The 57,061-nt window shown below is 62.7% G+C and carries 52 protein-coding genes and 1 tRNA gene (2 of these 53 only partly in view); 16 read left to right on the top strand and 37 right to left on the bottom strand.

Features of this window, described 5'->3' with window-relative positions; translation table 11 throughout:
* Positions 1-66, bottom strand: partial view of a GumC family protein gene (locus LC343_RS09050; RefSeq protein ID WP_223476802.1) — the beginning only. Its footprint begins 2,109 nt before the window's first position; the window shows 66 of its 2,175 coding nt (coding positions 1-66); it begins with the start codon at positions 64-66; its stop codon lies off the left edge, out of view.
* A gap of 196 nt (positions 67-262) precedes the next feature.
* On the opposite strand from LC343_RS09050, the gene LC343_RS09055 reads away from it, so the two are divergent.
* The 4 genes from LC343_RS09055 to LC343_RS09070 are packed head-to-tail and all read left to right on the top strand — an operon-like array spanning position 263 to position 4,869.
* Positions 263-838 (top strand): polysaccharide biosynthesis/export family protein, encoded by a 576-nt coding sequence (locus tag LC343_RS09055; protein WP_223476803.1) that lies wholly within the window; start codon positions 263-265, stop codon positions 836-838.
* 20 nt (positions 839-858) lie between these two features.
* Positions 859-2,037: a glycosyltransferase gene (locus LC343_RS09060; RefSeq protein ID WP_223476804.1), complete on the top strand. Its 1,179-nt coding sequence runs from the start codon at positions 859-861 to the stop codon at positions 2,035-2,037.
* A gap of 43 nt (positions 2,038-2,080) precedes the next feature.
* Positions 2,081-3,613: an undecaprenyl-phosphate glucose phosphotransferase gene (locus LC343_RS09065; RefSeq protein WP_223476805.1), complete on the top strand. Its 1,533-nt coding sequence runs from the start codon at positions 2,081-2,083 to the stop codon at positions 3,611-3,613.
* Entirely contained in the window at positions 3,610-4,869 is a 1,260-nt protein-coding gene (locus tag LC343_RS09070) for an O-antigen ligase family protein (RefSeq protein ID WP_223476806.1), read from the top strand. Before LC343_RS09065 ends, LC343_RS09070 begins: the two co-directional genes overlap by 4 nt.
* Here LC343_RS09070 and LC343_RS09075 read toward each other — a convergent pair.
* The 9 genes from LC343_RS09075 to LC343_RS09115 form a co-directional block, all read right to left on the bottom strand.
* On the bottom strand, positions 4,839-5,933 hold the full coding sequence (locus LC343_RS09075) for a glycosyltransferase family 4 protein (RefSeq protein WP_223476807.1): 1,095 nt from the start codon (positions 5,931-5,933) through the stop codon (positions 4,839-4,841). The genes LC343_RS09070 and LC343_RS09075 overlap by 31 nt on opposite strands.
* Before the next feature lie 57 nt (positions 5,934-5,990).
* Positions 5,991-6,067: transfer RNA gene (locus LC343_RS09080), tRNA-Pro, on the bottom strand.
* Positions 6,068-6,143: 76 nt separating this feature from the next.
* A complete protein-coding gene (gene glsA / locus LC343_RS09085; protein WP_223476808.1) occupies positions 6,144-7,982 on the bottom strand; it encodes a glutaminase A in 1,839 nt (612 codons plus the stop codon).
* 199 nt (positions 7,983-8,181) lie between these two features.
* The gene (locus LC343_RS09090) at positions 8,182-8,739 is read right to left on the bottom strand and encodes a MerR family transcriptional regulator (RefSeq protein WP_223476809.1); all 558 of its coding nucleotides are present in this window, start codon (positions 8,737-8,739) and stop codon (positions 8,182-8,184) included.
* Positions 8,740-8,863: 124 nt separating this feature from the next.
* Positions 8,864-9,184: an integration host factor subunit alpha gene (locus tag LC343_RS09095; RefSeq protein ID WP_223476810.1), complete on the bottom strand. Its 321-nt coding sequence runs from the start codon at positions 9,182-9,184 to the stop codon at positions 8,864-8,866.
* A gap of 97 nt (positions 9,185-9,281) precedes the next feature.
* The gene (locus LC343_RS09100) at positions 9,282-10,253 is read right to left on the bottom strand and encodes a beta-ketoacyl-ACP synthase III (RefSeq protein ID WP_223476811.1); all 972 of its coding nucleotides are present in this window, start codon (positions 10,251-10,253) and stop codon (positions 9,282-9,284) included.
* Between the two features lie 10 nt (positions 10,254-10,263).
* Positions 10,264-11,328 (bottom strand): phosphate acyltransferase PlsX, encoded by a 1,065-nt coding sequence (gene plsX / locus LC343_RS09105; protein WP_223476812.1) that lies wholly within the window; start codon positions 11,326-11,328, stop codon positions 10,264-10,266.
* A gap of 125 nt (positions 11,329-11,453) precedes the next feature.
* A complete protein-coding gene (locus tag LC343_RS09110) occupies positions 11,454-12,005 on the bottom strand; it encodes a YceD family protein (protein WP_223476813.1) in 552 nt (183 codons plus the stop codon).
* Entirely contained in the window at positions 12,005-12,565 is a 561-nt protein-coding gene (locus LC343_RS09115) for a ubiquinol-cytochrome C chaperone family protein (RefSeq protein WP_223476814.1), read from the bottom strand. The genes LC343_RS09110 and LC343_RS09115 overlap by 1 nt, the downstream gene beginning before the upstream one ends.
* A 150-nt stretch (positions 12,566-12,715) precedes the next feature.
* Here LC343_RS09115 and LC343_RS09120 point away from each other — a divergent pair, with 150 nt between their 5' ends.
* On the top strand, positions 12,716-13,189 hold the full coding sequence (locus LC343_RS09120; RefSeq protein WP_223476815.1) for an outer membrane protein assembly factor BamE: 474 nt from the start codon (positions 12,716-12,718) through the stop codon (positions 13,187-13,189).
* Positions 13,190-13,269: 80 nt separating this feature from the next.
* Here the strand turns inward: LC343_RS09120 and LC343_RS09125 are convergent, their stop codons facing one another.
* The 11 genes from LC343_RS09125 to LC343_RS09175 form a co-directional block, all read right to left on the bottom strand.
* A complete protein-coding gene (locus LC343_RS09125; protein ID WP_223476816.1) occupies positions 13,270-15,405 on the bottom strand; it encodes a sodium-translocating pyrophosphatase in 2,136 nt (711 codons plus the stop codon).
* Between the two features lie 153 nt (positions 15,406-15,558).
* A complete protein-coding gene (locus LC343_RS09130) occupies positions 15,559-16,797 on the bottom strand; it encodes an MFS transporter (RefSeq protein WP_223476817.1) in 1,239 nt (412 codons plus the stop codon).
* Positions 16,798-16,806: 9 nt separating this feature from the next.
* Positions 16,807-17,286, bottom strand: a complete 480-nt coding sequence (gene nusB / locus LC343_RS09135; RefSeq protein ID WP_428982528.1) for a transcription antitermination factor NusB — start codon at positions 17,284-17,286, stop codon at positions 16,807-16,809.
* A 1-nt stretch (position 17,287) separates the two neighbouring features.
* Positions 17,288-17,734 carry a 6,7-dimethyl-8-ribityllumazine synthase gene (locus LC343_RS09140; protein WP_223476819.1) on the bottom strand — a complete coding sequence of 149 codons (447 nt, stop codon included), beginning with the start codon at positions 17,732-17,734 and terminating at the stop codon, positions 17,288-17,290.
* A gap of 39 nt (positions 17,735-17,773) precedes the next feature.
* The gene (locus LC343_RS09145; protein ID WP_223476820.1) at positions 17,774-18,400 is read right to left on the bottom strand and encodes a riboflavin synthase; all 627 of its coding nucleotides are present in this window, start codon (positions 18,398-18,400) and stop codon (positions 17,774-17,776) included.
* The gene (gene ribD / locus LC343_RS09150) at positions 18,400-19,509 is read right to left on the bottom strand and encodes a bifunctional diaminohydroxyphosphoribosylaminopyrimidine deaminase/5-amino-6-(5-phosphoribosylamino)uracil reductase RibD (RefSeq protein ID WP_223476821.1); all 1,110 of its coding nucleotides are present in this window, start codon (positions 19,507-19,509) and stop codon (positions 18,400-18,402) included. The genes LC343_RS09145 and ribD overlap by 1 nt, the downstream gene beginning before the upstream one ends.
* A 15-nt stretch (positions 19,510-19,524) precedes the next feature.
* Positions 19,525-20,019, bottom strand: a complete 495-nt coding sequence (gene nrdR / locus LC343_RS09155; protein ID WP_223476822.1) for a transcriptional regulator NrdR — start codon at positions 20,017-20,019, stop codon at positions 19,525-19,527.
* 9 nt (positions 20,020-20,028) lie between these two features.
* The gene (gene glyA, locus LC343_RS09160; protein WP_223476823.1) at positions 20,029-21,348 is read right to left on the bottom strand and encodes a serine hydroxymethyltransferase; all 1,320 of its coding nucleotides are present in this window, start codon (positions 21,346-21,348) and stop codon (positions 20,029-20,031) included.
* Between the two features lie 145 nt (positions 21,349-21,493).
* The gene (locus LC343_RS09165; protein WP_223477263.1) at positions 21,494-22,774 is read right to left on the bottom strand and encodes a L,D-transpeptidase family protein; all 1,281 of its coding nucleotides are present in this window, start codon (positions 22,772-22,774) and stop codon (positions 21,494-21,496) included.
* A 291-nt stretch (positions 22,775-23,065) separates the two neighbouring features.
* Complete coding sequence (gene ldtR / locus LC343_RS09170; protein ID WP_223477264.1) at positions 23,066-23,575, bottom strand: transcriptional regulator LdtR; 510 nt, start codon at positions 23,573-23,575, stop codon at positions 23,066-23,068.
* 148 nt (positions 23,576-23,723) lie between these two features.
* Positions 23,724-24,149, bottom strand: coding sequence for a DUF6163 family protein (locus tag LC343_RS09175; RefSeq protein WP_223476824.1), 426 nt, complete (start codon positions 24,147-24,149; stop codon positions 23,724-23,726).
* A gap of 209 nt (positions 24,150-24,358) precedes the next feature.
* On the opposite strand from LC343_RS09175, the gene hemB reads away from it, so the two are divergent.
* The 3 genes from hemB to LC343_RS09190 all read left to right on the top strand — a co-directional run bounded on the left by hemB (position 24,359) and on the right by LC343_RS09190 (position 26,722).
* Entirely contained in the window at positions 24,359-25,360 is a 1,002-nt protein-coding gene (gene hemB / locus LC343_RS09180) for a porphobilinogen synthase (RefSeq protein ID WP_223476825.1), read from the top strand.
* A 65-nt stretch (positions 25,361-25,425) separates the two neighbouring features.
* Positions 25,426-25,902: an RDD family protein gene (locus tag LC343_RS09185; protein ID WP_223476826.1), complete on the top strand. Its 477-nt coding sequence runs from the start codon at positions 25,426-25,428 to the stop codon at positions 25,900-25,902.
* A gap of 70 nt (positions 25,903-25,972) precedes the next feature.
* Entirely contained in the window at positions 25,973-26,722 is a 750-nt protein-coding gene (locus tag LC343_RS09190) for an arginyltransferase (protein WP_223476827.1), read from the top strand.
* A gap of 13 nt (positions 26,723-26,735) precedes the next feature.
* Here the strand turns inward: LC343_RS09190 and LC343_RS09195 are convergent, their stop codons facing one another.
* The gene (locus tag LC343_RS09195; RefSeq protein WP_223476828.1) at positions 26,736-27,239 is read right to left on the bottom strand and encodes a flavin reductase family protein; all 504 of its coding nucleotides are present in this window, start codon (positions 27,237-27,239) and stop codon (positions 26,736-26,738) included.
* A 175-nt stretch (positions 27,240-27,414) separates the two neighbouring features.
* Positions 27,415-28,572 carry an LLM class flavin-dependent oxidoreductase gene (locus LC343_RS09200; RefSeq protein ID WP_223476829.1) on the bottom strand — a complete coding sequence of 386 codons (1,158 nt, stop codon included), beginning with the start codon at positions 28,570-28,572 and terminating at the stop codon, positions 27,415-27,417.
* A 133-nt stretch (positions 28,573-28,705) separates the two neighbouring features.
* Between LC343_RS09200 and LC343_RS09205 the strand changes: the two genes are divergently transcribed.
* On the top strand, positions 28,706-29,425 hold the full coding sequence (locus LC343_RS09205) for a GntR family transcriptional regulator (protein ID WP_223476830.1): 720 nt from the start codon (positions 28,706-28,708) through the stop codon (positions 29,423-29,425).
* Between the two features lie 10 nt (positions 29,426-29,435).
* Here the strand turns inward: LC343_RS09205 and LC343_RS09210 are convergent, their stop codons facing one another.
* On the bottom strand, positions 29,436-30,419 hold the full coding sequence (locus tag LC343_RS09210; RefSeq protein ID WP_223476831.1) for a glycoside hydrolase family 25 protein: 984 nt from the start codon (positions 30,417-30,419) through the stop codon (positions 29,436-29,438).
* 193 nt (positions 30,420-30,612) lie between these two features.
* Between LC343_RS09210 and LC343_RS09215 the strand changes: the two genes are divergently transcribed.
* On the top strand, positions 30,613-31,263 hold the full coding sequence (locus LC343_RS09215) for a BA14K family protein (RefSeq protein WP_223476832.1): 651 nt from the start codon (positions 30,613-30,615) through the stop codon (positions 31,261-31,263).
* A gap of 27 nt (positions 31,264-31,290) precedes the next feature.
* Here LC343_RS09215 and LC343_RS09220 read toward each other — a convergent pair whose 3' ends face one another.
* Positions 31,291-32,238: a GlxA family transcriptional regulator gene (locus tag LC343_RS09220; protein ID WP_223476833.1), complete on the bottom strand. Its 948-nt coding sequence runs from the start codon at positions 32,236-32,238 to the stop codon at positions 31,291-31,293.
* 132 nt (positions 32,239-32,370) lie between these two features.
* Between LC343_RS09220 and bcoG the strand changes: the two genes are divergently transcribed.
* Both bcoG and LC343_RS09230 read left to right on the top strand, forming a co-directional pair.
* Positions 32,371-33,294 carry a 3-dehydrocarnitine:acetyl-CoA trimethylamine transferase BcoG gene (gene bcoG, locus LC343_RS09225; protein WP_223476834.1) on the top strand — a complete coding sequence of 308 codons (924 nt, stop codon included), beginning with the start codon at positions 32,371-32,373 and terminating at the stop codon, positions 33,292-33,294.
* On the top strand, positions 33,291-34,730 hold the full coding sequence (locus LC343_RS09230; protein ID WP_223476835.1) for a carnitine 3-dehydrogenase: 1,440 nt from the start codon (positions 33,291-33,293) through the stop codon (positions 34,728-34,730). The genes bcoG and LC343_RS09230 overlap by 4 nt, the downstream gene beginning before the upstream one ends.
* Positions 34,731-34,742: 12 nt before the next feature.
* Here LC343_RS09230 and parC read toward each other — a convergent pair whose 3' ends face one another.
* Positions 34,743-37,025, bottom strand: a complete 2,283-nt coding sequence (gene parC / locus LC343_RS09235; RefSeq protein ID WP_223476836.1) for a DNA topoisomerase IV subunit A — start codon at positions 37,023-37,025, stop codon at positions 34,743-34,745.
* A 181-nt stretch (positions 37,026-37,206) separates the two neighbouring features.
* Between parC and LC343_RS09240 the strand changes: the two genes are divergently transcribed.
* Positions 37,207-38,628, top strand: coding sequence for a putative bifunctional diguanylate cyclase/phosphodiesterase (locus LC343_RS09240; protein WP_223476837.1), 1,422 nt, complete (start codon positions 37,207-37,209; stop codon positions 38,626-38,628).
* Here the strand turns inward: LC343_RS09240 and galE are convergent.
* The 5 genes from galE to mscL all read right to left on the bottom strand — a co-directional run bounded on the left by galE (position 38,600) and on the right by mscL (position 44,658).
* The gene (gene galE, locus LC343_RS09245) at positions 38,600-39,595 is read right to left on the bottom strand and encodes a UDP-glucose 4-epimerase GalE (RefSeq protein WP_223476838.1); all 996 of its coding nucleotides are present in this window, start codon (positions 39,593-39,595) and stop codon (positions 38,600-38,602) included. The genes LC343_RS09240 and galE overlap by 29 nt on opposite strands.
* A 157-nt stretch (positions 39,596-39,752) precedes the next feature.
* Positions 39,753-41,078 (bottom strand): HlyD family type I secretion periplasmic adaptor subunit, encoded by a 1,326-nt coding sequence (locus tag LC343_RS09250; RefSeq protein WP_223476839.1) that lies wholly within the window; start codon positions 41,076-41,078, stop codon positions 39,753-39,755.
* The gene (locus tag LC343_RS09255; protein ID WP_223476840.1) at positions 41,075-42,901 is read right to left on the bottom strand and encodes a type I secretion system permease/ATPase; all 1,827 of its coding nucleotides are present in this window, start codon (positions 42,899-42,901) and stop codon (positions 41,075-41,077) included. The genes LC343_RS09250 and LC343_RS09255 overlap by 4 nt, the downstream gene beginning before the upstream one ends.
* A gap of 80 nt (positions 42,902-42,981) precedes the next feature.
* Positions 42,982-44,172 (bottom strand): pyridoxal phosphate-dependent aminotransferase, encoded by a 1,191-nt coding sequence (locus LC343_RS09260; protein ID WP_223476841.1) that lies wholly within the window; start codon positions 44,170-44,172, stop codon positions 42,982-42,984.
* Between the two features lie 72 nt (positions 44,173-44,244).
* Entirely contained in the window at positions 44,245-44,658 is a 414-nt protein-coding gene (gene mscL, locus LC343_RS09265) for a large conductance mechanosensitive channel protein MscL (RefSeq protein WP_223476842.1), read from the bottom strand.
* Between the two features lie 157 nt (positions 44,659-44,815).
* Between mscL and LC343_RS09270 the strand changes: the two genes are divergently transcribed.
* Positions 44,816-48,322 carry a PAS domain-containing hybrid sensor histidine kinase/response regulator gene (locus LC343_RS09270; protein ID WP_223476843.1) on the top strand — a complete coding sequence of 1,169 codons (3,507 nt, stop codon included), beginning with the start codon at positions 44,816-44,818 and terminating at the stop codon, positions 48,320-48,322.
* Between the two features lie 31 nt (positions 48,323-48,353).
* Here LC343_RS09270 and LC343_RS09275 read toward each other — a convergent pair whose 3' ends face one another.
* Both LC343_RS09275 and LC343_RS09280 read right to left on the bottom strand, forming a co-directional pair.
* The gene (locus LC343_RS09275) at positions 48,354-49,022 is read right to left on the bottom strand and encodes a response regulator (protein WP_223476844.1); all 669 of its coding nucleotides are present in this window, start codon (positions 49,020-49,022) and stop codon (positions 48,354-48,356) included.
* A gap of 89 nt (positions 49,023-49,111) precedes the next feature.
* Positions 49,112-49,429: a hypothetical protein gene (locus LC343_RS09280; RefSeq protein ID WP_223476845.1), complete on the bottom strand. Its 318-nt coding sequence runs from the start codon at positions 49,427-49,429 to the stop codon at positions 49,112-49,114.
* Between the two features lie 109 nt (positions 49,430-49,538).
* Here LC343_RS09280 and LC343_RS09285 point away from each other — a divergent pair, with 109 nt between their 5' ends.
* A complete protein-coding gene (locus tag LC343_RS09285) occupies positions 49,539-50,531 on the top strand; it encodes an alpha/beta hydrolase (protein WP_223476846.1) in 993 nt (330 codons plus the stop codon).
* Here the strand turns inward: LC343_RS09285 and LC343_RS09290 are convergent.
* From LC343_RS09290 to LC343_RS09305, 4 genes are all read right to left on the bottom strand, one after another.
* Entirely contained in the window at positions 50,522-51,289 is a 768-nt protein-coding gene (locus tag LC343_RS09290; RefSeq protein WP_223476847.1) for an N-acetylmuramoyl-L-alanine amidase, read from the bottom strand. The two genes, LC343_RS09285 and LC343_RS09290, sit on opposite strands and share 10 nt — an antisense overlap.
* Positions 51,286-52,023 (bottom strand): J domain-containing protein, encoded by a 738-nt coding sequence (locus LC343_RS09295; RefSeq protein WP_223476848.1) that lies wholly within the window; start codon positions 52,021-52,023, stop codon positions 51,286-51,288. Before LC343_RS09295 ends, LC343_RS09290 begins: the two co-directional genes overlap by 4 nt.
* A 125-nt stretch (positions 52,024-52,148) precedes the next feature.
* Entirely contained in the window at positions 52,149-52,742 is a 594-nt protein-coding gene (locus LC343_RS09300) for a hypothetical protein (protein WP_223476849.1), read from the bottom strand.
* Between the two features lie 117 nt (positions 52,743-52,859).
* On the bottom strand, positions 52,860-53,366 hold the full coding sequence (locus tag LC343_RS09305) for a winged helix DNA-binding protein (RefSeq protein WP_223476850.1): 507 nt from the start codon (positions 53,364-53,366) through the stop codon (positions 52,860-52,862).
* A 90-nt stretch (positions 53,367-53,456) separates the two neighbouring features.
* Between LC343_RS09305 and LC343_RS09310 the strand changes: the two genes are divergently transcribed.
* On the top strand, positions 53,457-57,061 hold the 5' portion of the coding sequence (locus LC343_RS09310) for a hydantoinase B/oxoprolinase family protein (protein ID WP_223476851.1). It continues 40 nt past the right edge of the window; 3,605 of the gene's 3,645 nt are visible here — the first part of the coding sequence; the start codon lies at positions 53,457-53,459; the stop codon falls past the right edge of the window.

Below are 57,061 nucleotides of genomic sequence, written 5' to 3' on the forward strand. Positions count from 1 at the left end.
CAACGCACCAAAAAGCCTGCCGATATCGATATCGGCATCCCGCGTTGCATAGTCTACTCGCGACATGAAAGACCCCGGTGCTCGAACAAAGTTGATCCGAGTTCTAAAGGAACATGGTTTCCGGGCGGTAAATGGCGCCGTAACGCTTTGTTCATTGACGAAGGGTGACAGAAACGCCTCCGCTTTACCGGGTATTAACCCTAACAACCCGATAACAGAGCCGTGGCGGCAAGGCTGCCTGTACCAATTGAAGGTTGTGTCGATGAATCGGCTAAGACGTTATGGAAATGCATGCGCGGCAGCTTTTCTCGCTGCTCTGACGCTCGCCGGCTGCTCCGGTTACAAGCCGGCCCCGGCAGCGTTTCACGAAGCCATCAACCAGCCTTACATGCTCGATGCCGGAGACAGGGTCCGCATCACGGTCTTCGACCAGGACGAACTCACGAACACCTATTCTGTCGACCAGTCCGGCTATATCGCCTTCCCGCTCGTCGGCGCGGTGCCGGCGCGCGGACGTACCGTCCAGCAAATGGAGAGCCAGATCGCCGCCAAGTTGCGCGAGGGCTTCCTGCGCAATCCAGACGTTTCCGTCGAAGTCGATCAGTACCGCTCGATCTTCATCATGGGCGAAGTCGGGTCGGCCGGCCAATATGCCTATTCGCCGGGCATGACGGTGCAGAACGCCATTGCCGCAGCGGGCGGTTTTTCTCCCCGCGCCAACCAGGCCAATGCCGACATCACGAGAACGATCAACGGGCGCGTGCTGACCGGACGCGTATTGATCAGCGATCCGCTGCTGCCCGGCGATACAGTTTTCGTTCGCGAACGCCTTTTCTGAAACCGGAAAACCGCCTGACGATGGATAACGGCGACTCCCTGCGCATCGTTCACGTTTTGCGCGCACCGATGGGCGGGCTGTTCCGCCATGTGCGCGACCTGGCGATGGCGCATCAGGACCTCGGCCATCAGGTCGGCGTCGTTTGTGATGTCGCGGGAACCCCGGGCTACAACGAAGCCATGGCCGCAGAACTGGCCGGATCGCTGTCGCTGGGCCTGCATCGCATCCCGATGCGCCGGGAAGTTGGTTTCGGCGATTTGAGGGACGCCCTCAACATACTGACGAAATTAAAGGAATTGCAGCCGGATGTCCTCCACGGACATGGTGCGAAGGGCGGCGTATTCGCCCGCGCGCTTGGCTCACTCGTACGGGCAGAAAGGTCTTGCGTCGCCCGTCTCTATTCGCCGCATGGCGGCAGCCTGCACTACGCACCGGATACACGGTCCGGGCGCGTCTACTTCCGCGTCGAGCGGATGCTCGAAAGGCTGACGGACCATATCCTGTTCGTTGCCGACTTCGAACACCGCACATATGCGCAAAAGATCGGCGAACCGCGATGCCCGTGGTCGGTCAACCACAACGGCTTGCGTGAGAGCGAGTTCGTGCCGGTCGCGCCAATCGATGACGCGGCCGATTTTCTTTTCCTCGGCGAATTGCGGATGCTGAAGGGCCCTGACCTGTTCCTGCACGCCCTCGCCTCGCTGCGGGCAGACGGCCACCATGCGCGCGCGGTCATCGTCGGCGACGGACCGGATGCCCCTGCAGTCAAGGCGCTGGCGGAGGCGCTTTCGCTTGGCGACGCGGTCACCTTTCACGCACCGATGCCGGCGCGCGATGCTTTTTTGCAGGCACGATGCTTCGTCATGCCCTCCCGAGCGGAGGCCCTCCCCTATGTAGTCCTGGAAGCGCTCGGCGCCGGCATGCCCGTGATCGCGACGAATGTCGGCGGCATCTCCGAAATTTTCGGATCGGGCAACCCCGCCATGGTTGCGCCCGAGGAAGCCGCTTTGACAGGCGCGATGCGCGTCGCCCTGGCCGAGCCCGACAAACTGCGAGGCTGGATGCCCGGCGCATCCGTCTTGCGAGACCGGTTTTCCGCGCAGTCCATGGCCGCCAACGCGATGCGCGCCTACCGGTCCGCGTTAACCTTGCGCGTAAACAAACATGCTCCGGCGGCCGGTTTATCAAGCGTTTTTTAGGGGCTTCGCCCTATATTCCGGGCAATAACCGCGAAGGCGCCCCATGAACGAGATCGATCACCGCCTGCGCTATACGTCGCAGAAAGTGCGGAACTATCAGACCGGAGAAGATCCCAGCGCTCACGAGACCGAGCTCAATCCGCTCGTGGAGCGCATCGCCGCGGAATTCGACGACAACACCATCTCGCCCGTCATGGTCAGCGGCCTGCTGCGCATCGGGGAGTTTTTCGGGCTCGCCGCGATCGGCTTGGGGATCATGGCCGCTTATGTCGGCTTCAACATGATCGTCCCCTATCTGCTGACGACCTTCGGCGGCAGCCTTCTCTTCGTCGTCCTCAATGAAATCGGGGCCGGCTACACGATCCGCGCGCTGCGCAGGCCGCTCAAACGGTTCCCGCGTGTCGTGCTCGCCTGGTCGGGGACCTTCGCGCTCCTGGCGGTCGCCGGCTTTCTCATGAAGATTTCGGAGGATTTCAGCCGTGTCTGGGGCGGCTCATGGTTCGTCGGCGGATTGGCCTTCCTGCTGCTGACACGCATCGTCCTGTCCTGGCGCATCCGCAAATGGGCACGCGACGGAGCCATGGAACGCAGGGCCGTTATCGTCGGCGGCGGCAAGCCGGCCGAAAAGCTCATCCGGGCGCTTGAACTGCAACACGACAACGACATCCGGATCTGCGGCATCTTCGATGACCGCGACGACGCGCGTTCGCCGCCGATTGTCGCCGGCTATCCCAAGCTGGGCAACATTGCCGAACTGGTCTCGTTCACGCGGCGCGCGCATATCGACATGCTGATCGTCTCGCTGCCCCTGGATGCCGAGGACCGGGTCCTGACCATGCTGAAGAAGCTGTGGATCCTGCCGGTCGACATCCGCCTGTCGGCGCATTCCAACAAGCTGCGCTTCCGGCCGCGGACCTATTCCTTCATCGGCTCTGTGCCGATGCTCGACATTTTCGACCGTCCGATCCGCGACTGGGACTCGGTGGCGAAGCGCGCCTTCGACATCTTCTTCTCGCTGCTGGGGATCGCGGTCTTCTCACCGGTCATGCTCGCCACGGCGATCGCGATCAAGCTGGACAGCAAGGGCCCGGTGATCTTCAAGCAGAAGCGCCACGGGTTCAACAACGAGCAGATCAACGTCTTCAAATTCCGCTCGATGTATGTCGAGCAGTGCGACCCGACGGCGCGCGCGCAGGTGACCAAGGACGATCCGCGCGTCACCCGCGTCGGCCGCTTCATCCGCAAGACTTCGCTCGATGAACTACCGCAGTTCTTCAACTCTCTGCGAGGCGAACTGTCGCTTGTCGGCCCTCGCCCGCACGCCGTGACCGCCCAGTCCTCCGACCGCCTCTATGCCGATGTGGTCGACGGCTATTTCGCGCGCCACCGCGTCAAGCCGGGCGTGACCGGCTGGGCGCAGATCAATGGCTGGCGTGGCGAAATCGATACCGACGAGAAGATCCGCCGGCGCACCGAGTTCGATCTCTATTATATCGAGAACTGGTCGCTCTGGTTCGACCTGAAAATTCTCTTCCTGACGCCGATTCGGCTGCTCAATACGGACAACGCCTATTGACCGACGCCGCGCTCACGCTACCGCAGGGCGCGGTCAACCGGGCTATCGGTGCCACGCTGGCGAGCGCGGCGATCTGGATCGGCGTGTTCCTCTCGGGCTTCGTCATTCGCGAACCGGCCCCCTATGAACTCTTCATGGTGGTGCTGATCGGGATCTGGGCGATGTCCGGGCTGTTGACGATCCCGCGCGCCGTGATGCTGCCGTTCCTGCTGCTGATGGTTTTCAACATCGGCGGCGTCATCTCCATGACGCAGATGACGGAGTGGAAGAACGCCCCGCTCTATATCGCGTCCTCGATATTCCTGGCGCTGAGCGGCGTGTTCTTCGCCTGCGTCATCGCCGCCCGGCCGGCGCGCCTGGCGCTTGTGTTCAATGCATGGGCGGCGGCGGCGCTGCTAACGTCTCTCGCGGCGATCGCGGGCTATTTCCACCTGTTTCCGGGCGCGGAAATCTTCACGCGATACGGCCGCGCCAAGGGAGTCTTCGAGGATCCGAATGTCTTCGCGCCCTATCTCGTTTTGCCGGCCCTGTACGCCGTGCACGCATTGCTGACGAGGCCGGCGCGCTATCTGCTACCGGCGGCCGCGGCGGCGGCCATCCTGTCCTTCGCGATCTTCCTTTCCTTCTCGCGTGCCGGCTGGGGCCTGCTGCTCATGTGCGGCGTGCTGCTGGTCGCCGCCCTCTTCCTCAACAGTACATCGGGGCGTTTCCGGCTGCGCATCCTGCTCCTGTCGCTGTTTGCGGCGGCTGGTGCGGTCGTGGTGCTGATCGTGGCGCTGCAGTTCGAACAGATCCGCACGCTGTTCTTCGAACGCGCGCAACTCCTGCAGGATTACGACGCGGCGCGGCTTGGCCGATTCGAGCGGCACTGGATCGGTCTGCTGAAAGCCGCCGAGACGCCGCTCGGCATCGGCCCGCTGGAGTTCGGACGCATCTTCGGCGAGGACACGCACAATATCTGGCTGAAGGCGCTGTTCGACTATTCATGGCTCGGCTTCGCGGCTTACCTTGCCCTCACCGTCCTGACACTCGCGGCCGGCTTCCGGCTGCTGTTCCGGGACCGGCCGTGGCAGCCCTATCTCCTGTGCGCCTATATCGCCTATGTCGGGCATGTCTTGGTCGGCACGGTGATCGACACGGACCACTGGCGACACTTCTATCTGTTGCTGGGAATCATCTGGGGCTGCATCGCGCTGGAAGCCCGCCATCACTATCCGCGCGACGATCAGGGCTTGGCGGCCAGCAGTTCCCGATAGATCGCGTTGATCGCGTCGGCCTCTTTCTCGATACTGAACCGCGCCCGGACATGCTCGACGGCATTGCTCGACCATTGTTGCCGTTTTGCGGGATCATCCAGCAGTTCTGCCGTCGCACGTGTCAGGGCATCGAGATCCTCGATGTCGACCAGCGATCCTGTCTTTCCGTCGACCACGATATCCTCGAAGGCGCCGGCCCGCGTCGTGACCACCGGGACGCCGCAGGCCATGGCTTCGAGCGGCGTAAGGCCGAAGCCTTCCCATCGTTGCGGCGCGATGTAGAGATCGAGCGCCCTGAACCATGGCGAGATGTCCCAGTTCTTCTCCTCGGGCAGGAAAAGGATCCGGTCCTGCAGGCCGGCGGCGCGCACCTTGTCGGACAGCCTGGCCGCGTAGGTGCGGTTCTCCTCGGTGACGCCCCCCATCATCACCGCCACGACATCCGGTCGTTCGGGCAACAGGCGGATCATCGCCTCGACGAAGAGATCGTTGCCCTTCTGATGACGCACGCGGCCAAAGCAGCCGACCAGCACCGCGTTTTCGGGCAGCCGCAATTCACGACGGATCGCCGCCTTGTCTTCGGCGGGCCGAAACAGTTGCGTGTCGATACCGTGGAGGATCACGGTGTTTTCGACGTCCAGAAACGCCGCAGACTTCGAACTCGTCGCGATGACGCGGTCCATTCGGGCGATCAGCCATTTCGTCAAAGGCTGGTGCCGGCGCTGCGCCGCCGAGGTGAACACCATCCGCAAACGCTTGAAGAGAAGCCATTTCAGCGCGAGGCCGGCCGCCATCTCGACATTGCGGCGCGCATGCCAGATCCGCACGCCGGACGGGCCGCGACGGGACATGAAGACCAGATCGCGCAGGCGAATGCTCGGGACCGTATCGGGAATGGTCGGACCGGCGGCTGCGATCGCGACCGAGCGAGCCTGAACCGGGACAAGGCGAAATACCGTCGAGGTGACGCCCGACATGCGCTTTTTCAGATTGGGTGCGATGACATCGACGTCTTCGATGTCCACCGCATTCGGCCGTTCCCCGCGATGCAAGGCGTTTTCCATCCGTTTGCCATCGACACGCGATGCGGCACCGCGCGAATTCCGGGGATCCGGGCGAATTGGTCGGAGCGGCGGGATTCGAACCCACGACCCCTTGACCCCCAGTCAAGTGCGCTACCGGGCTGCGCTACGCTCCGAACCGCGGAAAGCCCTATAATCCCTGATGTGGGGAGGCAAGAAGAAAATCGGACAATCGACGTTTTGCAACCACAATCACTGCAAGGCGCGGATTTCATCGTTGGCGAGGCGGAGCCTGTCGGAGAGGATGCGGACGAGGTTGCCGAGGATCGTGGGCAGGATTGCCGGGGCCTCGTCACTCATCTCGCGCAGGCGCTCGACGGAAAAGAGATAACAGATCACCGGCACGTCGGCGATGACATCGGCGGAGCGCTTGCCGCCGTCGAGAAGCGCCATTTCGCCGAACGGCGCGCCCTGCCCGACCGATCCGATCCGGCGTGTCCTCGAACCGTCAACCGTGACCGAAACGCTGACGGAGCCGCGCGCGACCACGAAGAACACCCGCGCATCGTCACCTTCGCTGATGATCTTGTCGCCAGCCGCGTACTGGAAAGTCGTCGCCACGCCGGAGAGCCTCTGCAGGTCGTCTTTCGACAGTCCGTCGAAAATGTCGATTTCGGCGAGCGGCAGGATACGGTCGTAGAGGCTGAAATCCGTCTCGGCGAGGATTTCGTCCTCGAACAGTTCGATGGCGAGGTCCGTGTCGGAGACCAGGCGGACGCGCGGCGAGGAACCGACGCGTTCTTCCAGGGCGCTCTTCAGGCCCTGCAACTCCTCCTTGCCGGAGAGTTCGGTGAAAACGATCGTGCAGTCGCCCGACGACAGCACGAGCGCCGTCTGGCAGATCAGCTCGATCGCGGTGCGGTCGGCATAGGCCGCGCGCTTGAAATCGACGATCACGGTGCGGCCTTCGCGGGCGATCTCCGTCAGCCGCCGGAGAAATTTCTCGGCAGAGCCGAAAAACAGGGCGCCCTGGATTTCCATGACCGAAAGGCGTTTGCCGTGATCGGCCAGCATGTCGCGTTCCCACATCGAACGCACACGTTTTGAAGGCACGTCGGCGGCGGTGTATTCCCGGCGGATGACCGAGTGCACGTCGGTCCGGCCATCGAAGACATGCAGGCTGAAATCATGCGAGATCTTCTTGCAGGCCTCGACGCCGCGCACGCTGTTGCCGACACGGTCGAGTGGCGGCGAATAGACCGCGATCCCGAGCTGCCCCGGTATGACGGCGATGACACCACCGGAGACACCGCTCTTGGCCGGAACGCCGACATCGAAGGCCCATTGGCCGGCATAGTCATACATGCCGCAGGTGCTCATGACGGTCAGCACGTCGCGGACGTGATCCGGTTCGAGCACGGTTTCGCCGGTGACCGGATTCGTGCCCTGCGCGGCCAGCGTCGCCGCCATGACGGCCATATCCCGGCAATCCACGCTGATCGAGCATTGCTTGAAATAAAGCTCGAGCACGTCCTCGGGATCACGGTCGAGCATGCCGGTGTTCAGCATCATGTAGGCGATGGCGCGGTTGCGATGGCCTGTCGCGTGCTCGGAACGGAAAACCGATTCGTCGATGTCCAGGTCGCGGCCCGCGAAGAGGCCGAAATACCGCATCATCTCGTCGTAACGCCGATCCGCCGTCTCGCCTTCGACCAGCGAGGTCACGGCGATCGCGCCAGCATTCACCATCGGGTTGTAGGGCCGGTTGGAGACCTGGTCGAGAACGATGGAATTGAAGGATTCGCCGGTCGGCTCCACGCCGACGCGTTTGAGAACCGTCTCCATGCCATGCGTGTGCAGCGCGTATCCGTAGATGAACGGCTTTGACATGGATTGGATCGTGAAGCGCCTGTCGACGTCACCGGCCGTATAGACCTGGCCATCGACGGTGGCGATACAGATGCCGAAGGACCCCGGATCAGCCAGTCCGAGTTCCGGAATGTAAGTGGCGACTTCGCCGTCATCGTTGGATTGGAGCGATGCGTGAAGAGACTTCAGGTAGTCGCTGATCGGCGATACCGCCAATGTCATATGCACGTCCCCACAGTGAACCAGCCCATGCGGATCGCCTTCCCCGCCGGGAGGAATGGTGCACCGCAACCAAGACGATTAATTCGGGAAATTCCCCTGCTGGCAAGATGCTCGCGAGCAAATTGCCAACAAAGTCCTTGAAATGCCCGCACAATCCGGAACACCGCACCCCAAGGGGAGCTTCAACAGGACCGGGCGATCATCGCGATTGGTCGAGGAGCCGTTTGCATTCGAGCAGATCGAACAGCGCCTCCTGGAGAAGCGCCCGGTTTTCCTGCGACAGTTGAAACTTGTTGCCGTCCTGGCCATCGGCATCGGCTTTTCCACCCAGACCGAAAATCCCCTTGCCGCGCACCCTCGGTTCTCCCACCAACATGTTGGAGTCACCGTCGGCGGCAATGGGATGCCGTTCGCGCTTCTGTTCCTCCTCGACGACCCTCGCCGCATCGGCGTTCTTGCGGGTCATCTCCTCGAAGGCCGACATGTCGCCGGTTCCGATCGCAACGGCAAATTGAACGCCGTTTTCGCGCAACAGCTTCTGGACGCCCTTGATCGTATAGCCTTCCTCGTAGAGGAGGTGCTTGATGCCACGCAGCATGTCGACATCGTTCGGGCGGTAATAGCGCCGCCCGCCGCCGCGCTTCATCGGCTTGATTTGCGAGAAGCGTGTCTCCCAAAACCGCAATACGTGCTGTGGCAGATCCAGTTCTTCGGCCACTTCGCTGATCGTGCGAAATGCGTCGGGGCTCTTTTCCATCGGTCACCGTATTCCTTGCGAATCCCACGGATAGTACTCGCACCCCCGCCGCACGCAAAGCTTCGAGGGCGTTTCCTGCAAGATTTAATAGTAAAAAATATATGCGGCGGCCGGCGGAAAAGAACTATTCCGCGTCCGGAGTGCCCTTGGAATGCGCGTCGGCAATCTTCTGCTTCAGGACGTTGGACGCCTTGAAGGTCATCACGCGGCGCGGAGAAATCGGCACTTCCTCGCCGGTCTTCGGATTGCGGCCGATTCGCTCGGCTTTCGAGCGAACCTGAAAGGTCGCGAACGACGACAGCTTGACCGTTTCGCCGCGAACCACAGCGTCGCAAATCTCGTCGATTATCATCTCGACGAGAGAAGCGGATTCGCTGCGCGACAGGCCAACCTTGCGATAAACTGCCTCCGCCAGATCTGCACGCGTAAGCGTCTTGTCACCCATCTGACCGGGCTTCCCTCAACACACTGAAAATTCAAGGGAAAGGCTACCGTGTGACCGCACCACGGTCAAGCAAGCTAGGAAGGATAGTGGGTAATTTTTACCAACGCAGCAAGATAGCGCCCCATGTGAAGCCTCCACCCATCGCTTCGAGCAGGATCAGGTCGCCCTTTTTAATGCGTCCGTCCTCGACCGCGACCGAAAGCGCGAGCGGCACGGACGCCGCCGATGTATTTCCATGACGATCGACAGTAATGACGACTTTTTCTTCAGCGATTCCAAGCTTTTTCGCCGATGCCTCGATAATACGGCGGTTGGCCTGATGCGGCACGAACCAGTCGATATCGTCCGGCTTGATGCCGGCAATGGCGAAGGAATCCTCGATCACGTCGGTGATCATTCCGACAGCGTGCTTGAAAACCTCGCGTCCCTGCATGCGAAGGTGACCGACCGTTTTCGTCGTGGACGGACCGCCGTCGACATAGAGTTTTGTCTTGTGGCAACCGTCGGAACGCAGCTTGGCGGCAAGAATTCCGGTATCGGATGTCAGGCCGACGCCCTCGGCCGCTTCGAGGACCACGGCTCCCGCACCATCGCCGAACAGGACGCAGGTCGTCCTGTCTTCCCAGTCAAGGAGCCGCGAGAAGGTCTCGGCGCCGATGACGAGGACGCGCTGCGCCACGCCGCCCCGGATATAGAGATCCGCCGTCGTCAGGGCGTATATGAAGCCGCTGCAGACGGCCTGCATGTCGAATGCGGCGCCGTGATGCATGCCGAGACGGTTCTGTATTTCGACGGCCGTCGCGGGGAAGGTATTGTTCGGCGTCGAGGTCGCGAGGACGATCAGGTCGATATCGGAAGGATCGAGGCCAGCCGAGGCGAGCGCCTTGCGGGCGGCCGCCTCGCCGAGCGACGCCGTGGTCTCGTCTTCGCCCGCGATGTAGCGCTGGCGAATGCCGGTGCGCTGGACGATCCATTCGTCGGTCGTGTCGACGACATGCTCGAATTCGCTGTTGGTCATGACGCGCTTCGGCAAAGCGCTTCCGATTCCTGTTACCGCAGATCTGATCATACGCTGGACTTCACTCCGAATTCGTGGCGGCGGCCGCATCGCCGGACGCGCCCAATGCTGGCTGGCCGTGGTAATTCTTCAGATCGGTCTCGATCTTCTGCAACAGCGCGTTGCGCACCATGTCGTAGCCGACATCGACAGCCGCCGCGAAGCCCTCGTCATCCGTGCCGCCATGGCTCTTGATAACGATGCCGTTGAGGCCGAGAAAGACACCGCCATTGACCTTTCTCGGGTCCATCTTGTCGCGCAGACGGCGAAACGCGCCGCGCGCCATGAGATAGCCGATGCGCGCCATGAATGTCCGGCTCATGGCGGCTCGAAGATATTCCGCGATCTGCTTGGCAGTGCCTTCGGCGGTCTTCAGCGCGATATTTCCGGAAAAGCCCTCAGTGACCACGACATCCACCGTGCCCTGACCGAGATCGTCGCCTTCCACGAAGCCGCGATAATCCAGTGTCGGAAGGTCGGCGAGCCGCAACAGACGCCCGGCTTCCTTGACCTCTTCCTGGCCCTTGATCTCCTCGACGCCGACATTCAGCAGGCCGACCGTCGGCCGCTTGACCTCGATCAGCGCCCGCGCCATCGCGGCGCCCATGACAGAGAAATCGACGAGTTGCTGCGCATCCGCACCGATCGTCGCGCCGACATCGAGCACGATGCTCTCGCCGCGCAAGGTCGGCCAGATCGCAGCGATAGCGGGGCGCTCGATGGCGGACATCGTGCGCAGGCAGAATTTCGACATGGCCATCAGCGCGCCGGTATTTCCCGCCGATACGCAGACATCGGCCTCGCCGGTCTTCACCGCCTCGATCGCCTTCCACATGGACGACTTCCACCTGCCCTGCCGCAAGGCCTGGCTCGGTTTGTCGTCCATGCGCACCGCGACCTCGCAATGCTCGAAGCGCGAGGCTGCATTCAGTTTTTCATAGCGCTCGAGTACGGGAAGGACCTTGTCCTCCTGTCCGAAAAAGACAAAACGCAATTCCGGATGCCGCTCGAGCGATTTGGCCGCGCCGGGAATCACGACCGCAGGTCCGTGATCTCCTCCCATCGCGTCAATCGAGATTGTTATCAAACCATCCGATCCCGTCTTTGTTCCCCGCCTTCGGGCAGTTGGCCATTCGCCCTCGGCGTCCGGCGCGCCGAACATAACTTTTCTTCGGGATGTCTCAACACCTTATTTTTCCGGCGTCACCGGTTTCACAGCTTATCGCGTAGCGCCGCAAGGCCCGCGAAAGGCTTTTCCGACGCGTCTTCGCCGTCGCCTTCTTCCGCTTCCATCTCCGCGCCGGGCGCGCGCGGATAGGGATCGATGTCGAGTGCGAAGAACTCCTCGGCAACCGCGCCGGCATCGATGACGCCGCCTTCGAATATCTCCGGAAGGTCGGGGCCGTCCGGATCGACGATCAGCGCGCCTTCCTCGTCAAGCGGACGCGCGAGCTTCGAGCCTTCCGGCAGGAAGACCGCATCCACCGGCACATCGAGATCGGTGACAAGAGGTTCAAGCGTAACGACGCATTCCTGCCGTATACGAGCCTGGACGTTTCCCCGGATGCGAACGCCATCCCTGCGCCAGCGCTTGAGTTCGAGTTCGGCGATGAAGCTGTCGACGGCAAGCAAGTCATGCGCTTCGGCCAGCGCGGCCTTCTGATCTTCGGTCGCCTCGATGCGAGCGGAAAATCCTGCCGACGGAAGAACCGAGACGACGACGGTGTGCGAAACCGGGCTCTGCTTTTTATCCGATCCGGCCATTATGCCGGCCTCCTTTCCGCTTCCGCCGGGTCCGGAAAGCGGACGCCGCCGGCAAGCAATTCGCTGTCGGGGATCTCGGCGAGATACCGCGCCGAGCGCATCATGTAGCGGGCGATCCCGTTCCGGTCGATCACGGCGGGGTCCTCGGGAGCGACATTGCGCGCGAGCGCCTCGCCGAGCGCATCGGCGTCTTCGCTATCGAGCGCGGACCAATAGTTTCCCATGCGGCCATAGAACATGCGGGCCAGCTTCTTCATGCGCTTGGGCACCGACGGATCGCCGACGCCCAGTTCGCGCATGGAGTGATCGACATCCTTGAAGAACTCGTCGAGCACGTCCTGGGCGAATTCATCGAGCGGGCTTTCCGCGCCGCGGGTGCGGTGGAGGAAGAGAATCATGTGCAGTCCGACGCTCTCATAGCGCCCGAGCGGCGTGTCGGGCACGCCCCATTCGGCGTAGAGAACCGGGTTGCGCGCAGCCGCGACGATGGCGCCATAAGCCTTGTCGACGATCTTTTCGTTGAGCATCCTCGGCGCGCGCCGAAACAGTGACATAATCATCGTGCAAAGGCACCTTCCATAGCACCGGCCGGAACAGGTCGGCGACCTTGCAACCGGACGTGAGTCGGTTTACCGATCCAGTCCCGAACAGGCCAGTGGCCGCTACGATTGACGGAGATGATGGTGACGCCGCGAAAAATCAAGAAAAGAATGCGATTGGCGACGACCCTCCCCGTTCTGCTCGCAAGCAGCGCGATCGTGCTGAGCGGTTGCACGACCGCGAAAGTGCTGTCGCCGAGCGAGACCTACAAGCAGGGCTTCGTTGTCGATGAGCAGACGCTGCAGCTCGTCCCGCCGGGCTCCAGCCGCGAACAGGTGCTGCTGACGCTGGGAACGCCGACCACGAAAGAAGTGTTCGACAACGAGGTGTTCTACTACATCTCGCAGACCCGCCGGCGCGCCGCCGCCTTCCTGAAGCCGAAGCTGATCGACCAGCGCATCCTGGCGGTATATTTCGATGACGAAGGCACGGTGGAACGGATCGCGAATTACGGCATGCAGGACGGGCGAGTCTTCGACTTCGCGTCCCGCACTACGCCGACCGGAGGCCGCGACCAGACCTTCCTGACGCAGATCCTTTCCGGCGGCCTGACCCCGAACAAGGATACCGTGCTCGCCCGCTGACCCGCGGCACGGTTTTAAAAACAACAAAAAACCGGCGGTGGGAGACCACCGCCGGTTTTCGTTTTTCCGTCTGGCGCGGATCAGTGCGCCAGGACCGCCAGCAGCAGCAGAGCCACGATGTTGGTGATCTTGATGGCCGGGTTGACGGCCGGGCCGGCGGTGTCCTTGTAGGGGTCGCCAACGGTGTCGCCGGTGACGGACGCCTTGTGGGCTTCCGAACCCTTCTCGTGCTTGACGCCGTCCTTGTCGACGAAGCCGTCCTCGAAGGACTTCTTGGCGTTGTCCCACGCGCCGCCGCCCGAGGTCATCGAGATGGCGACGAACAGGCCGTTGACGATCACGCCGAGCAGCATCGCGCCAAGCGCGGCGAAGGCGGAAGCCTTGGAGCCCGAGATCAGCAGCACGCCGAAATAGACGACCAGAGGCGCCAGAACCGGCAGCAGCGACGGGATGATCATTTCCTTGATCGCCGCCTTGGTCAGCATGTCCACCGCACGGGCATAATCCGGACGGTCCGTGCCTTCCATGATGCCCGGCTTTTCGCGGAACTGCCTGCGCACTTCCTCCACGACCGCACCACCTGCACGACCGACGGCCGTCATGGCGATACCGCCGAACAGGTAGGGGATCAGGCCGCCGAAGATCAGGCCGGCCACAACGTAGGGATTGGAGAGCGAGAAGGAGATCTCGCCGACATCCTGGAAGTAGGCGAACTGGTCGCCATTGGCGGCGAAGAATTCCAGGTCGTTCGAGTAGGCGGCAAACAGCACCAGGGCGCCGAGACCGGCGGAGCCGATGGCGTAGCCCTTGGTGACGGCCTTGGTGGTGTTGCCCACAGCATCGAGCGCATCGGTCGACTTGCGCACTTCCGGATCGAGGCCGGACATTTCGGCAATGCCACCGGCGTTGTCGGTGACCGGACCGAATGCGTCGAGCGCGACGATCATGCCGGCAAGACCGAGCATGGCGGTGACCGCGATGCCGGTGCCGAACAGACCCGCCAACTGGTAGGTCACGATGATGCCGCCGACGATGACGATGGCCGGAAGAGCCGTCGATTCAAGCGATACGGCCAGACCCTGGATGACGTTGGTGCCGTGGCCGGTGACCGAGGCCTGCGAGATCGAGTTGACCGGACGCTTGTTGGTGCCGGTGTAGTACTCGGTGATCACGACGATCAGGCCGGTGACCAGCAGACCGACGATGCCGCAGATGAACAGGTTCGTACCCGTGATCGCGATTTCGTTGACGGTTGCGATATCGCCCCAACCGACGGTCAGGGACGTCGCGGCGCCGAGGCCGATGATGGACAGGACGCCGGTTGCGATGAGGCCCTTGTAGAGCGCGCCCATGATCGAGCCGTTGGCGCCGAGCTTCACGAAGAAGGTGCCAGCGATCGAGGTGATGAGGCACGCAGCGCCGATGGCGAGCGGATAGAGCATCAGGTCCGGGAGCATCGCCGAGCCGGCGAAGAAGATCGCCGCGAGAACCATGGTCGCGACAACGGTCACGGCATAGGTCTCGAACAGGTCGGCGGCCATGCCCGCGCAGTCGCCGACATTGTCGCCGACATTGTCCGCGATGGTCGCCGGGTTGCGCGGATCGTCCTCGGGAATGCCCGCTTCGACCTTGCCGACGAGATCGCCGCCGACATCGGCACCCTTGGTGAAGATGCCGCCGCCGAGACGGGCAAAGATGGAGATCAGCGAAGCGCCGAAGCCGAGCGCGACGAGCGCGTCGATGACCGTGCGGTCATTGCCCGCCATGCCCATGACGGACGTCAGGATGTAGTAGTAGATGGAAACGCCGAGCAGCGCGAGGCCCGCGACCAACATGCCCGTGATGGCGCCGGACTTGAATGCGATTTCGAGGCCGGCCGCGAGGCTGTGCGAGGCGGCCTGGGCGGTGCGCACGTTGGCGCGCACGGACACGTACATGCCGATATAGCCCGCGAGGCCGGAAAGGACCGCGCCGATCAGGAAGCCGATGGCGGCCACGCCCGAGAGAAGGAGCCAGGCGATGATGAAGACCACGACGCCGACGATGGCGATGGTGGTGTACTGGCGGTTGAGATAAGCCTGCGCGCCTTCGCGAATTGCGCCTGCGATTTCCTGCATGCGCGCATTGCCCTGGTCGGCGGCGAGAACCGATTGCGTCGCCCAGATCGCATACACGATCGAAAGCAGCCCGCAAGCGATGACAGCTAGAAGAACCATTCCCGTTTCCTTTGATTATCTTCGGGCCGGAATTCCCCTCCCAGGCCCTCTTAGATACTGCGACAGCACGGATTCCGCGCTTGAAGTGGCGCATACGTAGTTTAAGCCGCAAGTCTAGGTCAAGCCGGGATAAGCGGTGTTCCGCCGGAATCCTTACTCGGCGGCTCCTGCTATAGTCTTATGCCGCGAACCGAGCACGAGAAGACCCAGAAGCACGAGACAGAAAGCGGCCACGGGGAAGACGATCCAGTTGAGCATTTCCCATCCGAAAGCGTTCAGCGTGAAACCGGACATCAGCGACGCGAAGGCGACAGTGGAAAACAGCAGAAAGTCATGCAGGCCCTGCACCTTGTTCTTCTCGCTGACATGGTAGGATTCGGTCAGCATCGTGGTGGAGCCGATGAAGGCGAAGTTCCAGCCGACGCCGAGCAAGACCAGCGCCGACCAGAACTGCCAGAGCGCGATACCGGACAGGGCGACGATGGCGCAGCCGACGAGAAGCAGCATGCCGATCGCGACGATGCGCTCCTTGCCGAAGCGGGCGATCAGGCGGCCGGTCACGAAGCTCGGCGCGAACATCGCCATGACGTGGAAGGAAATGCCGAGCGCGGCCTCGTCCGGCGTGAATCCGCAGCCGACCATGGCAAGCGGCGCACCGGTCATGACGAAGCTCATCAGCGCATAGGAGCCGACGCCGCAGGCAAAGGCGACCATGAAGCGGGGCTGCAGGATGATCTGCGACAGCGGGCGTGCCGGTTCACCGGTGACGCCGGTCGTGGCCTTGTTCTCGCGGGCAACATTCAGTGTCGAGAGGATCGCCGCGCCGATCAGGCCGAGCCCGATCAAGGCGACGAACGAGCCGGCAAACAGAACCGGTTCGAACAGGTCGCGCGTCCAGACGACTGTCTGCGGGCCGATCACGGCCGCAAAGACCCCGCCCCCGAGAACCCAGGAAATCGCGCGCGGGCGGAAGTGCGGCGGGGCGTTGTCGGCTGCGGCGAAGCGGTATTGCTGAACGAAGGAACCGCCCAGACCCACGACGATGAGGCCGAATGCGAACAGCCAGAATTCGGAACGGAAAAGCGCGATGGCGGCAATCGCGCCACCAAGCGCGGTGATGATCGACCCGGTCACGAAGCCCGGACGCCTGCCGAGTGCACGCATCAGAAGCGCCGCCGGCAAGGCACCCAGGGCGACGCCGATGTTGAAGCCGGTCACCGGCGCGGTGGCAAGCGCGGTGTCGGCGCCGTTCAATTGCAGCAGGTAAAAACCCGCCAGACCGCCGAGCGATATCGAAATCGGGGCGGCCGAACCGACAACGGACTGCGCCGCCGCCAGGATGAGCGCCGTGCGCTTTGCGCTGTTCTCGGAAATTTCGGCCGGTTTGTGCATGACGTCCGACTACTTAGCAGTGGAGCGGTCTCGCGCAATGCGGTCAAGCACCGCATTGACAAGCCGAGGCTCTTCGCCGTCGCCGTAGAAGGCGCGGGCGATATCGACATATTCGGAAATCGCGACCGCGGCCGGGAGATCCTTTATTCCGGTCAGCTCGAAAGCCCCTGCCCTCAGGATCGCGCGCAATGTGGAATCCAGCCGCGACAGCGGCCAGTCTTCCGTCAGCGCGTTGCGGACCACGGGATCGAGCTGCTTCTGACGGCTGACGACACCGGACAGGACAGAACGGAACCATGCCGGATCCGCCTCGCGATAGAGCTCGCCGTCGATTTCCTTGCCGAGACGAAACGTCTCGTACTCGGCCGCCGTTTCGAGCACGCCGCCACCGGATACGTCCATCTGGTACAGAGCCTGAACCGCGGCCAGACGCGCCGCACCACGCTTGTTGGCCGGCTTCGGACCAGCAGGTTTCTTCCTGTCTTCCAATTTAGTCATCCGCGCCAAGCTGCTTTCGCAGTTCGATCATCCTCAGCGCCGCACGGGCGGCAAATCCGCCCTTGTCCTTTTCGGACTTGCGCACGCGCGCCCAAGCCTGCGCCTGGTTTTCGACCGTCATAATACCATTGCCGATCGCAATCGATTCATCGACCGCAAGGTTCATCAATGCACGGTTGGATTCATTCGAAACGATGTCGAAATGATAGGTTTCGCCACGGATGACCATGCCGAGCGCGACGTAGCCATCATAGTCCCGGTCGCCATCCAGCGCGATGGAGATCGCGGCCGGAATTTCGAGCGCGCCGGGAACCGTGACGATATCCCATGTCGCACCGGCTTCTTCCAGCGCCGCCTTCGCGCCCTCCAACAGGGCCTCCGACAATTCTTCGTAGAAACGTGCCTCGACGATCAGCACGTGGGGTGATTCCTTTGCCATGGACAGGCGGTCTCCGGAGGTTTTCGATTTGGCGGTGGCCTACGCCTCTTTGGCGGTCTCCGCAAGGCGTTTCACATAGCGCTCGATATATCGCGCCATCTGGTCGATTTCGAGATTAACCGCATCGCCGACACCGCGTTCGCCCCAGGTCGTGACCTCCAGCGTATGGCGTATCAGCAGCACGTCGAAGACATCGCCATCAACGCCGTTGACGGTCAGCGACGTGCCGTCGAGGGTGACGGATCCCTTCGGCGCGATGTAGCGCGACAGGTGAGATGGCGCTTCGATACGGAAGCGTATCGCCTCGCCCTCCTCCTCGCGCGCGACGATCCGGGCCATTCCGTCGACATGCCCGGACACCATGTGACCTCCGAACTCGTCGCCGGCTTTCATGGCCCGCTCCAGATTGAGGCGGGTTCCCTCGCTCCAGCCGCCTATGGTGGTCAGGCGCAAGGCTTCCTCCCATGCCTCGACCTCGAACCAGCGCGAATTGGAGCCGTTCTCGGGTTTCGCGACCACGGTCAGGCAAACGCCGGCACAGGCTATGGACGCGCCGATATCGATGGTTTCGGGATCGTAGGCGGTCTCGATGCGCAGTCGCCGGCCACCCGCGCGGTCCGCAATCGAGGCAATACGGCCAATATCCGTGACAATACCGGTAAACATCAGCCTCTCCGGGTGAATTCGTGGCAACGGTCCGCGCCGAAGACCCATTCGCCGCTCGGCTTATAACTCTCGGGCAGCGTCGCGCGGGTGAACGGAGCCGCGATGCCATTCGCGCCGACAACGACGTCGCTTTCGAACAGCACGATCCGGTCGGCAAGGCCCTCGTCAAGAAACGCGCTCGCAACGGCCGCACCGCCTTCCACCAGCAGGCTCGACGCGCCGAGAGCCGCGAGATCGTCCAGCAGCTCCGGCAAGGCGATCCGTCCCTCGTGTTCCTCGCAGGCAATCAGGCGCGCCCCCGCACCTTCCAGCACTTGCGCCGACAGCGACCCGGGATCGACCGTCGCGACCGCCAGCGGCGCTTCCGAGATCGACTGAACCAGCCGCGACGCGACGGGGAGCCTGGCATGGCGGTCGAGAACGACGCGCATCGGAGACCGGTGCCCAAGTCCCGGCAAGCGGCAGGTGAGTTCCGGATCATCCTCGAGCGCCGTGCCGATCCCGACGAGGATCGCGTCGTGCTCGGCACGCATCATGTGGCTCTGGGCGCGGGCGACATCGCCGGTGATCGGCACCTGCCCGGCGGCGGCGCGGCCGATCATGCCGTCGGCGGAAACCGCAAGTTTCAGAGTCACTTCACAGCGTTTCTTCTCGGATCTGATGAGGTAGCTCGACAGAACGGACCGCGCCTCATCGGCGAGGACACCCGGTTCGACCTCGATTCCGCCCGCGCGCAGAATCGCATATCCCCTGCCCGACACGCGTTCATCAGGATCCGTGGCGGCGGCGACAACACGGGCGACGCCCGCGGATACCAATGCGTTGGCGCAAGGCGGCGTGCGGCCGTGATGCGCGCAGGGTTCGAGCGTGACATAGGCGGTCGCGCCGCGCGCGCGTTCCCCCGCTTCGGCGAGAGCCGCCGTCTCGGCATGCGGCCGACCGCCGATTGCGGTGATGCCGTGACCAACGATCACGGGACCCTGCCCCTCGTCCGCGACGATCAGCGTGCCAACGGACGGATTCGTTCCGGTGCGGCCGAGATGGCGGCGCGAAAGGCGAATACAGGCCGCCATGAAGCGGCGATCGAGGTCCGTGATGGTTTGTGTCATGGCGCGAAAGTGGCGCTATTCTTGCGAACCGGCAACCGGTTCATCGCTGTCAGGCGGCAAATTTCCGCCAAGTTCGCCCAGAAGATCATGAAAATCCTGGGGTTCGCGGAAGTTCTTGTAGACGGAGGCGAAGCGCACATAGGCGACATCGTCCATGCCCTTCAGAGCCTCCATGACAAGCGAGCCGATATCCTCGACCGCGATATCCTGCTCGCCGGAACTCTCGAGCTGGCGCACGATACCGGAGACGGCGCGCTCCACGCGGTCGGGATCGATCTGGCGCTTGCGCAGCGCAACCTCGAAGGACCGGGCGAGCTTGTCGCGGTCGAACGGCACTTTCCGGCCGTTCTTCTTGATCACGTAGAGATCGCGAAGCTGGACGCGCTCGAAGGTGGTGAAACGGCCGCCGCAATCCGGACAGACGCGGCGGCGGCGAATGGCCGCCCCGTCTTCAGCCGGGCGGCTATCCTTCACCTGAGTGTCGAGCGATTGGCAAAACGGGCAGCGCATGCCCGGTTGCTACTCCATACCGCCATAGATCGGGAAGCGATCCGTCAGCGCAATCACATCTTTTTTGACCGCTTCCTCGATGCCGGAATTGTCGCCATCCGGGCCGGACTGGCGCAAACCGTCGAGAACGCGGGCGATCAGCGAGCCGATTTCGCGGAATTCCGCCTGCCCGAAGCCACGGGTCGTACCAGCCGGCGTGCCGAGACGGATGCCGGAGGTGACGAAGGGTTTTTCCGGATCGAAGGGAACGCCGTTCTTGTTGCAGGTGATGTTGGCGCGGCCGAGCGCGGCTTCCGCCGCCTTGCCGGTCACTGTCTTCGGACGCAGGTCGGCCAGCATCAGGTGATTGTCGGTGCCGCCCGAGACGATATCGACGCCCTGCTCTTTCAGGCTTTCGGCAAGCGCCTTGGCATTGGCGACGACCGACTGGGCGTAGGATTTGAACTCCGGCTGCAGCGCCTCGCCGAAGGCGACGGCCTTGGCGGCGATCACATGCATCAGCGGACCGCCCTGCAGGCCCGGAAAGACAGCGGAGTTGACCTTCTTGGCGATCGCCTCGTCATTGGTCAGGATCATGCCGCCGCGCGGACCGCGCAGAGACTTGTGCGTCGTCGTCGTGCAGACATGGGCGTGCGGGATCGGCGACGGGTGCGCGCCACCAGCGACGAGACCGGCGATATGCGCCATGTCGACCATGAGATAGGCACCGACCGAATCCGCGATCTCGCGGAAGCGCTGCCAGTCCCAGATACGCGAGTAAGCCGTGCCGCCGGCGATGATCAGCTTCGGCTTGTGCTGTTCGGCCTTGGCGGCGATGTCGTCCAGATCGAGCAGATGATCGTCCTCACGCACGCCGTAGGAGACGACGTTGAACCACTTGCCGGACATGTTGACCGGCGAACCGTGCGTGAGGTGGCCGCCGGAATTGAGATCGAGGCCCATGAAGGTGTCGCCCGGCTGCAGCAGCGCCAGGAAGACGGCCTGGTTCATCTGGCTGCCGGAATTCGGCTGGACATTGGCGAAATTGCAGCCAAACAGCTTCTTCGCGCGCTCGATGGCCAATTCCTCGGCGATGTCGACGAACTCGCAGCCACCGTAGTAGCGCTTGCCGGGATAACCCTCGGCATATTTGTTCGTCATGATCGAGCCCTGCGCTTCCAGCACGGCGCGCGACACGATGTTCTCCGATGCGATCAGCTCGATCTCGTGGCGCTGGCGACCGAGTTCCTTGCGGATCGCGGAGAAGATCTCCGGATCGCGGTCAGCCAGTGACTCGGTGAAAAACGCGTCGGAATACGCCTTTGCGGAAGCCGCGCTGTTCTGGGACATCGGTACCATTCCTTTCGGGTATGCGGGAAAATCGCCTGTTGCGGCGCGCAATATCACGTATCCCGGCGCAGTTCCATTGCCTGAACGCGAAACGCGTCGGCGGAATCAGGCAAGGCGTGGCCGGGCCGTAGCCCGGCAATCGCGATCAGAGGGTCGTGGTGGACGAAAGCTGCAACTCGTCGACGCCGTCGCGGCCGTAGATGTCATCGCGGAAGTGGACGACACCGTCGCCGGTCGACCAGGCGGAGATGTAGACGAAATAGACAGGAACCGGCGCGGCGAGCTGAACCTCGGTATTCTCGCCGGTGGAGATCACGGCCTCGATCTGGCTGCGATTCCAGCCGGGCGTATCGCGCAGCAGCCACGACGACAGTTCACGGACATTGTGGACACGCACGCAGCCCGAGGATTCGAAACGCAGCAGCTGGCCGAAAATGCTCTGCTGCGGCGTGTCGTGCATGTAGACGGCATGCGGGTTCTGGAAGTTGATCTTGGTCGAGGACATGGCGTTGATCTTGCCCGGGTCCTGGCGGAAACGCAGATTCATCGTCAGCGCCTCGTCGGTCGACCAGTCGACCAGTTCCGGCGGCACCTCGTTGCCCTGCTGGTCGAACAGCCGGATCGAGTTGCGCGTCAGATAGGTCGGATCCTTGCGCATCAGAGGGATGATATCCTTCTGGATGATCGACTTCGGCGCGGTCCAGTACGGATTGAGGATGACCTCGTAGATATTCGAATTGAGAATCGGCGTCTGGCGGTCGACCTTGCCGACGATGGCCTTGTGGTTCTGCGCGACGCGACCGTTTTCGACGGCCTCGATCTCCGCGGCGGGAATGTTGACCATCACGTAGCGGTCGCCGAGATAGCCCGACATGGAGCGAAGGCGCACGAGATTGGTTTCGAGCTGGCCGAGCCGGGTCGAGGCGGAAACGTTGAGCGCGGCAAGCGTGACGGTGCCGATCACGCCGTCTGCGGGCATGCCGTGGCGCTGCTGGAAGCGCTTCACCGCGGCGTCGAGGAAGGTGTCGAAGACCTGGCTGTCGCCGGAATTGCGCGGCAGGTCACCGGAAATGATGAGACGGCGGCGCAACTGGCGCACGGCGGGATCGGAGGAACCGACCTTCAGCCGCTGGGTCAGGTTCACCTGGGGCCAGCCGCCCCTGGCGACGATATCGCGATAGGTGAAGATGGCCTGCTCGACATAGGAAGCCGTGGCCGGGCTGAGAATCGGCTGGCGAGTCTTGACCTCGGGGCTGCGGGTGCCGACGGCGTCGAACTGGTCATCCCAGTTGCCACGGCGCGGGGACTGCAGAAATTCGTTGAGCGGTTCCTGCGCCCGTGCCGGAAGGAGACCCGACGCCATTGCTCCGGCGACCCCCATCCCTTTCAGGAAAGACCGACGATTCTTCTTGCCAAATTCGTTCATCATCCACCTGCGCATGCGCATCCACGACTACCGATCCACAGACCCATATGTTTGTCCGCCGGCGCGATCGTCAACCAATTTGTCGGAAACCAGCTTCACTGTTCCGCGATCCAGAGAGATGCGATCGGCCGATTTACGCGGACCTCATCATCGTCTGTGCCGCTGCCTCGGCAGCTTCCATATGAATATGGCCAATTCGTGTTTCGCGGCGCGCCGTCCGGCAGGAACGCAGACACGAAAAAGGGCGCGAACCGTGTCGCGCCCTTTCGGCATTTCCAGCAGTCGTCCGTATCAGAGGCGATAGAGAATCGTGTCGTTCCAGAACCGGTCGAGACGCTGCATCGCGCGGTTCATGGCCTGGAATTCCTCGGCGCCGATTCCACCGACCGTCTCGATGGACAGAATGTGGCGGTTGTAGAGCTCGGCGACCGTGTTGGCGACTTCCTTGCCCGTATCGGTGAGGCTGATGCGCACGGAACGGCGGTCGGTCCGGGACTTCTTGTGGTCGACGAAACCGAGTTCCACGAGCTTCTTGAGGTTGTAGGACACGTTGGAACCCAGGTAGTAGCCGCGCGAACGCAACTCGCCGGCAGTCAGCACGCTGTCACCGATATTGAACAGCAGCAGCGCCTGAACGGCATTGATATCGCTGCGGCCGGCCCTGTCGAACTCGTCCTTGACGACATCGAGCAGACGGCGGTGCAGGCGCTCGACAAGCTGCAGGGATTCAAGATAAAGTTCGCGGACGTCGGTTTCAGACGACGGAACGGGCTTTGCGCCCACCATATTGGTCGCATTCATCATGATCAGATTGCCTCTCTGTTATGTCGGTGACTTGTTTTTTTGTTTCACCGTTGAGAGGCAACCTAGCGAATGCCACTAAAATTCGACTTAAACACCAAAGTTAACATCCGATTACCCGCCGTTCCTTTCGAAACAGAGTCTATATTCAGTTAACGCGTTCGCGGTAGCGCTGAAGCGCCAGCGACGCGAGGATGGCGGCGAGCGCCAAGAGCGCGATAACATGGCCAAAAACAACGGCAGGCCGGGAAATGTAGCTGTCGGCCCAGACGCCGTAGACGGCGATTTCGAGCACGCTCGCGATCACCCACAGAACGATGCCCCAGGATGTCAGCATCCAGAGTCCCATTGAGGCACAGGGGAGCAACACGGCCAGCGAAACCCACGGCACCTGCCAATGAACAGGTAACTCGTCGAACCGAGGAAGGTCCGCGGCGGCGAGGCCGGTCAGCTGGGCCCAGTAGGACAAGCCGGAAATCATGGAGATGGCAGCCATGAGCCGGAGGAACCAGACGAACGCCAGTTGCGTAAAGCTTCCCTGTTCCTCTTTGATGTCGTCGGTGGTTGCCGCCACGAATTTGCCCTTTCGTTCGCCCAGTACCGTCGCCCCTTGGAATTGGCGATTTCGACATGCTAGTGCATTTCAGGTTTCAATAGAATCAAAATGCGCTGCCTGTCGCCATTGGCTCGAACACGCATTCCGGCGCGGATGTTTCAATCCAAACCTGAAGCGCACCAGGCAATCGCGCAATCGGAACAAGCAATAATCGACTGGATATCGCGATGAGACGAAGCGTTGACGAAATCACCGGGGGAAAGCGGCTGCGCCGCATGCGCAAGGCCGACTGGTCGCGCCGGCTGGTGGCCGAGAACGACCTGACCGTCAACGACCTGATCTGGCCGATCTTCCTGATCGAGGGCGAGAACCGGACGGAGCAGATTGCGGCGATGCCGGGCGTCGAGCGGCTGACCGTGGATCTTGCGGTACGCGCGGCGGAGGAAGCCGCGAAACTCGGCATTCCGGCGGTCGCGACGTTCCCGAACATCCCGATCGAAAAGCGCGACACGACCGGCAGCAACGCCATCGAGGACGACAATCTCATCAATCGCGCGACGCGGGCGATCAAGGCGGCCGTTCCCGAGATCGGCATCATCACGGACGCCGCTCTCGACCCTTTCACCGACCACGGCCATGACGGGGTCCTGCGCGACGGAATCATCGTCAACGACGAATCGGTCGAGCAGATCGTGCGGGCGGCCGTGGGCCAGGCCGCCGCCGGCGCCGACATCATCGCGCCGTCGGACATGATGGACGGCCGTATCGGCGCGATCCGCGACGCGCTGGACGAAAACGGTTTCCAGGACGTCGCCATCATGTCCTATGCGACGAAATACGCGTCTGCTTTTTACGGACCCTATCGCGAGGCGATCGGCACGTCCGGTCTGCTGAAGGGCGACAAGAAGACCTATTACATCGACCCGGCCAACACCGAAGAAGCGCTGCGCGAGACGGAAGCCGATCTCCAGGAAGGCGCGGAGATGGTCATGGTCAAGCCAGGCATGCCCTATCTCGACATCTGCCGGCGCGTGAAAGAGACATTCCAGGTGCCGACCTTTGCCTACCAGGTGTCCGGCGAATACGCGATGATCGAGGCGGCGGCCGCCAATGGATGGATCGACGGCGAGCGTGTGATGATGGAAAGCCTGCTGGCCTTCAAGCGGGCGGGCTGCGACGGCATCCTGACCTATTTCGCACCCCGCGCAGCGAAAATACTGGCTGGCTGAGGAACCGCCCTTCCCCTTGATATCGCGGGCATTCCCACCCACCTCAAAGCCAAAGAGGACAGGACATGCCGGACACACAGACATTCGATTCCAGAGCCGACGACTACGCGGAGCGCTATAACGACTGGCGCCTCTTCGAAGGGGTGCGCACGCGCCGGATCATGGCTTTCCTGATCGACTACGCGATGGTCATCCTGCTCATCGTCGTCGCGGTGCCGGTGATTTTCCTGCTCGGCTTTGCAACGTTTGGCGCGGCGTGGCTGCTCTATCTGATCCTGTCACCCCTGATCGCGCTCACCTATATCGGCTGGACGGTCGGCGGACCGTCGCAGGCGACGATCGGCATGCGGCTGGCCGGTATCCGGCTGGAACGTTATGACGGACGGCGAATCGATTTCCTCACCGCCGTCGTGCATTCGGTCCTGTTCTGGGCCTCCGCGGCCCTGTTCCTGCCGCTTCTGCTGGCGCCGCTGTTCCTGGAACACAAGCGAACGCTGCACGATCTGGCGCTCGGAACCGTCGTCGTTCGTTCATATCGTTGATCGGCACAAAGGCCGTCTTGACCTTTCCCGCGATCTCGCCAAATCTTCGCGCTGAAGCGAGACAGGCGGCATGACGCAGCATTCACCGAAATCACCGCAGTTCTTCCTGACTTCGCCGTCGCCATGCCCTTATCTGGACGGCGAGCACGAGCGAAAGGTCTTCACGCATCTGGTCGGCGAAAAGGCGGCGGAGATGAACGACCTGCTGACGCAGGGCGGTTTTCGCCGCAGCCAGAACATCGCCTACAGGCCAGCTTGCGAGACATGCCGGGCCTGCGTATCCGTTCGCATTGTCGCGGGCGAGTTCGAGCCGTCACGCAGCATGCGCCGGATCATGAGCGTCAATTCCGACCTGATCGGCGTCGAGACGCGGGCCGAGCCGACCAGCGAACAATATTCCCTGTTTCGCCGCTATCTCGACTCCCGCCACCGCACCGGCGGCATGTCCGAGATGACGGTGCTCGACTATGCGATGATGGTCGAAGATACCCATGTGCCGACCCGGATCATCGAATACCGAAAGCGTGGCGCGGACAGTTTCCTCAGCGGACAGGGCGACGGGCCGCTGATCGCGGTCGCCCTGTCGGACCGCATGGCGGACGGCTTTTCGATGGTCTATTCCTTCTTCGATCCGGAACTGAAACAGCGTTCGCTAGGAAGCTGGATGATCCTCGATCACATCGAAAGGGCGCGCTCGGAAGGCCTGCCGCATGTCTATCTGGGCTATTGGGTCGAGGGATCGCGCAAGATGGAATACAAGACCCGCTTCCGGCCGCAGGAACACCTGACAGCCACCGGATGGGACCGATACGAGGACTGAGACCCGTTGCGGGTCAGCCCTCCATATCGATGAACTTGCCATGGACGTAGCCGAGCGGATGCCCGTCATTCGAGGCGAAATCCAGCACGCGGCCGATCAGCACGTCATGATCGCCGGCGGCGACCGCCGTTTCCAGCGCACAGTCGAACCAGGCAACCGATCCCTCGATAACCGTGCGGCCGTTCGCCAGACGCTTGACCGGCAGGCCGTCGAAACGCTCTGCCGGCGCACCTCGCGCGAAGCGGTGCGCGATATCTTCCTGGTCCGCACCGAGGATGCTGACGGTATAGCCGTCCGAACGCACGAATGCCTCATGGCTGGACGACGTCTTCTGGACGCTCCAAAGCACCATCGCCGGTTCGAGCGAAACCGTGTTGAACGAATTGCAGGTCATGCCCAAATCGGCATCGCGATACCTTGTGGTCACGATAGCAATTCCCGTCGCGAAGCACGCCATCGCCTTTTTCAGGTCGGAATGGTTCAACGCTTCGAGACTGAGATGCGCATCGGCGTTCATACTGTCGTTCTTCCTCAAGAAGCTTCCTTGCCTTCGGAGAGAGCTCGCATTCGGGGCCGCGATTCAGCGCACTCACTGGAAATCATGTATCCGAGATGGGCCATTTGCAGTGGGTTTGCAACCACCGGTGCGGCAACAATGCGTTCAACGCCAACGCTCCCGCCGCCCTCGCCTCTCACCGTCGCACTCCCACGCCGAGCGGCGTCGCGGGCGTTTCGGAGGGCACGCGGCCATAGATTTCCGGCAGCGAACAGGTCTTCAATTGCGGCAGGACCTTCTCGCCGAAGATTTCGCATTCGGCCTTGTGCGGATAACCGGAAAGGATGAAGGCGCGAATGCCCATGGCGCGATAGCGTTCGAGCTTCGAGAGGACCTGATCCACCGACCCCACCAGCGCCGCGCCACAGCCCGAGCGCGCCCGACCGACGCCGGTCCACAGGTTCGGTTCGACATAGCCATCTCCATCCGCATTTTCGCGATTGGCGGCCTGAAGCGACACGCCATAGGTCTTCGCGTCGAGCGCGCGGTTACGGATTTCCGTCCCACGGTCGTCTTCGAGCCGCGATACGATCTCGTCGGCATATTCGCGGGCCTCGGCCTCGGTGTCGCGGACGATGACATGGACCCGCAGCCCGTAATCGATCACGCGGCCATGTGCCTCGGCGCGGGCGTGAACCGTCCGCATGCGTTCGGCCAGCAGCTCCTCCGGCTCGGGCCACATCAGGTAGACGTCGCAGTGGTGTCCGCACAGCTCCACGGCATCCGGTGAATAGCCGCCGAAATAGAGCAGCGGCCCGCCATTTTGCTGATACGGCCTGACCGGGTCGGTCGACAGGCCCTTCAGATTGTAGATCTCGCCCTCGTAATCGATCGTGTCGCGCGTCCATGCCTGGCGCAGAATTTCCACGACCTCGGTCGAGCGCCTGTAGCGATAGTCGCTCGGCGCGTCCTCGCCCGGGAAGTTCGAGGAGATGACATTGAGGGTGAGACGGCCCTTCATGACGTGATCGACGGTGGCGACGGCCCGCGCCAGCATCGCCGGGTGCACCTCGCCGCAACGGATCGCCGCCAGCATATTGATGCGCTCGGTCAGCGGCGCCATGGCGGAGACGAAACTCCACGTGTCCTGACCGACCTGATAGGAGGACGGACACAGGATGTTGCGGAAGCCCAGACGATCCGCCGTGCGCACGATGTCGCTGGTGTGATCCCAGGATGAACGCAGATCGCCCTCAGGCACACCAAGATGGCGGTAATCGTCCGAGCAGATCGGCGCGAACCATGCGACTTCGGCCGCATCGAGATCGGCACTCATTACCGGCACAACGGTCATTCAGTTCTCCTCCCGGCATTTTCCGGCCATTTCAGGCGCATCGAAAACGTGTATCAATAGTGAATGAATTTGTTCCGGATGACAAGTCGAACCTGTCGCGCGTAGTATCGCGGCGCTTCGGCCGGGGGACGCATTGAGTCACGCAAGGACCAGAGGCGGCAGCCTGCCGCTCTACATACAGATCACCGAACTGCTGAGCCGCGAAATCGCCGCCGGTATCTGGCCGGACGGCTCCCGCCTGCCGACGGAGGCCGAGCTGTCGCAGCATCTCGGCGTCGCCGTCGGCACGCTGCGCAAGGCGCTGGCCTTGCTGGAGAAACGCGGATTGCTGGAACGCATCCAGGGATCGGGCACCTATGTGCGGCGCAAGACCAAAACGGGCAGCATCTACGAGTTCTTCCACCTTGAACTGAAAAAGGGCGCGGGACTGCCAACGGCCGATATCCTGTCGCTCGATCTTTGCGCGAAGCCTGATGTCCCGCCCGCCTTCGGCGATGGAGCGTCAGATAACGCCTGGCGGGTTCGGCGACTGCGCCGGCTCGGTGGCGTGCCGGCGGCGCTCGAAGAGATCTGGTTCGACGCAAGACACGCGCCGAAACTCAAGCGCCCGGACCTGCCGGAATCGATGCATCTGTTCTACCGCGAGAGGCTGGGCTTCTGGATCGCGCGGGTTGAAGACAAGGTTTCGGTCGCCCCCTGCCCCGATTTCGCACCACCAAACACGCCCTTCGAGCAAGGAGCGGCGATGGGTTTCGTCGAGCGTGTCTCGTGGAGCAACGCGGACATGATCGAGGAATACTCGCGCAATTGGTTCGACCCGGCGACCGTCTGCTACGCGGCGCGGTGGGTATAGCGGACGCCGCTCAGAGCGTCCGCTTGCCGATCCAGCGCTGCCAGCTTTCCGCCGTGCCGTTGAAGACGTTCAGATCGATATGGCCATCGACGCCACCGGAAAGACCGGTGCCGGAATACTGCCAGAAGGCCCAGTCGCGGTCCGGATAGACCTGTTTCGGATGCGCGACCACGGAGCGCAGCCAGAAGGAGTAATCGGAAAACTGCCCGCGCAGATTGTCCCGATAGAAATCGGGCGCCGTGTAGATGATCGGGCGCTGGCCGTAATGGCGTTCGATGATGTCCATGAAGGTCTTCATCTCGCGTACGACATGATGGCGGTCCGGGCGTTTGCGGCAATTGCGCGAATGGGCGTTCCACTCGACATCGATGACCGGCGGCAGCGCGCCTTCGGCCTTCGGCACGTTGCGGATGAACCACTCGGCCTGCGCCTTGGCGGTCGAGCACCAGTAGTAGAAGTGATAGGCGCCGCGCGGAATACCGGCTTCGGCGGCCGCGCGCCAGTTGCGCGCGAAGTGGGAATCCTTGTGATCATCGCCCTCGGTCGCCTTGATGAAAGCGAAGGACGCGCCATGGCGGCGGAGTGTCGGCCAATCGATATCGCCCTGATACTTGGACACATCGACGCCATGCACCTGGAAAGGATGCGGGGCCGCTCCCTTGAAGGAGACGGGCTTCGCGTCGCTGAAACGCTGGCGGTAGATCGTCTGGCGCCCCTGGTTCTTCTTCAATGCGTTTGAAGGCGGAACGAGCGCGACATGCTCCTCGGGCAGCGCGCCCGACGGAAAAGCAGCCTCGCGCGCCTGCGAAACCGGCGTCGCCCCCGAAAGGGCGGTGATCATTTTGTCTTCGCCGACTTCGCCGGCCGGCTCCGGCGCACTTGAAATCGAACTGACAATCTCATCGGACGGCTTCAGATCGAGCGCATCGATCCGAGAGGTTCCGGTACAGCCGCTGACGACCATCAAAAGGATGGCCGGGAATACGATACGCATGATTACCCGCTACGCAAAACAGTGTGGGTCGGCGGCGCGGTTTCCCGCACCAAATGACCAGCGTTAACGGAAAATGACTAAGGCCGAGTCAATTCGAATGATTAACGGATGGTGAACAGCGCCCTCCCCGTCGCAGCAGGTCCACCGGAACCCAAATCGCGGATACGCATTATTCCAGAAAGGAGACTACGACATGAGACCTTTCCTGGCGGCCATTGCCGGTTTTTTTGCCTCCGCAGTCGTGTTTGCGACCGGAGGTCTGGTAGCAATGAACCTGTTCATGAACGACTCGGCGCGCGACCTCGCCGACCGTGAGAACGTGGCGGCAGTCTGGTCTCCAACGCCCGTCGATACGGAAACCGGAATGGAGCCGCGGGTCGTCGCCCCCTCCCTTGAAGACGGAAATCCGGACGGGCAGCGCGAAGCGAAGACGACATTGGTCGCCAGCCTGGGCGACATGGAAGCCACCGCCAATATCGACGTGACCGAGACGGCAGCTATCGATGTGTCCGATACGTCCGACCCGATAGAGATGTCCGAACAGGCAATTCAGGCGCCGAGGGCGCATATCGAGTGGTGTCTCGATAATTACCGCTCCTACGATCCGGCTACGAACACCTACACGCCCTATAGCGGCGGCACGGAGCCTTGTGTCTCGCCGTATTCCGACACCGCCATGAACACGCCGCAGGCCGAGGTCGAGCAGGTCGCCATGACGGACAGTTTCGAGCTTTCCGAGGATCATATCCTCGAATGCATGAACCGTTACCGGTCCTACAGGCTGGAGGACAACAGCTACCTCCCCTATGTTGGCGGCCCGCGCCGTCAGTGCACGACCGACTGATCCACATACAAGCCCCGTATCCGCCCGTCACCGTCTCATGGTGCGCGGGCGGTTGCCGTGCGACTTGCGGATTGGATGGCCATAGGCGCGACGGAACGCCTTGCTCAGCGCAGCCGCGCCGGAATAGCCGCAACGCAGTGCAATCGCGTTCAGGTCATATTCGGAATTCGATGCAAGCTCGCGCGCATGGGCGAGCCTGATCATCTGAAAGTACCGACCGGGCGACATCCCAAGTTCTTCCTGAAACAAGCGATCCAACGTCCGAACGGACAGGCCCGCCCGGTTGGAAAGATCCGCCAGAGCCAACGGCGTTTCGATTGTCTCCACCATGAGATCGACCACCTGACGAAGCTTTGCCGTGCCCCTGCCCGACAGCTTGCCGGGTCCACGATCCCCGGCCCGTTGGCGCTCGGCGTCATGCAGGAACATCGTCGATGCCATAAAGGCGCTCGCCGGGCCGAAACGGTCGGATATGAAGGCGAGGATGAGGTCCAGAGCCGTCGATGCGCCGCCGCAACTCCAGATACGGCCTTCTCTCACATAGCGATCATGGACGACGCGAATATCCGGATACTGTTCTGCGAATTCGGAGAGTGTGGCCCAGTGGATCGTCGCGCTCGATCCGTTCAAAAGGCCTGCATCGGCCAGAAGCCAAGCCCCCGCATCCGCAGCGAGGACGATGTCGCTCTGGCGTGACAGCGTGCGAAGGACCCTGGCGCTTGCCGATCCCGCGTGATCGCGAAAGCCATAGCCCGCGACAACCACCAGCATGTCAGCCGGCCCCGCATCGCGCCACGGCGTATCGACGGCGATACTCAATCCGCTCGAACTTGCGGCCGGCGCGTCGTCCGGCGTCATGATCCGCCAGCTGACATCCGCCTGCGCCTGATCGCGAACGGCGCGGAGCGGCTCCAGAAGGCAGGACAAGACCATGTTGGAGAAGCCGTCGAAGAGAAGAAACGTCACGCGCGCCATTGGGTTTGACCTATAAGGACTATTTTGCGGCAGTTTAGGATAATAACGCGATGTTTGCCTAGCCTAGCATTGCGGAGATTGAAGCCCGGATGATCCGGGTCCTTTGGAAACAACCGCCCGCGGGAGACGCCGATGCCACTCACAATGAACAAGGAAGTCTTCATCACCTGTGCCGTTACCGGCTCCGGCGGCACGCAGGACCGCTCTCCGCATGTTCCGCGCAGCCCGAAGCAGATCGCCGACAGTGCGATCGACGCGGCGAAAGCCGGCGCTGCGATCGTTCACTGCCATGTCCGCGATCCGGAGACCGGCGCTCCCTCGCGCCGCCCGGACCTCTACCGTGAAGTGACCGAGCGAATCCGTGACGCGGAGATCGACGTGGTCCTGAACCTCACGGCGGGCATGGGCGGCGACATCGTTTTCGGATCGACCGAAGCGCCCTTTCCGCTTAACGCGGATTCGACCGACATGATCGGCGCGTCGGAAAGGCTGGTGCATGTCCGGGAATGCCTGCCCGAAATCTGCACACTAGATTGCGGCACGATGAATTTCGCCGAGGCCGACTACGTGATGACCAATACACCCGGCATGCTGCGCGCCATGGGCGCGATGATGACAGAGCTGGGCGTCAAACCGGAGATCGAAGCCTTCGATACCGGGCATTTATGGTTCGCGAAGCAGCTTGTCTCGGAAGGCACGCTGGCGTCACCGGCGCTGGTCCAGCTTTGCATGGGCGTACCATGGGGCGCACCCAACGACCTCAACACCTTCATGGCGATGGTCAATGCCGTTCCCGAAGACTGGTCATGGTCGGCGTTCAGCCTGGGCCGGGACCAGATGGCCTATGTGGTGGCGGCGGTGCTGGCCGGCGGGAATGTCCGCGTCGGGCTGGAAGACAATCTCTGGCTCGAAAAGGGCGTTCTGGCGACCAATGCGCAACTGGTGGAGCGTGCCGTTACGCTGACCGAAGCCATGGGCGCGCGCGTCATCGGCACGGAGGCGGTCCGGGAACGGCTCGGCCTCGTGAAACGCGCACCGGCGGGCGCAACAGCATGACCGAAGAAACGAGACGAAAAGCGGCGATCGTCGGCGGCGGCGTCATCGGTGGCGGCTGGGCGGCACGGTTCCTGCTCAATGGCTGGGATGTCGCGGTGTTCGACCCCGATCCCGACGCCGAGCGGAAGATCGGCGAAGTGCTCGCCAACGCACGACGCTCCCTGCCCGCGCTCTATGATCGCGCGCTGCCAGACGAGGGGACGCTTAGCTTTCAGACTGATCTGCGCGACGCGATCGCCGGTGCGGACTGGATTCAGGAGAGCATTCCGGAGCGGCTCGACCTCAAGCACAAGGTGCTTGCCGCGATTGGAACAGACGCGTCTTCCGAGGCCGTCATCGGCTCATCGACATCGGGTTTCAAGCCATCCGATCTCAATGCAGAGGGCGCGCGCGCGATCGTCGCGCACCCGTTCAATCCGGTCTACCTGCTTCCGCTGGTCGAACTCGTCGGAGACCGCGCAACCTGTGACAAGGCGGCGGATATCCTGCGCTCGATCGGCATGTTCCCGCTTACGCTTCGCAAAGAGATCGATGCGCATATCGCCGACCGACTGCTCGAAGCCGTCTGGCGCGAGAGCCTTTGGCTGGTGAAGGACGGCGTCGCGACGACCGAGGAAATCGACGAGGCCATCCGTATGGGGTTCGGCATACGCTGGGCCCAGATGGGCCTTTTCGAGACATACCGCATCGCCGGCGGCGAAGCCGGGATGAAGCATTTCATGGCGCAATTCGGACCTGCCCTGTCCTGGCCGTGGACCAAGCTGATGGATGTGCCCGAGTTCACCGACGATCTGGTGGAGCTGATCGCGGGCCAGTCCGACGATCAATCCGGCCACATGTCAATTCGCGAGCTCGAAAGGCTGCGCGACGACAACATCGTCGGCATGGTCAGGGCGCTGCGGCGCACGGGCAGCGGCGCCGGCGGCGTCGTTGGCGCGCATGAAGCGAGCCTGCCGACCGGTTCCGAGCTTCACGGACTGCCCGTGACGGCAACACGGCAGGTGCCGGCAAGTTGGACCGACTACAACGGCCACATGAACGAGACCCATTACCTGGAGACCGCCTCGCAGGCGACCGACCGGTTCATGGAGATGATCGGCGCGGATGCCGGTTACGTGAAATCCGGTCGGAGCTATTTTACGGTCGAGACCCATGTCCGCTATCTCGGCGAGGTTCTCGCAGGCGACCGCCTCGTCGTCACCACGCAGGTCATGAGCGGCGCCGGCAAAAGAATGCACCTGTTCCATCATCTCTGGCGGGACGGGGAAACACTTGCCGCCACGGTGGAGACCATGCTGATCCACATGGATCTCGGCACTCGAAAATCGTCTCTCCCGGAACCCGCAGTGGCCGATGCGCTGGAGCGCTACGCGACCCGACATGCCGGGATGGCGGCAGAAGGTAGCGGACGCGCGGTGGGGCAGCCGGCGGGCTGACCCGGCACGCCGCTATCCGAACTTGCCGTTGCGCGGGAAGCCTTTCGGCACCATGCGTCCCGCCCCTGCGCGCACGCCGATCCATTCGGCCATCTCGTCCTTGGAGCGGGTATGATTGCGGCCGGAGGCGTCCTGCCATGTCAGGCCTTCCTCCAACCGGAAGACGCGCAGGTCGGCGATACCGCCATCCTTGTATTTCTGCAGCCGCACACCCTTGCCGCGCGCCATCTCGGGGATCTGAACCAGCGGGAAGACCAGCAACTTGCGGTTCTCGCCGACCGCCGCGACGTGATCGGCCTCGACCTCACCCGCATCGTCCATCGGCAGCTGAAGACAGAGCTTCGCCTCGTCGGGAAGCTTGATGTTCATGACCTGCTTGCCCTTGCGGGTGTTGGCGACGATATCGGCTTCCGGCACAACGAAGCCGTTGCCGACGGCGGAGGCAACCAGAAGCCTGCCCTTCGGCCTGTGCACGAAGGCCGTGACGATGTCCTGGGCGTTGTCCATGTCGACCATGATGCGGATCGGTTCGCCATGCCCTCGCCCGCCCGGCAAACGGTCGACGCCAAGCGTGTAGACCTTTCCGCCGGTGGTGAAGACGAGGACCTTGTCGGTGGTCACCGCGTGGAAGGCGAGCTTGAGCTTGTCACCCTCCTTGAAGGACAGGGTCGAGAAGTCCTGAATGTGACCCTTCATGGCGCGCAGCCAGCCCTTTTCGGATACGACGACGGTGACCGGTTCCTTCTCGATCATGGACTGGGCGACGGCTTCGAGATCGATATCGGCGGCTTCGGCAAAGGTGGAGCGGCGCGCGCCCAGTTCGGTGTCCTTGCCGAACTTCTCCTTCACATTGCCGACCTCCCAGGCGATCGTCTTCCACTGCAATTCCTCGGAGGCGAGCAGTTTCTCGATGCCCTCCTTCTCGGCCATCAGCTCGTCATGTTCCTTGCGGATCTCGATTTCCTCGAGCTTGTTAAGAGCCCGCAAGCGCAGATTGAGGATCGCGTCGGCCTGGACCTCCGTCAGCTCGAAACGCTCGATCAGCTTCGCCTTCGGCTCGTCCTCGAAACGAACAATGCGGATGACCTCGTCGATGTTGAGGTAGGCGATCAGGAAACCGCCTAGCACTTCGAGACGCTTCTCAATGATGCCGAGGCGGTTCTTCGAGCGGCGGATCAGCACCTCGCGGCGGTGGTCGAGCCATTCGCGCAGCACGTCGCGCAGGTTCATCACCTTCGGCACGATGCCGCCCGAGAGCACGTTCATGTTGAGCGGCACGCGGGTTTCGAGATCGGTGAGCTTGTAGAGGGACTCCATCAGGATATCCGGATCGACCGAACGCGACTTCGGTTCGAGCACGATGCGGATATCCTCGGCGCTCTCGTCGCGGACGTCCTCAAGCAGCGGGATCTTCCGCGCCAACAGCAACTCGGCGATCTTTTCGATCAGGCGCGACTTCTGCACCTGATAGGGGATCTCGGTCACGACGATGACGTATCCGCCTCTGCCCGTCTCCTCCTTCTCCCAGCGGGCGCGGACGCGGAACGCGCCGCGGCCGGTGGTGTAGGATTCGAGGATCGACGCCTTCGGTTCGACGATGATGCCGCCGGTCGGGAAATCCGGGCCGGGCACGAACTCGACCAGTTTCTCGATGGTCGCGTTGGGGTGCTTGATGAGATGCAGAGCAGCATCGCACAACTCGGCGGCGTTATGCGGCGGGATGTTTGTCGCCATGCCGACGGCGATGCCGGACGCGCCATTTGCGAGCAGGTTCGGAAATGCGCCCGGCAGGACGACCGGCTCGTCGTCCTCCTCGTTGTAGGTCTTGCGGAAATCGACAGAATCCTCGCCGATGCCTTCCAGCAACAGCATGGCGACATCGGTCATGCGCGCTTCGGTGTAGCGCATGGCGGCCGCGTTATCGCCGTCGATATTGCCGAAATTGCCCTGCCCGTCGACCAGCGGATAGCGGACGGCGAAATCCTGGCTGAGGCGCACCAGCGCGTCGTAGATCGCCTGGTCGCCATGCGGGTGGAACTTACCCATGACGTCGCCGACGATACGGGCGCATTTCTTGTAGGCCTGTTGCGGATCGAGCCGCAGCAGGCGCATGGCGTGGAGAATGCGGCGGTGAACCGGCTTCAGGCCATCACGCGCATCGGGCAACGCGCGGTGCATGATGGTCGACAGCGCATAGGCCAGATAGCGCTCTTCCAGCGCCGATTTCAGATCGACCGGTTCGATTTCCTTGCCGGGGCCGTTGCCCGAGCCGGGTGGTGTAACTTGCTTTGACATGGGATTGGGTTAACGCCCGGAGCGATTCGCGGCAAGCCGAAAGCCCGGAATTCCGGCGTTTTGCCCCGTATTTACCGACAGACCCTAACGGCTTGACTGCTAAGTTACACGAGGTCGTGCACACCAAGCGTTAATACCGACTTGTTACGAAACATGATTGTATTTTGCAGGGGCGTTGCAAATGACGTATTCGGGGTCCGGACTCGGACTTCTGCCGGACGAGCATATCGACCTCTCCGAACGGATCCTCAGAAACGAGGAAGACGGGACAAGGTCGCTCACCGACCCGGTGACGGGACTCGGCAATCTGCGCCGCATGAAGCTCAAGACCGACAAGCTTATCGAGCAGCGCGCCGACGATCCGGCACCGTTCTCCATCGGTGTTTTCGATATCGACCGGTTTCGGCCTGTCAACGATCTGTTCGGGCGCAAGGCCGGCGACGAGATTCTCTCCCAGGTGGCGTTGCGTATCTCCGCCGCGCTTCCAGAGGACGCCATGCTCGCCCGCATTTCCGGCGACATGTTCGGGATGGTGCTGCCGACCTGCTTCTTCGAGAAAGACGCCGGACGGGTCGGCGCTTTGCTCAAGGACGTCTTCAACGCGCCCTTCGACCTCGGCGAACGCATCGTGCGCATGTCGGCCTCGTTCGGATTTTGCCAATACCCTTTCGCGGGAACCACATTCGACGAGCTTTTCGACAAGTGCGAATCCGCGCTCTACCAGGCGCGCAAGGCGGGTGCGGCGAATGTCAGCGTGTATACGCATGAAATGGCCCGCGAGATGCGTTTGCGTACCCAGATCGAACAGGCGTTGCGCAAGGCCGTGGCCGCGCAGGAGATCGAGCCGCATTTCCAGCCCATCGTCGATCTGGCGAGCGGCGAGGTCAAAGGTTTCGAGTGCCTGGCGCGCTGGCGCGACGCCGAACTGGGCGACATCGCGCCTTCGACCTTCATTCCGCTTGCAGAACAGGCAGGGTTCATCGACGCGCTGACGAAGCTGCTTTTCGCCAAGGCGATCCGCTGCGCGAAGCAGTGGCCGAAGAACATATTCCTGTCGTTCAACCTGTCATCCGTGCAGTTGGTCGACCCGACGACCGCGTTTTCCGTCTTGGCGATGTTGCAGAAGATGGATTTCGATCCGCGCAGGATCGAGATCGAAATCACCGAAACGGCGATGATGTCCGACCCCGAGACGGCCGAGCGGATCATCGACGAATTGCGCGCCGTCGGTATCCGCATCCTGCTCGACGACTTCGGAACGGGCCAGTCGAGCCTTGGGCGGTTGCGCGACTTCTCATTCGACAAGGTCAAGATCGACCAGTCCTTCATCCAGGCATTGGGCGAGGACGAAAAGGCCGAACACATCGTGCGCGCCATCGTGAACATGTGCGAGGCTCTCGGGCTGAGCGTGATCGCGGAAGGCATCGAGACCGCAGCGAACGCGGACAAGCTGATCGGGCTCGGCTGCCTCGCCGGCCAAGGCTATTATTTCGGTAAGCCGGCAGACGCCGAAACGACGATTGGCTATTTCAGCACACCGAACAGCGCCGAGGACGGCAAACTCACCTGCCAGGTTACCGATTCGCGCTGTTGCGCCGGCTGAGGCTATCCTCCCAGGCCAGCGCCGAGGACACGATCTCCGTCAGATCGTCATGCATGGGCTGCCAACCGAATGCGCTGCGCGCGAGATCCGAATTGGCAACGATGGCGACTGCATCGCCCGCGCGGCGCGGGCCATAGCCGATGTCGAGTGCCCGGCCGGTGACGCGCTGAATGCAGTCCAGAACTTCCAGCACCGAATAGCCGCGCCCGTATCCGCAATTGGCGATCATGCTGTCGCCGCCGGCGCGTAGGCGTTTCAGCGCGAGCAAATGCGCCTCGGCGAGATCGGTGACGTGAATGTAATCCCGAATGCAGGTGCCGTCGGCGGTCGGGTAATCGGTGCCGAAGACCTGGATCCCGTCACGCTTGCCGAGCGCCGCCTCGCTGGCCACCTTGATCAGATGCGTCGCGCCGGCTGTGGACTGTCCTGCGCGGCCGCGCGGATCCGCGCCCGCCACGTTGAAATAGCGTAGCGCCGTGAACGAGAAATCATGCGCCCTGGCCACGTCGGCGAGTATGAGCTCGGTCATCAGCTTGGACATGCCGTAGGGCGAGTCCGGGTTACGCGCGTGATCCTCCTTCACTGGCTCCGCGCCGACAGACCCGTAGACCGCAGCCGTGGAGGAAAAAATGAAGTGACGCACGCCCGTGCGCACAGCCGCCTCGATCAGCGTGCGGGAATTGCTGGTGTTGTTCTCGTAGTAGGACAGCGGATCGGCGACCGATTCCGGCACGACGATCGATCCGGCGAAATGGATGATCGAATCCACGTCATTCTCGCGGATGACGGCCATTACCGTTTCCTTGTCCGCGATGTCGCCAATGACGAGCTTTGCCTCAGGCGCCACCGCCCACTCAAAGCCGGTCGAGAGCCTGTCGATCACGACGACGTCCTCGCCCGCGTCGAGCAACGCCCAAACCATGTGGCTGCCGATATAGCCGGCCCCGCCGGTTACCAAGACCGCCATCGGCCTCCTCCTTCGATATCCGCCGCGATGCGGCAACCGCCCAACGCCGGGCAGTCCGCAAGCTCATCCGCGGCAATCTAGCGGGCAAGGCTTAACACCTGATGGACATCCATCCGCACACCTCTTCCTAGACGGAATGAACCGCCTCGGAACTGTGTCACTGCTCGCGAAACGCCCGCGAAAAGGAGTCGGTCAGCGGCCTGAGCAGATATTCGAAGAAGGTCCGGTCACCGCTGGAGATCATCGCCTCGACGGGCATACCCGGATAGATCTGGCTCCTGTCGACTTCCGACGGCAGATCGTCGGTGATACGGAGCCGGGCGATGAAATAGGGCTGCCCGTTCTTCGGATCGACAAGGCGGTCCGGCGAGACATAGGTGACAGTGCCTGGAACCTGCGGCGTCGTGCGCATGTTGAGCGCGACGAAGCGCAATTCCGCCTGCTGGCCGGGCCGGACGATATCGACATCGGCGGGGCTCAATTGCGCCTCGACGATCAGTTCATTGGAAGTCGGCAGGAGGCGTGCGAGTTCCTCGCCCGGTCCGACCACATTGCCGGGTGTGTTCTGATTGATCCGGATGATCAGCCCGTCGGAGGGCGCGCGAACAACGACGCGCGCCAAGACGTCCTCGGCGGCGCTCAATTGCTCCTCGATCTCGCCGATGCTCGCGCTGACGTCGTTCAGTTCCGTCAGCGACTGTTCGACGCGCTGGCTCTTCTGACGAACCAGTTGCTCCCTCGCCTCGGCCGTGCGGCTGCGCGTCTGTTCCATCTGCGATGTGATAGCGCCGATCTGCCCGATTAGGTCGGCCTGCGAACGAAGCAGCGCCGTGTATTCGGAACGGTTCGTAAGCCCTTGGTCGAGCAGCTTTTCCTTGCGCTCGGTTTCATCGCTGACAACGGCAAGCTGATCTTCCAGAGCCTTTTTCTGGGCTTTGAAGCCAACGATCGCCTCTTCGCCGGCGGCGACACGCTGATTGAGAATGACAACCTCGGACTCGAAGCGAACGAGCCGCGCGCGAAACTCGTCGCGCTGTTCCTCGAGAACATGGTCGAGGCCGTTCGCCCTGGCGACGTCAACCAGTTTCGCGTCGAACGTGACCTCTTCCGCGCTGTCGCGCTGGGCCTCGAGGCGCGCCTTGCGGGCGACCAGGTTGACCCAATGCTTGGTTCGCGTGTTGAGCGACGCCTGGGCGCGGGTACCGTCCATGGTAAAAAGCGGATCGCCGGCAGAGACCTGATCGCCCTCATGGACGTGGATTTTGCTGATAATGCCGCCCTCAAGATGCTGGACGACCTGGTTCTGGCCGGCCGCGCCGATCACGCCGACGACGATCGCGGCACCGGTCAATGGCGCGGTCGCGGCCCAAACGCCGAAGACGCCTATGAAGAGGATCAGCGCCATGTAGCCAACGAGCGCTATCTTCGAGGTTCCCGTCCTCACGGCCGCAGCCCATGCGGCATTGTTCGTTTCAGCGTTCATTGGTTCTTTTCCCGCCCGTTTTCCGCGGAGACCGGGCGCAGCCCCGGACCGAACGACGCGAAGGGCGACTTCCCGCCTTCGTCCGCAGGCGGGGCGCTGCCATCAGACGGGGGCGCATCACGATTGAGATTTGCGGCCTGCTTGCGCCTTGCGACTTCCTCCGCCAGTTTCTTCTGCTGGCGCGCCAGCACCTCGTCGCGCGGTCCGTAATCCTCGATCTCGCCGTCACGGAGAACCATCAGCGCATCGACCTTGTCGACGATGGCGCGGCGCTGGGTGATTATGACGACAGTGGTTCCCGAAACCCGCGCCTCCTCCAGCGCGGCTTCGAGCGCGCGGTCGCCGTCGGCATCGAGATTGGCGTTTGGTTCGTCAAGGACAAGCAGGCTGGGCTTGCCAAAAAAGGCGCGCGCCAGCCCGACCCGCTGGCGCTGGCCGCCGGAAAGGACAGAGCCCTGCGCGCCGATTATCGTATCGTAGCCATTCGGCATCGTCTGGATCAGTTGATGAACATGGGCGCGCTGCGCCGCCTCGATCACCTGCTGGTCCTCCGCATCCGGCGAAAAACGGGACACGTTCTGACGGATCGTGCCGGGCAACAATTCGATGTCCTGCGGCAGATAGCCGATATGCCGACCGAGGCTCTCCGGATCCCAGTTCTGGAGATCCGCCTTGTCGATACGCACGACGCCGCTTCGCGGCCGGATCGCACCGACCAGGAGACGTGCAAGCGTCGACTTGCCCGCCCCGCTCGGCCCCACGATGCCGAGGACGATGCCCGGCGGGATCGAAAAGGAGATACGCTTGATGACGGGTTTTGCATCCGGCGCGGAATTGGGCGCGAAATAGACAAGGCTTTCCACATCCATTCGTCCGACGGGTGCGGGCAACGCCGTGCGCGGCTGTTCCTCGCGGACGGCTCCGACCGCCTTGTTGAAACGTCGCCAGGCGGCACGAACTTCGACGAATTGCCGCCAGCCGCCGATCACCTGGTCGATCGGCTGCAGACCCCTGCCCGATATGATCGAGGCGGCAAAAATCATGCCCGCCGTCATTTCGCCGCCGACGACCAGCCATGCGCCGAAGCCGAGAATGGCGATCTGCAAGCCGAGGCGCAGGAAGCGCGAAAGGCCGGCAAAAAACGCATTGATGCGCGCAACATCGTCATTGGCCTGCAAGGCCGGCGCATGCTGGCTGCCCCAGGCGGCGATCGCGTTTCCCATCATGCCCATGGCGCGCAGGGTCTCCGCATTCTGCACGAAGGACTGGGCGGTCATCATCGCGCCAATAGTGTTCTCCGAAGCCCTCCGGACCGCTTCCGCGGTGGCGACCTGGTTGGCGATTGCGACCATCGTCAGAACTGCCGCGCCGACGGCCGCGAGCACGAACAGAACCGGATGGATGAACCAGAGCATCAAGATGAAAAGCGGCGCGAACGGCAGATCGAACAGGGCAAAGACCTGTCGGGACCCGATAAACCCGCGAATGGCGGAAAGATCGCGCAGCGCCTGAATATCACCCATCGCGGCGCGCGGGGACTCCATGACCGCGGTCATCGCATCACGGCTTTCCATGACATCGAGCCGTGTGGCAATGCGGTTGGCATATATGGCGCGTACTATTTCAAGCACCGCGAGGAGCAACAGTGCAAAGCCGGCAATAATGGACAGGAACAGCAAGGTCTCGAGGCTGGAGGACGGCAAGACGCGATCGTAAACCTGAAGCAAATACAACGGCATAACGAGCATCAGCATGTTCACAAAGAAGGAAAACACGCCAATCTCGACAGCCGCACGCTTCAAGTGCTTCCAAGTCGATTGCATTGCCCAAGTCCCATTCACCGCGCGGAATAAAACACAAAAAGGCACAAATCGCTAAAGAAACTGCTGAAAAGGTCTATTCGTCAGTTTCTGGCAGCGATGAAGCCCTCAAGCCGCGCGGCGGCCTCCGCGATCTGGCCGAGATCCCGGTTGAAGCAGGCCCGGAAAAACCCCTCGCCTCCGAGGCCGAATGCGACGCCGGGCGCGAGGCCGACGCCGGTCTCATCCACGATACGAAGCGCGCTCGCCATCGAGTCCGAAACGCCCTCGATTTCGAAGAACAGGTAGAAGGCACCGCCTGGACGGGCGAAGCGGACGCGTCCGGTCGCGCCGAGGCGGGAGGTCAGGATTTCGAGCGCTTCGGACGCCCTCTGGCGGTGGGAGGCGATCAGGTCGTCACCGTCGTCCAGCGCCACGGTCGCGCCGCGCTGCATGAACTGCGGCACGCCCGATGTCGAATACTGCACAAGGTTCTCGAACACCGGCATCAGGGCGGGCGGCGCCTTGATCCAACCCACTCTCCAGCCGGTCATTGCCCAGTTCTTTGAAAAGGAATTGACGTAAAGGATGCGATCGCCGTCTTCCTGAATGTCGAGGAAGGACGGTGCGCGAGTTCCCTGCCCGTACCAAAACAGCGAATAGATCTCGTCGGCGACGATCCAGAGCCCGTGCCGGCGCGCGATCTCCAGGATCGCGGACAACGTCTCGCGGGTCGCGGCCCAACCGGTCGGATTGGACGGGGTGTTGATGAACAGGGCGCGGGTGCGCGGGGTGATCGCGGCTTCCAGCCGGGACATGTCCAGGGTCCATCCGGTTTCAGCGAAATCGAGACCGACCGGTACGGCCCTGCCGCCCGCGATCTCCAATGCAGCGGCAAAGTTCGGCCAAGCGGGCGAGAGATAGACGCATTCGTCTCCCGCGCCGGCGATCGCCTGGATCGCGAGCTGGATGGCCTGCATCCCCGAACCGACCACGACATAGTCACGGGGCCCGGACCGGATCCCGAAATGGCGTTCGTAATAGCGCGCCAGCGCCTCGCGCAGTTCGGGAATGCCCTGTTGCCAGGTGTAGAAGGTCTCGCCCTCCAGAAGCGCGGCGGCGGCCGGCTCGGATATGAACTGCGGCGTCGGCAAGTCGCCCTCGCCGACCCACAGAGGAACAAGACCGTCACGGCCTCGCGCATGATCGACGACCGCAACGATACCGCTTGGCGGCGCGTGAAGGGCCTCCGCGCGCAGGTGGAAACGCTCAAGCGACGACTGGGGGCTGGTCATGCGGAAATCCGTGGCGGGAACGAAAACCCCGGCCAACAGGCCGGGGCGTTTGCGATGCAATAATCGCGGCTGCTACTTTTTCAGGAGATCGCGGATCTCTGTCAAGAGTTGTACGTCGGCCGGCGGCGCGGGTGGTGCGGCGGGAGCCGGCTCTTCCTTCCGGCGCAGATTGTTCACTGCCTTGACCATCATGAAGATGATCCAGGCGAGGATCAGGAAATTGATTATCTGGGTGAAGAAACTGCCGTAAGCCAGCACCGCGCCCTGTTCGCGCGCCGCTTCGAGCGTCGGCGCATCGATGCCCGAGGCCAGCGGCAGGAAATAGTCCGAAAAGTCGAAGCCGCCGAAGATCGCACCGACGATCGGCATGATGATGTCGTCAGTCAGCGATTTGACGATTCCGCCAAACGCGCCACCGATAATGACGCCGACAGCAAGGTCCATGACATTGCCCTTGGCGATAAATTCCTTGAATTCGTCGAGCATAAGATCCCTCCACCTAGCTCCTGAGCGCCCCGCAGACGCGGCACCAATGATTATACCAGCGGCGCTCAGTTGTGAATTCGCCAGATTTGGGTCTATGCACAGTAATTGGACAGGTTCGGGCCGTTTTGATTGAATGCGGCCTCTGACGGGAGGATGAATGCAGGGTGGCCTGATCATCATTGTGGCGCTCGGCTACCTGGCGATCCTGTTCGCCGTCGCCGCCTATGGCGATCGCAGGTCGCGGGGCGGACCAAGCAATGTTCCCCGCCCGAACATCTACGCCCTGAGCCTTGCGGTCTATTGTACGTCCTGGACATTCTTCGGTTCGGTGGGCGTCGCGTCGCAGAGCGGCTTCCAGTTCTTCACCATCTATCTGGGCCCGATCCTCGTCTTCACGCTCGGCTACAAGCTGATCGAACGGATCGTGGTGTTGTCGAAGGCGGAAAAGATCACGTCGGTCGCCGACTTCCTGGCGGCGCGCTACGGCAAGAACGCCTGGGTGGCGGCGCTGGCGGCGGTGATCGCGGTGATCGGCACCGTTCCCTATATCGCCCTGCAATTGAAGGCGATTTCGGATTCGGTCACGCTCATGGCGGGCCACTATGACGTGTTCGGAAACAGCCAGTACGCCTTCCGCCTCGATATCTCTCTGGTTGTCGCGCTGTTCTTGAGCGTCTTCGCGATATTGTTCGGCACGCGTCACGCCGACGCCACCGAACACCAGGACGGATTGATCCTCGCGGTGGCGCTGGAGTCGCTCGTCAAGATCATCGTCTTCCTGGTCGTCGCGTCCGCCGTCGTGTTCTTCATGTATGGCGGACCGGGCCCGATCTTCGATGCCATCCGAAATGACGAACGTGTCGTATCCGCGATCTCGCGGGGCAGTTCGCCGTCTACATGGATCGTGATGACGCTTCTCAGCGCCTCGGCGATCCTCGCGCTGCCGCGCCAGTTCCACGTTACCGTCGTCGAGAACCGCGCCGATGTCGAACTGCGCCGGGCGCGCTGGATGTTTCCGCTCTACCTGATCGTCATCAACGTGCTGGTTCTGCCGCTGGCTGTCGCCGGCATGCTCAATCTCGGTCCGGACGTCTCGCCGGATTCCTACGTGCTGGCACTGCCGCTTTCGGCGGGACAAGACTTCCTCGCGTTCCTGACCTTTACCGGCGGCCTGTCCGCCGCCACCGCCATGGTGATCGTCGCCTCGGTGGCGCTGGCGGTGATGATCTCCAACGACCTCGTCATACCGCTTCTGCTATGGCGGTCCGGCGGGCGGCTCAGGACGGATTCCGGCGACTGGACGCGGGTGATCCTGAATATAAGGCGCATCTCGATCTTCATCATGCTGATCGCGGCCTTCGCCTATTACCGGGCGGCTGCGAACACGACACAACTCGCCGCGATCGGCTTGCTGTCGTTCGCTGCCGTGGCGCAATTCGCGCCGGCTCTCGTGATCGGGCTTTTCTGGCGCGGTGCGAATGCGCGCGGCGCGATCCTCGGCATGGGCGCCGGCTTCGTCGTCTGGGCCTACACGCTGCTGTTTCCTACTCTGCTCGGCGCAGACGATCCGTTCATCCGCAACGGTATTTTCGGAATCGACAGTCTGCGTCCGCAGGCGCTGTTCGGCGTCGTGGCCGAACCGCTCAATCACGGCGTGTTCTGGAGCCTGCTGGTCAATGTCGTCCTGCTGGTCATAGGGTCGATATCGCGGGCGCAGTCTCCGCTGGAGCGATTGCAGGCCATCACCTTCGTGCCGCGAGACGCGCCCCAGACCGTGAAGATCCGCCGGTTCCGGACCACGATCACCATCAACGACCTGAAGGCCACTCTGAGCCGCTATGTCGGGCGGGCTCGCACCGAACGTGCCTTCGCCGCTTTCGAAGAACGCGAGGGCCGATCGCTCGACGGGCGCCAGACGACGGACATCACGGTCGTGCGCTATGCCGAGCAGATCCTCGCCTCGGCGGTCGGATCGTCCTCGGCACGGCTGGTCCTTTCGCTGCTGTTCGAGAAGGACGGCGCGTCATCGCGCGAAACCGTGCAACTGCTCGACGACGCCTCGGAGGCGCTGCAGCAGAACCGCGACCTGCTGCAGATGGCGCTCAACCAGATGGACCAGGGGATTTCGGTCTTCGACAAGAACCTGCGCCTGACCAACTGGAACACGCAGTTCCGCGCGCTTTTGAGCCTGCCGAGCGAGATGGGCCAGTTCGGCTATCCAATCAAGCTGATCATGGAACGTCTCGTCAGCGACGGGCAGGTTTCGGAGGAGATGGCGTTCGAGGCCGTCGACAACATCACGGCGTTCAAGCGGGTCTGGCAGTTGCCGCTGAAACGCGGCGGGCGCATTCTCGAAGTCCGCTCCAATCCGATGCCCGATGGCGGCATCGTTGTGACCTACACCGACATTACCGGCCGGGTGGAAGCCGACGAGGCGCTGAAACGCGCCAAGGAAAGCCTGGAACAGCGCGTCGCGGCGCGGACCGCCGAACTGACGAACGTCAACCGGGAACTGGCGCGTGCGCAGGCGCTGGCGGAGGAAGCCAATCTCGGCAAGACGCGGTTCCTCGCCGCGGCCGGCCACGACATCTCGCAGCCTCTCAACGCGGCGCGTCTCTACACCTCGTCGCTCGTGGAGCGCACCGCCGGCAAGCGCTCGTCTGAGCGCGAAATCGCGACGAAAATCGATTCCTCGCTGCAGGCCGTGGAAAACATCATCGGCGCGGTCCTCGACATTTCCCGGCTCGACGCGGGCGCGATGACGCCCAACCCCTCGGTGTTCTCGCTCGGCGAATTGCTCAACCAGATCAAGACGGACTTCCAGCCCTTGGCCGACGAGAAGAAGCTCGAATTCGTCGTGGTGCCCTCAACCGCCGTTGTGGAGTCGGACCGGAACCTGCTGCGGCGACTGGTGCAGAACCTCGTTTCCAACGCGCTGAAATACACCAAGACCGGGAAGGTCCTTGTCGGCGTGCGCCGCGACGGCGACGACGCGCTGATCTGCGTTCACGACACCGGTATCGGCATCTCGTCGAAAAAGGCGAAGACCGTGTTCAAGGAATTCGAGCGCCTGTCGGAAGGCGCTCGGATTGCGAGCGGCCTCGGTCTCGGGCTTTCCATCGTCGACCGGATATCGCGGGTTCTCGGCCTGACGATCGACATGAAGTCGCGTCAGAAAACCGGCACGATGTTCACGGTGCGGATCAAGCGTTCTTCGGAGGCGCTGATCGCGAAGCCGGCGCGGGTCAGCCGGGCAGCGGGCGCGCGCCAGGTGCTTGCGGGAATTGTGGTCGCCTGTATCGACAACGAGGAGACTATCCTGTCGGGCATGCGGGTCCTGCTGGAGGGCTGGGGCGCGCAAGTCATCGCGGCGCCAACCCAGAAAACTCTGCTTGGAGAAATCTCGAAGGCCGGCGTGGTGCCGGACGTCATCATTGCCGACTACCATCTCGACGACGGTCACAACGGGCTCGACGTGATCGCGGCGATGCGGTCGCGGCTGTCGCCCAAGATGTTCGCGATCCTGGCAACGGCCGACAGGTCCGCGCCGCTGCGCGCGGCAGCGGCAAACGCGGATATCCACATCCTGAACAAGCCGCTCAAGCCGGCGGCGCTCAGGGCGCTTCTCTCAAATGTTTCGCAAGAACGCGCGGCGGCGGAGTAATCTCAATGCGCCGCGTTCCGAGGATCCAGGACTAATCCTGATCCTCGCGCAGCATGTCCGCGCCGATCTTCGACAGGAGGATGACGGCCTGGGTGCGGCTGTCGACATTGAGTTTTTGCAGTACGGCGGAGACATGAGCCTTGATGGTGGCCTCGGAGACACCGAGCTCATAGGCGATCTGCTTGTTGAGCAGCCCCTCGCCCAGCATGCCGAGCACACGCGCCTGCTGCGGGGTCAGCGTGCGAATGCGCCGAATCAGGTCTTCAATCTCGGGATCGTGTTCACTGCCGAGATTCATCCCCTCCGGCAGGGCGATTTCGCCGGCCAGCACATTGGCGACGCCCTTGCGGATCGCCTCCATGCGCGCCGATTTCGAGATGAAGCCAGAGGCGCCGAGTTCGACGGAACGGCGCACCGTCGTGACATCGTCGGTTCCGGAGATCACGATGACGGGAACGGCAGGAAATGCCGCGCGAACGGAGACCAGCGCCGATAGCCCGCTTGAACCGGGCATTGAAAGGTCGAGCAGCACGAGGTCCATCTCGGGATTCTCGTTCAGCACAGTCATCGCGGACCCGAAATCGCCGGCCTCGCTGATCACAGGCGTTTCGAGATCGTCGCCGAGCGGAACACTGATGGCAGATTTGATCGCATCCCTGAACAATGGATGATCGTCCGCTACCAGAATTTGTACCGCCATTGCCCTCTCCCCCTTATCGTCCGCGCGTCAGCCGTCCGACACCGCCCAATTATGACGGGCGCTAGACATGCGCTGTCAAGGCAAAGACGTCAACCGGCAGGCTTGCGGTCAGTAATGCGGCTCAAAACGACAGGAAAACGCATAATGAACCATATGGCCGTCCAGAGATTGCCGATGATCGGAATTGGCGCGATCCACAGGATCGCGGCCCAACGGCGCTCGAATGCAGCTATGACGACCGCGCTCAGGAGAAATCCGAAATAGAGGTCGGCGAGCGTCACGATGCCCCATGGATCGCTTGTCAGCCATGCCCCGGCCGTGGCGAAGTCACCAACGATGACGGCCCAGACGATCAGCGCCGCGAATGCTGTTGCGAAAATGGCGAGGATTATGCGCAGGACCGTCATGACGTCTCCAGAATCTCAGGGGCATTCGGCTTGCCGTGAATGACGAAGCCGGTATCTGCGTGTTACGTGCCTTCAGTCCAATTCGATCACCATACGACGGAGACCACCGATGGCGAAGTTTGCCGATCCGCAATGGCCAAATGCCGAGACGTTCTCGGAGGCGGCGATTGCGCCGGAGGTGCGCGAACACAATGCGGCGATCCTCGACCGGCTGTCACAGGCGCCCGACATCTGGAAATACGAGTTGCCGCTGATCCGCACAGCACGTGCGGCGGGACGCGGATCGTTCCCGATCTCGGCATCCGACCCGCATGCGGAAGTGCATATGGTGGACGGGGACGGCCACTCCATTCCGGTCCGTGTGCTGCGTCCGCGCACGCGCGCCGCGCGGGGCGCCTATCTGCATATCCATGGCGGCGGCTGGGTGATGGGCACGCCTTCGGAAATGGACCACCGGATGCGGCAGATCGCCGAGAACACCGGCCTCGTCACCGTTTCGGTGGACTACAGGCTCGCGCCCGAACACCCCTATCCCGCCGCGCCTGATGATTGCGAGGCGGCAGCTTTGTGGCTGATCGCGTCGACCGCTCACGACATACCTCGCGAATTCCTCGCCATCGGCGGCGAATCCGCCGGTGCGCACCTGTCCGCCGTGACGCTTTTGCGCCTTCGCGACCGGCACGGGCTCTGGCCATTCCGTGCGGCGAACCTCGTCGCCGGCTGCTACGACCTCGGCGGGACGCCAAGCGTGCGCAATTGGGGCAAGGACAAGCTGATCCTCAACACGCGCGACATCTTCAAGTTCACCGAGAACTTCCTGCAGGGCGGCGAGGACACGCGGTCTGCCGATGTCTCGCCGCTTTATGCAGCGCTCGACCGCATGCCGCCGGCGCTGTTTTCATGCGGCACGAAAGACCTGCTAATCGACGACACGATGATGATGGCGCAACGCTGGCACGCGGCCGGCAATGGCGTCGAACTGGGCATCTATCCGGGCGGCTGCCACGTCTTCCAGGGCTTCGACACCGCGCTGGCGGAAGAAAGCCTTTCTCAGATGGACGGCTTTCTCAACCGGATGATCGAGGCGTCCGCTCAGGCGTAGGCCGGGAGTGCCGATAGCAGGCGGTGCAAGGTCTCGACGGTCGAGGCGTCAGCGACACCATCGACGCGCTGCGGACGAAAATGGCGCTGAAAGGCGGCGACGTCGGCTGTCGTCATCTCGTCGAAGACGCCGGTGATGGCGGTGCGATATCCATAGAGGGCGAGCATGGATTGCAGCGCCTCGACGGGCTGGCCGGTGTCACCCGCCGAGAAGAACCGCCCCCCGCGCACCGGCGACGGCTCGATCCAGTGTCCGACCCCGCCCTCGGCGAGAATCGACCACGGGAACAGTTCACCGGGGTCTCTCTTGCGTCCGGGCGCAACGTCGGAATGGGCGAGCACCCGCTCCGGCATGATTTCGTGGCGCGCGGAAATATCCCGCGCCAAACGGATCACCGCCGCGACCTGCGTGTCAGGAAAGGAAGGAAGGCCGTAGTCGTGGCCGCCATTGACGATCTCGATCCCCACCGAGCGCGAATTGATGTCGGCTTCGCCTTTCCAGCGGCTCTCGCCCGCATGCCATGCACGCAGCGCTTCCGGCACCATCTGAACGACACGTCCATCCTCGTGGACGATGTAATGGCAGGAGACGCCGCTTTCCGGATTGCAGAGCCAGTCCTCGGCGGCCTGGCCGCTTTCCATGCCGGTGTAGTGCAACAGGAGGATATCGACGGATTTGCCGTCGCGCCGTTCGCCCGTGTTGGGCGAAACACGGACAGCCGCATCGGCGAAATCCGGCGCGAAGATCGGTTCGTTCATGCGCTTCGCGAACCCGCCTCGCCGGCGGCGGCCTTGAGTTCCGGCTCGACGAGCTCCCACGCATCGTTGATGGCGGCGATGCGATCATTGGCGATCTTCACGAACTCCTCCGGCAGACCGCGAGACATCATCTGGTCCGGATGGTTCTCGCGCACGAGCTGGAGATATCGCCGGCGCGCATCGGCATATGTGGCGTCGCGGTCGAGGCCGAGAATGCGCCACGGGTCGCGCTGACCGCGATCGACATGGCGCGCGGTGACGCGCTCGAACTCGACGCCCGAGATGCCGAAGATCGTCGCGACGTCGGTCAGGAATTCAAGCTCGTTGGGATGCACCACGCCGTCGGCCTTGGCGATGTGGAACAGGCCATCCAGCACGTCTATGAGCAACGGGCAATCGGGCGCACCGGTGCCGCACAGTCCGGCGACCTGCTCGGCATAGACGCGGTAGCCGGCCACATCCTGCTTGGCGAGATTGTAGAGATTTGAGACGCGACGCGCGTCATCGGCCGGGATGTCGAATATCTCGCGAAACGCATCGACCTCCGATTCGGTCACGACGCCATCGGCCTTGGCCATCTTGGCCGACAGAGCGATCATCGCGATTGAAAAGGCAACGCGGCGGCGTGTCGCCGGATCGCCGGCAAACACCGTGCGCACGGCTTCCACCACCCCGGTCAGCGCGGTCGTCGCCTTGGCGGAGACGAAATCGGAGATTCGGACCCAAATCGACATCAATTCCCCTTACCGGATGAATTGAGGATTTGTAAGGGCGCTTTCGCGGCCTGAAACGGCGCGCATTCCATGAAAAACGCCCGGGCGATGAAGCCCGGGCGCCAGATTTTCCAGTCAAATGACCGTTACTGGGTCGTGCTGGCCGTCGTCTCGTCGGACGGCTCCATCACCGCGCCGGTCTGCATGCCGGCTTCGGCAGCCATCTCGACATCGCTGAGCGCGGCAAGCGCAGCCTCGAAGTCACCGGTCACGACGGCATTGCGCGCGGTGTCGACGGCTTCCTGGGCATCCTTAGGGTCATCGAGATTGTCGACCGCCCGCTCGACTTGAATCAGGGCCTGCACGGAAGCGGCTTCAGACTGCGTTTCGATCGCGTCTCGCGCGTCGGCGACGCTCTGCCGGACTTCCTCGACAGCGTCGGCGCCGGTCTCGTCCGCGCCTGTTGCGGCGGTCATCTGTTCGTCGATGGTCACGTCCGTTTCAGTGCCGGCGTCAGCCTGCATGTCGGTGTCGCCCGGCAAGGCGTTTTCATCGGTTTGGCCGGCATCGGCCATCGTGCCGGCGTCATCGTCCGTCGTCGGGATTGTGGTATCAACCTCGGCGGACTGCTCGGTCGCGACCGGATCCTGCTCGGCGCCGTTCTGCGCGACATCGTCGCTGCAAGCGGCGAGAGCGACAAGCGAAGCGACGGAAACGGTGGAGAGAAGAATTCTACGCATGAGAGTATCCTTTCGTGGCTTGTTGTTCCGCCATTGCAACGAAAGGATGCGCGTGAGGTTTCCATCACGCTTGATGACTCGCTGTTGCAGACCTTCAGACGAGCCCGGGCAGGAAACTCACATGGCCGCGGCGGCGCGCGCCGCCTGATCGTAGGAGCCGGAAAGCGCACGCAGCAGCGCGGCGAGACGCGAAATATCCTCGGTGTCGAAACCGAGTCCCGATATGGCGGAAAGCAGGAGCCGGTCGCGCAGTTCGCCGTAGCGCTTGCAGATTTCCGTCCCCTTCTTGGTGATCGACACCGTCTTTTCCTTGCCGTCGCGCCCGGTGGTCACGAGGCCCTGCGCCTCCAGTTTCTTGACAGCGTAGGAAACGAGGTGCGTATCCTCGACATTGAGAACGAGGCAGATATCGGCCAGCGTCTTGGGGCGGTCGCGATGGTGCACGAGATGCACCACCAGCACTTCCAGCGGCGAATGGCCGGGCGCGCCCGCCGCCGCCATGCAGCGCACCATCCAGCGATGATAGGCATGGTTCGACATGGTCATCGCGAATTCGAGCTCCGACGACTCGGGCAGGCGCGATTGCGCAAGATGCGCCGAGGAGACGACGTAATCGGTGCTCATGGACGGAACTCCCGTGAATTGGACAGGATCACGTTGACAAAATGTCGATAAATTGTCAACGTTGATGCTCACCAAACAGGGAGAAGCGATATGTCGGACATTGGACGCTGGGACTTCTGGATCGACCGGGGCGGCACCTTCACGGATGTCCTCGGTGTCGATCCCGCCGGCACGGTCCATGCCTACAAGCTTCTGTCGGAAAATCCGGAAGCCTATCGCGACGCGGCCGTCCAGGGCATACGCGACCTCCTCGGCGTGCCCAAGGGACAGGCTGTGCCGACGGTGCGGATCGGCACGGTGCGCATGGGCACCACCGTCGCCACCAATGCGCTGCTGGAGCGCAAGGGCGACCGCACGCTGCTGCTGATCACCAAGGGGTTCCGCGACGCCCTGCGCATCGCCTACCAGGCGCGCCCCGACATTTTCGCCAAGGAAATCATCCTGCCCGAACAGCTCTACGAGCGGGTGATCGAGGTGCCGGAACGCGTGCTGGCTGACGGAACGGTGGAAGTTCCCGTCGATCTCGCCAGCGTCGAACTGGCGGTCCGCACCGCACTCGACGACGGCATCGAGGCCGTCGCCATCGCCTTCATGCACGCCTGGGCTCATCCGGGGCACGAACTGGCGGCGGAAGAGATGGTCTCGATGATGGGCTTTCCGCAGATCTCGGTCAGCCACAAGGTCTCTCCGCTCGCCAAGCTGGTCGGGCGCGGCGACACGACGGTGGTCGATGCCTACCTGTCGCCGATCCTGCGCCGCTATGTCGACCAGGTCGCCAGCGAACTGGGCGTTTCGGACGCGCCGGGCGGCACGCGGCTGCAATTCATGATGTCGTCGGGTGGATTGACGGCGGCGGACCTGTTCCAAGGCAAGGACGCGATCCTGTCGGGACCGGCCGGCGGCGTGGTCGGCATGGTCGAGACCGCGAAGGCGGAAGGGTTTCGCGACGTGATCGGCTTCGACATGGGCGGCACCTCGACCGACGTGGCGCATTATGCCGGAAGTTACGAACGCGCCTTCGACACGGAAGTCGCGGGCGTGCGTATCCGCGCCCCGATGATGCGCATCCACACGGTGGCGGCCGGCGGCGGGTCCATCCTGCACTACGACGCGGGTCGCTTTCAGGTGGGCCCCGATTCGGCCGGGGCCAATCCCGGGCCGGCGGCCTATCGGCGCGGCGGACCGCTGACGGTCACCGACGCCAATGTGATGACGGGCAAGCTGAACCCGGCGCATTTTCCGGCAATTTTCGGACCCGAGCAGAACGAGCGTCTGGACGCCGATCTCGTGCGCGAAAAATTCCGCGCGCTCGCCGAGAAAGTCGGCGACGACCGGACGCCGGAGGAAGTCGCGGAAGGCTTCATCACCATCGCCGTGGAAAACATGGCGAACGCGATCAAGAAGATCTCCGTACAGCGCGGCTACGACGTGACCGGCTATGCGCTCAACTGCTTCGGCGGCGCCGGCGGACAGCATGCATGCCTCGTGGCCGACGCGCTCGGCATGAAGGCGGTGCTGATCCACCCCTATTCTGGCCTGCTCTCGGCCTATGGCATCGGTCTTTCGAAGACCTACGCTTCGCGCCAGCATGCGCTGGTCGAGACGCTCGCGGAAGAAAACCGCGACGCCATCGACGGATTGATCGCGGAACTGACTGCCGATGCGGCCGGAGAACTGACCGGACAGGATATCGACGCCGACGACATCATGACGCAGCCGGTTCTACATATCCGCTACGCCGGCACCGACACGGCGCTCGAGGTGCAGTATGACGGCAAGGACCTCGATCGGGCAGCCAAGGATTTCGAAGCGGCGCATATGGCGCAGTTCGGCTTTACCGATCCGTCGCGCGAACTGATCGTGGAGGCGGTCGGTGTGGAAGCGGCGGAAAAAACGCCGGACCACGCCGAGAGCGAAGCCGAGACTCCGCCGGAGGAGAAGGAGCGCGAAGCGGAATTCGGGCAGAATGTCTTCACCGGCGGCGCGTGGCAGGAGGCAGGGCTTTACCTGCGTACGGCGGACGCCCCTGCCCCGCTGACGCCCGGCGACAAGGTGAAGGGTCCTGCGATCATCATCGAGGACAACCAGACCATTGTCGTCGAGCCCGGCTGGCAGGCGACTGTCACCGCACACAACCAGATCCTGATGACCCGTTTCATTGAAAAAGACCGTGTCGCACCGATCGGCACCCATGCCGATCCGGTCATGCTGGAGGTGTTCAACAACCTCTTCATGTCGATCGCCGAGCAGATGGGCGTGACGTTGCAGAACACCGCCTCGTCGGTGAATATCAAGGAGCGGCTGGACTTCTCCTGCGCGGTGTTCGGCGCGACGGGCGCGCTTGTCGCCAACGCCCCGCACATGCCGGTGCATCTGGGCTCGATGGACCGCTCGGTGGAATCGATCATCCGCCAGAACCCGAACATGAAACCGGGCGACGTCTACGCGCTCAACGCGCCTTACAATGGCGGCACGCATCTGCCCGACATCACGGTCGTCACACCAGTGTTCGACGAGGCTGGCGAGGAAATCCTGTTCTTCGTCGCCTCGCGCGGCCACCACGCGGATGTCGGCGGCATGGCGCCGGGGTCGGCAACGCCGCGCGCGACGCATGTCGATGAGGAAGGCGTGCTGATCGACAACTTCAAGCTGGTGGAGGATGGCAGGCTGCGCGGCGATGCGTTCATCAAGCTGCTGACCGATCACCCGTGGCCGGCGCGCAATCCCGAGCAGAACCTCGCCGACATGCGCGCCCAGATTGCCGCGAATGAAAAGGGCGTGGCCGAACTGAGGAAGATGGTCGGCCATTTCACGCTGCCGGTCGTGCAGGCCTATATGAACCACGTGCAGGACAATGCCGAGGAAAGCGTGCGCCGGGTGATCGACGCGCTGGCGGATTGCGAGGCCGAGTACCCGACCGACAACGGCCAGACGATCAAGGTGAAGATCACCGTCGACAAGGAGAAACGCGAGGCGACCGTCGACTTCACCGGCACATCGCCGATGACGGACAACAATTTCAACGCGCCGGAACCGGTGACGCGCGCCGCCGTGCTGTATGTCTTCCGGCTGATGGTGGAAGGCAATATCCCGATGAACGCGGGCTGCCTGAGGCCGATCAACATCGTCATTCCGGACGGATGCATGCTCAAGCCGAGCTATCCTGCGGCTGTCGTTGCGGGAAACACCGAGACGAGCCAGCATGTCACGAATTGCCTGCTCTACGCACTCGACGCGCTGGCAAACGCGCAAGGCACGATGAACAACCTGACCTACGGCAATGCACGCTACCAGAACTACGAGACGATCTGCTCCGGCTCACCGGCCGGCAAGATGAACTCCGGGCGCGGTTTCGGGGGGGCGTCGGGCGTCCATACGCATATGACGAACACCCGCATGACCGACCCGGAAATTCTCGAGATGCGCTATCCGATCGTCGTGGAAGAGTTCTCCATCCGGGAAGGGTCGGGCGGCAAGGGCAAGTTCTCCGGCGGGGACGGAACACGGCGTGTTCTGCGCTTCCAGGAAGATATGGAATGCGCGATCCTGTCAAACCATCGCACCATTCCGCCAAAGGGGCTGGATGGCGGCGGCGACGGCGAATGCGGACGAACCGAAATCCGCAGGCTCGACGGCACGCTGGAGACGCTGAAACATTGCGACCAGACCAGCGTGAAAGCCGGCGAAGCCGTGAT

The sequence above is a fragment of the Oricola indica genome, assembly GCF_019966595.1.
Lineage (GTDB): Bacteria > Pseudomonadota > Alphaproteobacteria > Rhizobiales > Rhizobiaceae > Oricola > Oricola indica.

Bases quoted from the DNA above. Each gene is read 5' to 3' on its own strand.
- LC343_RS09055 (WP_223476803.1), top strand. From the start codon at position 263: ATGAATCGGCTAAGACGTTATGGAAATGCATGCGCGGCAGCTTTTCTC.
- LC343_RS09060 (WP_223476804.1), top strand. From the start codon at position 859: ATGGATAACGGCGACTCCCTGCGCATCGTTCACGTTTTGCGCGCACCG.
- LC343_RS09065 (WP_223476805.1), top strand. From the start codon at position 2,081: ATGAACGAGATCGATCACCGCCTGCGCTATACGTCGCAGAAAGTGCGG.
- LC343_RS09075 (WP_223476807.1), bottom strand. From the start codon at position 5,933: ATGGAAAACGCCTTGCATCGCGGGGAACGGCCGAATGCGGTGGACATC.
- glsA (WP_223476808.1), bottom strand. From the start codon at position 7,982: ATGACATTGGCGGTATCGCCGATCAGCGACTACCTGAAGTCTCTTCAC.
- LC343_RS09090 (WP_223476809.1), bottom strand. From the start codon at position 8,739: ATGGAAAAGAGCCCCGACGCATTTCGCACGATCAGCGAAGTGGCCGAA.
- LC343_RS09095 (WP_223476810.1), bottom strand. From the start codon at position 9,184: ATGGGTGACAAGACGCTTACGCGTGCAGATCTGGCGGAGGCAGTTTAT.
- LC343_RS09100 (WP_223476811.1), bottom strand. From the start codon at position 10,253: ATGATCAGATCTGCGGTAACAGGAATCGGAAGCGCTTTGCCGAAGCGC.
- LC343_RS09110 (WP_223476813.1), bottom strand. From the start codon at position 12,005: ATGGCCGGATCGGATAAAAAGCAGAGCCCGGTTTCGCACACCGTCGTC.
- LC343_RS09115 (WP_223476814.1), bottom strand. From the start codon at position 12,565: ATGATTATGTCACTGTTTCGGCGCGCGCCGAGGATGCTCAACGAAAAG.
- LC343_RS09120 (WP_223476815.1), top strand. From the start codon at position 12,716: ATGCGATTGGCGACGACCCTCCCCGTTCTGCTCGCAAGCAGCGCGATC.
- LC343_RS09125 (WP_223476816.1), bottom strand. From the start codon at position 15,405: ATGGTTCTTCTAGCTGTCATCGCTTGCGGGCTGCTTTCGATCGTGTAT.
- LC343_RS09130 (WP_223476817.1), bottom strand. From the start codon at position 16,797: ATGCACAAACCGGCCGAAATTTCCGAGAACAGCGCAAAGCGCACGGCG.
- LC343_RS09140 (WP_223476819.1), bottom strand. From the start codon at position 17,734: ATGGCAAAGGAATCACCCCACGTGCTGATCGTCGAGGCACGTTTCTAC.
- LC343_RS09145 (WP_223476820.1), bottom strand. From the start codon at position 18,400: ATGTTTACCGGTATTGTCACGGATATTGGCCGTATTGCCTCGATTGCG.
- ribD (WP_223476821.1), bottom strand. From the start codon at position 19,509: ATGACACAAACCATCACGGACCTCGATCGCCGCTTCATGGCGGCCTGT.
- nrdR (WP_223476822.1), bottom strand. From the start codon at position 20,019: ATGCGCTGCCCGTTTTGCCAATCGCTCGACACTCAGGTGAAGGATAGC.
- glyA (WP_223476823.1), bottom strand. From the start codon at position 21,348: ATGTCCCAGAACAGCGCGGCTTCCGCAAAGGCGTATTCCGACGCGTTT.
- LC343_RS09165 (WP_223477263.1), bottom strand. From the start codon at position 22,774: ATGAACGAATTTGGCAAGAAGAATCGTCGGTCTTTCCTGAAAGGGATG.
- ldtR (WP_223477264.1), bottom strand. From the start codon at position 23,575: ATGAATGCGACCAATATGGTGGGCGCAAAGCCCGTTCCGTCGTCTGAA.
- hemB (WP_223476825.1), top strand. From the start codon at position 24,359: ATGAGACGAAGCGTTGACGAAATCACCGGGGGAAAGCGGCTGCGCCGC.
- LC343_RS09185 (WP_223476826.1), top strand. From the start codon at position 25,426: ATGCCGGACACACAGACATTCGATTCCAGAGCCGACGACTACGCGGAG.
- LC343_RS09190 (WP_223476827.1), top strand. From the start codon at position 25,973: ATGACGCAGCATTCACCGAAATCACCGCAGTTCTTCCTGACTTCGCCG.
- LC343_RS09195 (WP_223476828.1), bottom strand. From the start codon at position 27,239: ATGAACGCCGATGCGCATCTCAGTCTCGAAGCGTTGAACCATTCCGAC.
- LC343_RS09200 (WP_223476829.1), bottom strand. From the start codon at position 28,572: ATGACCGTTGTGCCGGTAATGAGTGCCGATCTCGATGCGGCCGAAGTC.
- LC343_RS09210 (WP_223476831.1), bottom strand. From the start codon at position 30,419: ATGCGTATCGTATTCCCGGCCATCCTTTTGATGGTCGTCAGCGGCTGT.
- LC343_RS09215 (WP_223476832.1), top strand. From the start codon at position 30,613: ATGAGACCTTTCCTGGCGGCCATTGCCGGTTTTTTTGCCTCCGCAGTC.
- LC343_RS09220 (WP_223476833.1), bottom strand. From the start codon at position 32,238: ATGGCGCGCGTGACGTTTCTTCTCTTCGACGGCTTCTCCAACATGGTC.
- bcoG (WP_223476834.1), top strand. From the start codon at position 32,371: ATGCCACTCACAATGAACAAGGAAGTCTTCATCACCTGTGCCGTTACC.
- LC343_RS09230 (WP_223476835.1), top strand. From the start codon at position 33,291: ATGACCGAAGAAACGAGACGAAAAGCGGCGATCGTCGGCGGCGGCGTC.
- parC (WP_223476836.1), bottom strand. From the start codon at position 37,025: ATGTCAAAGCAAGTTACACCACCCGGCTCGGGCAACGGCCCCGGCAAG.
- LC343_RS09240 (WP_223476837.1), top strand. From the start codon at position 37,207: ATGACGTATTCGGGGTCCGGACTCGGACTTCTGCCGGACGAGCATATC.
- galE (WP_223476838.1), bottom strand. From the start codon at position 39,595: ATGGCGGTCTTGGTAACCGGCGGGGCCGGCTATATCGGCAGCCACATG.
- LC343_RS09250 (WP_223476839.1), bottom strand. From the start codon at position 41,078: ATGAACGCTGAAACGAACAATGCCGCATGGGCTGCGGCCGTGAGGACG.
- LC343_RS09255 (WP_223476840.1), bottom strand. From the start codon at position 42,901: ATGCAATCGACTTGGAAGCACTTGAAGCGTGCGGCTGTCGAGATTGGC.
- LC343_RS09260 (WP_223476841.1), bottom strand. From the start codon at position 44,172: ATGACCAGCCCCCAGTCGTCGCTTGAGCGTTTCCACCTGCGCGCGGAG.
- mscL (WP_223476842.1), bottom strand. From the start codon at position 44,658: ATGCTCGACGAATTCAAGGAATTTATCGCCAAGGGCAATGTCATGGAC.
- LC343_RS09270 (WP_223476843.1), top strand. From the start codon at position 44,816: ATGCAGGGTGGCCTGATCATCATTGTGGCGCTCGGCTACCTGGCGATC.
- LC343_RS09275 (WP_223476844.1), bottom strand. From the start codon at position 49,022: ATGGCGGTACAAATTCTGGTAGCGGACGATCATCCATTGTTCAGGGAT.
- LC343_RS09280 (WP_223476845.1), bottom strand. From the start codon at position 49,429: ATGACGGTCCTGCGCATAATCCTCGCCATTTTCGCAACAGCATTCGCG.
- LC343_RS09285 (WP_223476846.1), top strand. From the start codon at position 49,539: ATGGCGAAGTTTGCCGATCCGCAATGGCCAAATGCCGAGACGTTCTCG.
- LC343_RS09290 (WP_223476847.1), bottom strand. From the start codon at position 51,289: ATGAACGAACCGATCTTCGCGCCGGATTTCGCCGATGCGGCTGTCCGT.
- LC343_RS09295 (WP_223476848.1), bottom strand. From the start codon at position 52,023: ATGTCGATTTGGGTCCGAATCTCCGATTTCGTCTCCGCCAAGGCGACG.
- LC343_RS09300 (WP_223476849.1), bottom strand. From the start codon at position 52,742: ATGCGTAGAATTCTTCTCTCCACCGTTTCCGTCGCTTCGCTTGTCGCT.
- LC343_RS09305 (WP_223476850.1), bottom strand. From the start codon at position 53,366: ATGAGCACCGATTACGTCGTCTCCTCGGCGCATCTTGCGCAATCGCGC.